Origin of the sequence: Stenomitos frigidus ULC18 (assembly GCF_003003795.1) — a bacterium.
GTDB classification, from domain to species: Bacteria; Cyanobacteriota; Cyanobacteriia; order Leptolyngbyales; family Leptolyngbyaceae; genus Stenomitos; species Stenomitos frigidus_A.
The window spans coordinates 1-57,671 of the sequence record NZ_PVWK01000063.1; the positions used below are offsets into that span (position 1 = coordinate 1).

A 57,671-nucleotide genomic window follows, 5' to 3' on the forward strand; every position below is an offset into this window, starting at 1 on the left:
CGTCATTCAATTGAAGGCAAGGGAATCCTTCTCAACTTTACCCCCTTGTGACCCGTCAACAATTAATTGACAGACCACTAGATAGGTTTCGTAATCTGCTTCTTTCCACTGTTGCGCTTTGAGCAAATCCCGCAGTTTGGTGTAATCAACACCTTTCTCGGAGCTGAGATCATCGTTAATGTTTGTTGGTGGTAGGGCATCGGGTATAAAGGGTGGAAAAAGTGGAGCTTTAGATGCTTGGGCAGGAGCAGATAAATTAACGCTCAACTGAGCCAAAACAGGCATAATATTTTCGTCTTGTAGTTTGAGAAGCTCCTGGTAGCGCTTCAGCTCGTCGCAGGTTTCAGGGCTTAGTTCTCCATTCTCAGCATTAAGAGCAGCCTGGAGTGCCTGGATAAATTCCCCAAGGTTGCGATTGTATTCGCGGGAGGGTTCTAATACTGCCGCTTCAATGGCGCTTGCATCGGCTTCGGTCAGGTTCAGCTCACGTCGCCGCCGTTGTAAAATTCTGCGCCCCACTACCGATATCTGACCGTTGCGGACGCATTTCTCAACTTCCTTGCGATATTCCAGTGTCGGATCGCCCAATGGCGCTTTCGCCAGTTGAATGGTATAGCCTTCCCTGCCCACGTAAATTTCTGGCTTCATCGCGGGGGCAGCTTCCTGCACTTTGCGTTGGGCGTAGTGGTGCAGTTCGTCTACGGTGATTTGTCCATCGTTGTCGGTGTCGGCGGCTCCGGTGCGAATGCCTTCTACCAGGAAGCGAGTGTAAACGGATAGTTCTTCGTCCGCTTGAGCGAAGGCATACTCGACAGCACTGGAGGCAGTCAACACGGCGCGACCTTCACCACCCAGTTGGGCTTTCACATCAACGGCGCTATCGTCTTTAGCCATCATGCCTGTAGCGAAGGCACCGCTAAAGCAACAGTCGAGAATCACGACCTGTCGTCGGGATTTGGAGTTGGACATGACATCATGGACAAAACTGGCGGCAACAGCGGTGGTTCGCAGGCGATGTTTCTCAGTGATGCGGGTTGCTAGCGAGAATTTGCCCGTGTCGTCTTTGATGCCGTGACCAGAGAAGTAGAGTAAGACGAGATCATCTTTCTGCCGATCGCGAAACAGGGCATCGATAGCGTCTTCCATCTGAGTACGATCGGGATTCTCCAGCAAGCGAACCTCATCAAACCCACCCCTTTCAGCATCGTTCAGCACGGCTTGGACGGCATTGATATCTCGAAGGGCAGCAGGCAGGTTGGCGAGGGCAGTATCGGCAAATTCGCTGACTCCAATGAGTAATGCCACTTTAACCATGCTGCGCTCTCACTGCCGCCAATGACTGAAACGATCACTGCTTTCAGAATAACCGCAAATGTAGTGGCTGGCTGTGACTTCGGTGGAGTGAAAAGGGGGAGTGATCACTCTATCTGTGAGATCGTTCCTGGCTCAAACAGCAACGCTTTCATGCAAAACAGGAACAATGCGGTTTCAAGTCGGAATGGTCTCACTTGAAACAGGAACGATCGCATTTCAAACAGGAATGGTCTCACTTGAAACGGGAACGATCGCATTTCAAACAGGAACGATCGCATTTCAAATGGGAGCGTTCTCACTTCAAATGGGAACGATCGCATTTCAAATAGGAACGATCGCGCTTCAAACAGGAATGGTCTTATTTAAAATAGGAATGCTCTGACTTGAGACAGGAATGTTCTCACTTCAAGTGCGATCGCTCTCGAACAAAACCTCGGAGTTTTACGTACTTGGTGGTCGGTAGAAGCGCTACTTGAGCAAAACTCCGAGGTTTCTGAGTTAAAACTGTACTTTGAACAACTGAAAGACTTCTCCCGGTAGCGTCTTCACAACTTTGCCGCCTGCTGTCTGGATCAGTTTTTTCCAGGCCGCGATCGGTTCCAAAAAGACTTCTGTGCCCAGGTACATTTCCAAAATCGCCCAATTCTCAGCCAGCGGTGTTTCTGGGTCGATCGCATCAAAGACAAACACACCGCCGGGTTTCAACACGCGCTTCGCTTCTGCCAACACCGCCGCCCAATAGTCGAGCGGATAGTAGCAGCTCACGCCAGTGGCGATCGCGAGATCAAACTGCTTTGCCTCATAGCTCAGTTGATGCGCGGCTCCCAACGCCACCCCTTTGAACAGCTTTGAGTTCAGTTGCGGCCCACGTGCGTTCAAAATATCTCGCGCCACATCGCTAATCTCTTGCCCGTAGAACAGTGCCTCCCACTCGCGCCACGGGTAAATCAAAAAACTTACCCCGCAGCCGATGTCCAGGCAATGCTGGTTTTTCTTCGGTTGAGCAACATCCCAGAACGGCGATGTCAGCTTCGCTTGTAGAGAACCAGAAGTACGTTCCCGAAAGATCGGCATTGCTTCCACTTCTTCTGGCAAGTCAAACGCTTCACCGCGATACTCACGGTTAAAGCGCACCGAAACAGCTGCAATCTGGCTCTGCCAATCTTGCGGTGTCTTCAGTGAACTAAGGTAGCTGTTGCTAGAGAACGCCCCCTGGGACTCAGACTCGTGCTTTTTTGCCATACCCAGATTCGTTCCTCTAACAACAGTGTTTCTTGAGGCATCAGCTATCAGCTATCAGCTATCAGCTATCAGCTATCAGCTATCAGCCTCAGTTCAGTGCTGAACGCTGAACGCTGATTCAATCAAAGCCATCAGCTATCAGTCTAAATTCAGTACTGACCGCTGACCGCTGACCGCTCCTCCCATCAACGTCCCGTCAGCGCCCGGTTAAAGTTCTGACGGTAAGATTTGTTGAAAATGAGGACGGGCCAGAGTAACGCTAGATAAACACGACCGCTGCTGAAATTGGTGCGTCTGAAGCCAGACAAGAATTTCCAGATGCCGAACCCATAACCAATGAGTGCCAGTACACCAACTATTTCCATGTATCGATCCTCAATTCACTGAAAAAACTCGACTGAAAAAACTAGATCTGTAGTTGAAGCTACGCCTGTCTACCCGATCGCTCCAGATGCTGGCTGTCAAAAACAACGTGCCAACAACGAAAAACGATAAGAGTCTAAGTTAACGAACGATCGCTCACCCAAAAGTCGAGTTGTCTCAGCATAGACGCTTCATAGACCCCTCAAGCTCTGCTTAAAAACTTATGTAAAGTTCCAGGCATAGCAGCTTGAGACTTTTGGGATGGCTTTCTAACCTAGCTCTATCCTAGCTTGCAGCTTACGGGCGATCGTAACAAGCACAGACTTTTCCAGCGGTGAACACAGATTTTTCTGTTTATGCCCTTGATGGACGTCCGAATCGTCTTTAACGTATGACACTAGAGATGGGGGGAGGGCGTGGGGAAGTTTTGAGTTACAGAGTTACAGAGTTACAGACGTTTGCAAAGGAGTCAGCCACAGTGGGAGCATCTTGCTCGCAGGCGTGAGCGAGACGCTCCCACTCAGTTGATGTGACTGATTCAAACGAAAATTGCTGTAATGCTGACTTCCTCCTGCCTGTTGCCTCCCTTCTCACTCAAACTCTTTTTTCAAAACGCTTGGAATCACTAGGATGGCGAATGTATGCGAGCAGTTTTGATGGCAGGCGGTTCGGGAACACGGCTTCGACCGCTGACGTGCGACCTGCCCAAACCGATGGTGCCAGTGTTGAACCGCCCGATCGCGGAGCATATTCTGAACCTGCTTAAGCGCCATCGTATTACTGAAATCATTGCGACGCTGCATTACTTGCCCGACGTCATGCGCGACTACTTCCAGGATGGCAGCGACTTTGGCGTACAGATGACCTATGCCGTTGAAGAGGATCAACCCCTCGGCACGGCAGGCTGCGTGAAGAATATTGCAGATTTACTTGATCGCACGTTTATCGTGGTCAGTGGCGACAGTATCACTGATTTTGACCTGAGTGCTGCCATTCGGTTTCACAAACAACGGCAGTCGAAAGCCACGCTGATTTTAACGCGCGTACAGAATCCGATCGAATTTGGCGTGGTGATTACTGATAAGGACGATCGCATCCGTCGCTTTCTCGAAAAGCCCTCCACCAGCGAAGTCTTCTCAGATACGGTGAATACGGGCATATATATTCTTGAACCGGAAGTGTTGGATTACCTACCACCCAATCAAGAAGCAGACTTCTCGAAAGATCTCTTTCCACTGCTGCTCGAAAAGAATGAGCCCATGTATGGTTATGTCGCCGAAGGCTACTGGTGCGATGTTGGGCATTTAGACACCTATCGCGATGCTCAATATGACGGGTTAGAGCGAAGAGTGAAGCTGGATATTGCTTATGAGGAGCGATCGCCGGGTTTATGGGTGGGGCAGAACACCTACCTCGACCCTAGCGCCAGAATTTCAACGCCTGCCATGATTGGCAGCAACTGCCGGATTGGTGCGCGAGTCCAGATCGATGGGGGCACGGTGATTGGCGACAACGTGACGATCGGGGCCGATGCTGACCTTAAGCGCCCGATCATCCTCAATGGAGCCATTATTGGGGAAGAAGCCCATTTGCGAGCCTGTGTCATTGCACGCGGTACACGGGTCGATCGTCGCGCTCATGTGCTGGAAGGTGCAGTTGTGGGGCCTTTGTCTACGATCGGCGAAGAAGCGCAAGTGAGTCCGGGTGTGCGGGTCTGGCCTAGCAAACGGGTTGAGTCTGGGGCAACGTTGAATATCAACCTGATTTGGGGACACGCCGCCTATCGCAATCTCTTTGGGCAACGTGGCGTCTCTGGTCTGGCAAATATTGACATTACGCCAGAGTTTGCCGTGAAGCTAGGTGCTGCCTATGGTTCGACCTTGAAGCCCGGTGCCCATGTTTCTGTCTCACGCGATCAGCGCAGCATTGCGCGGATGGTGTCACGATCGCTCATTGCCGGGCTCATGTCGGTCGGCGTGAATGTCCAAAACCTGGAAGCAACTGCGATTCCGTTAGCGCGTACGATTGTGCCAACGCTGTCGATCGCGGGCGGTATTCATGTGCGGATGCATCCCGATCGCCCTGACCATCTGTTAATTGAGTTCTTCGACGACAACGGCATCAACATCTCCAAAGCTCGCGAGAAGAAAATCGAAGGCGCTTACTTTAAAGAAGATTTTCGCCGCGCCCAAATTCAGGAAATTGGCAATGTCGTCTATGCAAATCAGGTCGTTGAGATCTACAGCGCTTGTTTTGAAAAGCACCTGAACATCGAAGCAATTCGCCACAGTAGCTCCAAAGTAGTCATCGATTATGCCTATGCGGTTTCTGGTGCAGTACTACCCCAACTGCTCGCTAAATTTGGTTGCGATGCGGTTGTGTTGAATGCCAGCCTCAGCCATACCGCACCCAATCCGGCCGATCGCGAAGTCTTACTGAGCCAGTTGGGGCATGTGGTAGAGGCACTCAAAGCCAACTTTGGCGTGCAGGTGTCGGCAAACGGCGAGCAAATGATTTTGGTGGATGAAGCTGGCAGCGCCATTCGTGGTGAAGTGTTGACCGCACTCATGGCAGATATGCTGCTGGTGCACCATCCCAGAGGCACGATCGTGGTGCCCGTCAATGCGTCTAGTGCGGTCGAACAAATTGCCCACCGTCACGATGGGAGAGTCATTCGCACAAAGGCAAACCCTACCGCACTCATGGAAGCTTGTCATGCTAATGCCAATGTCATTCTGGGTGGCAGTGGCGACATGGGCTTCATTTTCCCGCAGCTACATCCGGGCTTCGATGCCATGTTCTGCATTGCCAAGCTAATCGAAATGCTCACCCTCGAGGAGCGATCGCTCGGACAGATTCGCGCCGATCTACCCCGTGTTTGCCACAAAACCTGCACCGTCCGCTGCCCCTGGACGGCCAAAGGAGCGCTGATGCGGCACTTGGTCGAAACTCACCCGATCGATAGCCTGGAACTGGTCGATGGCGTCAAGATCTTCAACCATCAGCACAATAGCTGGGTGCTGATCTTGCCGGATGCGGGTGAGCCAGTGGTGCACATTTATGCCAACAGCAACGATCGTGGCTGGGTCGACGAAACGCTACGGGAATACCGCTTGCGGGTACAAAACTTTGTTGATCAACATCAGGGTACAGAAGCAGCCAAAGCGGAAAGCCAGTATTAGAATGGAGTATTAGTTGTTAGTTTTTTGAGCAAGTAACTAAAAACTAACAACCAATAGCTAAAAACTTTTTCAGGAACGCTCCATGAATAGCTGCATCCTAATGGCAGAGATTGTCCAGGCTCCCGAGCTACGCTACACGTCAGACACTCAAACGCCGATCGCCGAAATGTTCGTGGAGTTCCCTGGTTTACGTGCCGAAGACCCACCTTCGCGGCTCAAAGTGGTGGGCTGGGGCAATCTGGCACAAGAAATTCAAGAGCGCTTTCATCAGGGCGATCGCGTGGTGATTGAAGGAAGCTTGAGGATGAATACGGTCGAACGTCCCGAAGGGTTTAAGGAAAAACGTGCCGAGCTCACCGCCCAGCGTATTCACAGTTTGGGAGCAGATACCGCTTTAGAAGCGTCTACTGCTGTGGCAGCGCCTGCGAGCACAAATAATCCAGCCACAAAACCAAGCGCTGCGGCTACGCCAGCAACGAAGACAGCGCCATCAGCGCCAGCGTCAGCCACACCAACCGCGAAAGCGAAAGCAGGTAAGTTTCAAGCTGCACCTGAAACCACCGCTTCAGAACCAGACTTTGATGAGATTCCGTTCTAAAAAGGTGCTGTTAGAAAAGTCCTAGTATAAGAGTGGCAGGTATGGGAGTCTGAAAGCGGCTGTCTGTTTCCCTATAAAAACTCCTTTAAAAAGGCGAAGACGTCATCTTCCCAGCAGGGTTCTGGCAACAGAGCAAGCAATCTCTGGCTCACATCCGCTTCGATCGCATAGATGTCATCACGCAAAAACAGTTCAGACAACGCTTGAGTATCTCGCGCTCTCAGAGGCGATAGTGGTGCAGCGAAACTGTTGGCCTCAGCAGCGTAGTCAATGGCAGTGTTTGCAGCCAGCCTAGCAAGCGTACCCTTGCTTAACAGGCTGACTCGTGCCCTTCGAAGCGCGTTTAGTCCTGCCGCTTGCCGCAGCGCATAGAGTCCATCGAGTTCGGTTTCGTGCGCCTGCGCACTCTGTGAGCGTGAGCTTTGACGGTGTGAGAAGGACTCGAAAAACGTCCCTCCATGACTCTGAGTAGCTGAACGACTTTCAGAGGCATCTGAATTAACACGTCTACCATTTGAGGAAAACTCATGTGTATGATCGGACGGGTCGCGATCGCTTTCGATGCTGCGTTGTCCCTCCGCAGCATCAGGTTGCTTTTGTAACGAATCAATTGACAGAGAGGAACCATTGTCCCCCGGTGAAGAAAGCAACATAGTAAGCACCAAAATAACTCTGCTGCTGCAATCTGAAAATGAGCGATCGTGTCGTCATTCACCTGGGTCAATGACGTACAGCCTCACCATCAACCACATAAGACAACATTGAATTTCCAGTAGATGCGCTGACTTCAAACCCGTATTTAGCGTCTTAAACTGCTGCTGCACCGATAAAAGCAAAGGCTCTCATCCGCTAAGCTTGCTTAATGACTTAAAGAATGACTTAAAGAAGTGATACCAAACATCCCTCAGTCGGAGCATTTCAGCACCAGCAAAGTCTAAATTTACCACTCTAATGGTGAGGGCTTGGGGTATGCTGCAGCGGTTCCTCTAGCAATGCCGCGGTTTAAGTGTGATATCAATCACATCGTTTAATATAGCGGTTCTTCATTGCATTCACTACCCTTAATTGTTACTACAATCAAGAGTAGCTTGACTCAAGCAGGAAACCCTTCTTAAGCATTAGCACGGTGATTTTGAAGATCAACTAGATGCTTAAATTTTTCTGAAATTTTATGTTCAATGCCTGGTGCATCCTGACCCGCAGAGGTGGACTTTGTTCTCAAGGCACGATTTCAATCGCCAGTCCCTTAGACCCGTTAGGCTTTTGAAGCGCTTGTACAAGGCAACCAGCCCGGAGAGTCTACAACGATTACCTGAGAGTGCTGCGCCAGTATGACCGTTGATCAGGAGCAGTACCAAGCGGTAGGGGATCGTCCAAAAATGATCCAGTGATGGTGCGGTTATGTCTTCAGGTTGGGCATTCTAAGGTAGAGATGAGGCCCATCTTTGGAAACACCCAAACGGCACGTTCGTCAAGGCTAAAACGTTGAAACGTCAGTGCGACTCTTGAGTGGGTGACGTTTAACCGGAGCGTAATCGCATGCTTGGAGACTAGCCCCATGGGTCAAAGGCGCGATTACACATCCAGTCCGGCACGAACTCCAGATTCTAGAACCGGCGCTGGCAAAGACAGCCCTTTGGCCCCAGATAGGGTTTGTTTGGTAGAGGCGGTTTCCAACCATCCCCCCTAGCCGTCGGAAGCCCCCTTTAACAGCGTGCTTACAACACGTTCAGTCAGCTCTCATGCTGTGAGAGCAACGCTCTTCAGCCTCACACTGCTTAACATTGGGATTAGTTATGCTCGACTCACACTCATTAGCTGAATACTCTTCACAGGTGTTGAATGCTTCTGGCAACACCGAATTAGAGCAGCGCCTGGGTTTATATCGTGTCTTTTTGAAGCTCTATGAACATCATCGGAGCCTGCTGGATGAAATCCTGGATCTAGAAAACACTGGGATGAAAGCACGCAAGCAAGTGGCTTTACAGTATGTACAAGGAGTTGTACAAGATCAGCAGGTGCATGTAATGACAAACCTGCTTAGTGGCAAAACGCGATCGGTGCTGCAGCCTCAGGGCATTTGGGTCATTGGCCGCGATCGCAAAATGGCGCTACCGATTCAAGATAAGCGTCTATCTCGCCGTCATGCCGCTATTCAGTACATCCAGGATCAAGGCTTTTACCTGATTGATTTTAATAGCACCAACGGTTCCTTCGTCAACAGCGAACCAGTGCGACACTGTGTCTTGCTCAAAGATGGTGATCAAATTCGGTTGGGGAGTCTGGTGTTTATTTTCTTTATCAGCCACACTCCCAAAACGGCTGAAGCGTTGCCAGACGATCTCATCAACCAGGTCACTACTGCTCGCCGGGCGTACGAGTCTGGAACCGACGATTCGACGATCACGGATTCGGGTGTGCCGTTATCCACAACAGACTGGGACACACCATTGTCGGCTGATGCGAAAGATACCTCTATGTTTTTGAGACCACCTCTGCCTGGTAGTGACCTACCACCAGAGCAAGCATCTTACCCGATCAGCATGAGACAACAATCGGAGATCTTAGATCGCTTTATGAAGCGAGATACACCTGGTAACCATAACTGAGAACGTCTCAACTAAGAAGTCTTCAAAATCTAAAAGTCCCGGCGGTAGGCAGACCCGATCGGAGTAAGCATCCCCCAAGCCCTACAGCGATCGTGTTTTGTGAAAAAGCACCGAAGGGGTGGGGGTGCTCGTTACCTCATGCTTTACAGGCAGAGCCATCGCGCTCATGCCCAACGGTTACACCCTTTTCTCACGGGCAGTTTAATCCTCTTCTTCAAGCGAGTCATCCTCGTCATCGTCTGCGTCGATCGGAGCCACAGAGTTTGCCGAGACAACCGCACCAATCTCTAGCTTATGTCGCACCTCTTGCTCAATTTTCTGGGCGACATCGGGCTTCTCTTCCATATATTTGATGGCATTGTCACGTCCCTGGCTAATATTCTCGCCACCATAGCTGTACCAGGCTCCTTTGCGAACAAGCACACCCGTTTCTTCTGCCAGGTCAACTAAACAGCCCAGTGTTGAGATGCCCTTGCCAAAAATAACGTCAAATTCAGCAATGCGGAACGGGGGCGCAACTTTGTTCTTGGCAACCTTGACTTTGACTCGAATGCCGAACTCTTCGGTGCCTTTCTTCAGCGTTTGAATCCGGCGCGTATCTAACCGTACAGAGGCATAAAATTTAAGTGCCTGACCACCTGTTGTAGTTTCAGGACTGCCGTAGGTCACACCAATTTTTTGTCGCAGCTGGTTAATGAAGATGACCGTACAGCCAGACTTGCCCATATTCCCAGCAATTTTTCGCAAGGCTTGGCTCATGAGGCGGGCCTGCAAGCCGACATGAGAGTCGCCCATCTCCCCTTCAATTTCAGCGCGGGGTACGAGGGCGGCAACGGAGTCAATGACAATGACCTCGATCGCGGACGATCGCACCAGTTGATCAACAATTTCAAGCGCCGCTTCACCGGTATCAGGCTGAGAGATCAAGAGATTATCGATGTCTACACCCAACGCTTTGGCGTAAACGGGATCGAGAGCATGCTCCGCGTCAACGAATGCAGCGATACCACCCGCTTTCTGCACTTCCGCTAAGGCATGTAGCGCCAGTGTGGTTTTACTTGAGCTTTCAGGTCCATAGATTTCAATGACGCGCCCTTTAGGAAGACCACCACCGAGCGCCAGGTCTAGAGTCAATGCCCCAGTAGAAATCGTTTCGACCCGCATCCGGGTAGCATCGCCTAAGCGCATGATGCTACCTTTGCCAAAGTTACGCTCAATCTGAGTCAGAACGAGATTTAAGGCTTTGTTTTTGTCAGAATTGTCAGTTGTTTTAGCAGCCATGAGCGCCTCAATGCGGAAGGTTCAGTAGGTAGGTAGACAGGAGAATTGAAACTTTAAACGACAGCAGATTAGACCACTTGGACTTTGAGTATGAGGTTCATCAGGGTTTCAGAGCCGTTCATGCATCTAAAGTTCATAGTCGTTAGCCAGAGTGAGATCAAGCGTTAGAGGCATTCTATGCTAAGCAGTTCCCCAGGAACTGCTCACGCGATCGCGGGTCTAGATCCATCAGCAAAAAGCTTCACGCTTCAGTTATTTAGTCATCCAATGAAATGTACTAACGTATGCGATGAAGTCTAGTTAATCTAGAGAGGGTCGAGCGTCATGACGCTACCCTTAGTTGTCACCCGTTACAACGCCTCCATGACCTCAAAAAGTGATCCAAGAAACATCGCTGCCAGAATCTTTTTGGTGACACTAGTGACTCTTCCAGGTTACATACAATGACCTCCTATCTTCCTCATTTGTTGGTTCCGGATACGGCGCTATCGGTAGCAGGGCTAACGGGTTACATCCAGGCTCTGTTAGAGCAAGACAATCACCTGAGCCAGGTCTGGGTTACAGGGGAAGTATCCAGCGCCACTCGCTATCGCAGCGGGTTGTTCTTTACGCTACAAGACCCTGATGCTAAAGCAGCGATCAGTTGTGTTGTGTGGAACAGCCAATTGGAGAGGCTGACCACTTTACCCGCTCAGGGAGAGCAATTAATTATTCTGGGGCGCATCCACGTACATCCTCAGCGGGGTCAGTATCAGCTGATTGTATGGCAGGCTTTACCAGCGGGCGAGGGTCTGCGGGCACTACGTTATCGCCAATTACGCCATCGCCTGGAAGCAGAGGGCTTGTTTGACCCCGCACGCAAGCGCTCATTGCCGATCCATCCCCAAACGTTGGCTGTTGTCACATCACCGCAGGCAGCCGCATGGGGTGATATTCAGCGAACGTTGCGACGACGGTATCCGGGTTTGCATGTATTGTTTTCTCCAGCGCTAGTACAGGGTGATCAGGCTCCAGCCTCAATTGTGCACGCCATTCAGCGAGTTGAACTAGATAATAGAGCGGATGTACTAATTCTATCACGAGGTGGCGGTGCGATCGAAGATATGGCGTGCTTTAATGACGAGCGCGTGGTACGTGCGATCGCAGATTGTTCGATTCCAGTCATTGCTGGCATCGGTCACCAGCGGGATGAAACCCTAGCAGACCTTGCCGCTGATGTCTGTGCGCATACGCCGACCGCTGCAGCCGAGCAAGCCGTGCCTCAACTAGCCATGCTGCAGACAGAGCATCAAGAGAGGGTGCTGGCGCTCAAAACTGCCATTTACGACTGCTTGGGGGCAGCGCAGCAACAGCAGCAAGCTTTGAGCGATCGGCTCCATAAGCTGCGGCTCGATCGTAAGCTCCAGCAAGAACGGCAAAAACTCCACTGGATGCGCCAACGACTGATTCAAGGCAGTGCGCTGCAAACTCAGCAAGCAACGTCTTACTGCCAATCACTCCAGCAAAAGCTGGCAACACTTGATCCTGAAGCGGTGCTGAAACGGGGCTATGCTGTAGCACGGCACGCAAACGGGACGATCGTCCGTACGGCCCAAGCGGTAACACCAGAAGAGACGCTGACGATTCAGCTTGGTCAAGGACAGCTAACGGTTAAAGTAACAGCCGTACTGCCACGATCGCTTAACGTTTAAGTCGTTAAGTTTAAGCCGTCAAAAGTTTGAGAAAAAGGTTCAAGTATAAATATACTAGCGATGGAGACCCTGCCATTCATTTGTCGTGAGCATTCCTAAAGACACTCCCGAATCCCCGTCCAGTCGAAGCGATCTTGATCGTAGAACGATGACAGACTTGCCAGAACAGGGTTGGAGCTACGAAGAAACTGTGCAACAGGTAGAAGCGATTATGTCGCGTATTGAGTCAGGAGAGTTGGAACTGGCGGATGTCTTTGACCAGTTCGCTGCTGCTGTGAGCTATTTACGCCAGTGTGACCTGTTTCTGACCCAACGTCAGCAGCAAATGGATTTGCTGATCGAAACGTTAACCGATGACCTGGAGTAGGTCGTTTACAGGGAATGTCTCTACAGAATGCGATCGACCGCATGAGAGCATCACCCAGTTTTAGCGGCTAGGTTTTAGCGGCTAGAAGTTGTTTACAGCCGTTTGCAAATGGGTCAGCCCCCGTGCGTAAAGCCTCGCGGCATACAAGAAACGCGGAGCGAGTGCTTTGCACTTACATCCTGCTCGCAGGCGTGAGCGAGACGCTCATACTCAGTTGATGTGGCTTATTCAAACGATGCTGTAAGAAGCAATGGCAATACGGCGTTATTCTGGCTGCTTTACAACAGGCGCTTTGCTCCAACGGGTGCCGTTTAGAGCCGTTTCATCATTCTTACAAACGAGGGTATGCGCTTCCCAAGCCGTTTCTGTGTCAGGGTAATCAACCCGATAGTGACCGCCACGACTTTCAGTGCGGAAGTGTGCGCTCTGGAGAATGAGCCATGCAACATCAAGCAAATTGCGAGTTTCTGCCCAGACTCTTAGCTGTGCGTCGATCGAAACCTCACCTAAAGCAACGTCTTGTGCGGGCTCAAGGTGCTGCAACCGTTGGGTAATCGCAAGATCAGAAAACTCTTGCTGCCAACGTTGGATTTGCGCGATCGCCGTTGCCATCATGATCCCATCGCGACAAATGCCTGCACTCTGCCATACCAGACGGGGAAGCTCTTGCCGTAAGGCTTGAATTTTCATCAGATCGCTTTCCAAAAGGTCGGCGATCGATGCATTCAGAGGGTAGCGTTCAGATGCCTTCGCCGCGTCCGCATCTGTCGCTCCAGTAACAGGCTGCCTAATGTTGGTTGCCTCTAATTCTAAGTGAGCGAACTGTGCCCCAAACACCAAACACTCCAGCAGCGAATTACTGGCTAGTCGATTGGCCCCATGAACCCCCGTGCTGGCTGTTTCACCCACTGCATAGAGACCGGGAATCGACGTTTGGTTGACCAAATCTGTCGCAATGCCTCCCATCCAATAATGGGCAGCAGGCGCAACAGGAATGGGCTCGTGAAAGACATCAATGCCCCACCGTTGGCAAACCTGAATGATGTTAGGAAAGCGATGCTGAATGGTTTCGGGTGCGATCGGTCGTAAATCTAGCCAGACATGCGCTGCTGCTGGGTCCGCATGTGTTTTTTGCAGGTAGCTGAAGATGGCACGACTGACGACATCTCTAGGAGCTAGTTCGCCTGCTGGATGGTAGTCAAAGGCAAACCGTCGTCCGTTGTGGTCGATCAAATGAGCACCCTCGCCCCGCACCGCTTCGCTGATCAAAAAACGGGGTGCGCCAGGCTGCGTTAAGGCCGTCGGGTGAAACTGGACAAATTCCAGGTCGCGCAACATGGCTCCAGCACGATGGGCGATCGCCACACCATCCCCTGTACTCAACTCAGGATTGGTTGTTTGGGCAAAGACTTGACCACCGCCACCCGTTGCTAGAATCACAGCAGCCGACCGGAGCCAACGCACGTGCCCTTCGTAAAGCAGACAAATGCCCTGGCAACGTCGTGTAGCCTGATCTAGCCAAACATCAAGCGTTAGCGCCTGTGAAAAGACATGGATGTGCTTGCGACTAAGCACCTGTGCTGTCAGCGTACTCACCACTTGCCGACCCGTTGTATCAGCCGCATGTAACACTCGTCGTCGAGAATGAGCCGCCTCCAGAGTCAGCGCCAGTTCGCCGTTGTGGCGATCGAACGAAACCCCCATTGCGACTAGCGACTGAATGCACTGCGGTGCCTGCTCTACAAGGAACTTAACTGCGTCATAGTCACACAACCCAACTCCGGCTTGTAAGGTATCGGCTAAATGCAGTGCCGGAGAATCGCCTGGATCAACCACCGCTGCAATGCCACCCTGTGCCCAGTCGCTAGCAGACAGCGAGAGGGTGTCTTTAGTCAGCAGCCCGATGCGGTAATGGCTAGGAAGGCAGAGTGCAGTATAAAGCCCAGCCGCACCTGCCCCCACGATGAGAACATCAAACTGAGGTAATTCAGGCGCAGAAGGCGATCGCAAAACGGACGATTGCAAAGATGCTACCAATTTAAATTTTGGGATGTTCGCTCAAAAAGGCACTGCCCTTCAGGACATAACGCTATTCTCAAGCATTCGCGATCAGATTGAAACCCATTCGCTTATACAGCTAGTCGCTGGAACAAAGATGGCCCGTTCCAGACTGACGGCTGCTTGCGGCTGTCGTTCGATGCTAGTTCTAGTCTAGCCGTCTGCCTGTTTAAAGTTGGCGGACGACTAGATGGCCTCAGGATGATCGTTTGCGGGTTTTCAATCCTCAAAAAACTACTGACAGAACCGTAGCAACGAGTCAAGCATGGGCTAAAGACGAAAATTGCTCTCTGACTGTTTACCAGCCATTGAGCAATTTGGTTGAATGATTGAACCAGCGGGGATGAAATTCGATCGTTAGCGGTAAATACCGTTGTTGATCCGATCCGCTCCCTCTACCAAGGCTTCTTCAACATCAGTGGCAGTGAAATTATCCAGATTTGCCTTCAGCACGTCCTTCTGCGCCTCCGTCAACCCTGCGATCTTCAAAACATCCTCAACTGAATCGTAGGGTGCATTTTTGACAATGAGCCCCGCAAGCGTGGGATATAAACCTGGATACTGCCTGAATGAACGCACGTTGGTGTTATTCAGATCAAGCTTTTTACCGTATTCAGAACTGAGCTTTTCGCCCACAGCATCGCGAATCGCTTCAGCTGCAAGCAATGTTGGAGCAAAGGCCACTCGATTCAACTGATACCCTGCCACATTGCCTAAATTTACCGCTAGCGCCCTTTGTGGCATCCCCAGCGAGCCAAGACAACCAACCAATACGCAAAGAACCATTAACACACGAACCAAGCGTTTCATGAATCTATTCCTCCCTTCCTGTCGCATGAAAACCATACACAGCATTTATTCAGAGACTATCATTTTCTGGTCATCATCTCTCACTATGGCTCGTCTGCCTAGAGTGTCTAGGTGAAAATCTTTACACTTCGCTCAGCAAGGCGCGTGAAGGATAGCGTGGGTCAAAGGTTTGGGGAGCGTAGCCACAAGAGACCGTTTGCAGTGCCCTTTGTATCGGTCGGCTACGGATTGACCCACTGCTGACTAACGCTACGATCGACTGCTGATGAACGGATGAGTACTACTCTCTGCTCTTCATCTGCAGGAACGTTTCTAAGTCGGGAAACGAGCAGGCATGAGCCACAGTCGGCATGTCATAGCCCTTGAGATGAACCGTATAGTTTCTGAACAAATCGATCGACGTAATCTCCATGTTGGTCAGATGCTGATAAGTTGTTTCACCAACAGCAATATCCAGACCAATCTGCTTAGTGGATGTTTCCAGTCGAAAAGCAGCATTCACCGTATCACCTAAGGCAGTATAGTCGGGCCGATCGCCACTGCCCGTGTTACCGACCATGGCGTAGCCTGTGTTGATGCCAGCACCAATGCGCAGTGGAAATGGTAAGGGATAAAGGTTATACAGATCGCTGGTCATCTTGTGTAGAGCATTCAGGGCACGAAAAATGCGGAGCATTTCATCGTCATTTACACCCTGTGGGCCGTGAATCCAAATTGCCATCACAGCGTCGCCGATATACTTATCAACCCAGCTGCCATATTCGCGAATGATATCGCCTGCGTGCCGAAACCAGGTGCCGATCACCTCTGACAACACCTTCTCGTCTAATTGGCGTGTCAACACGGTAAAGTCTCGAATATCGACAACCAACACTGATATCAAGCGACGCACGTGCAGCGTCGCGGTCGCCGTAAATTCTTTTGAATCTGAACCCGCTGCAGAATCAGCAGGAGGGTTGAGTGTCGGGCAGTAGAAGTCAAGATCGGTCTGACCAAAGGTGAGCCGATCGCCATTATGCAGCGTGACGGGAATGCTCACTCGACGACCATTCACAAAGGAACCGTTTCGACTGCCCAAGTCAATCAAATAGAATTCGCCTGTCTCCATGCACTGCAACATCGCGTGATTACGCGAAATCCAGCGATCGGGCAACACAAAATTGTTATCTTCACTACGCCCAATGGTCCAACAGTTACTACCCGCAAGCGGCAACCGCCGACTACCAGAGTCAGTTCGGAGAACTAGATGGGGAGTGGGTTGCAAAGTCACCACAGGCTGAGACAAATAATCCTTTCCTATGATGCATCCTGACATATCTCTCTATGACAGTGTAGTCTTCAGACAAAAATTCGTTCAAAAAAACTTTGAACTGAACAGTCTTCAAACAGTTGGCTGAGAGAAAATGCTACGGAGCAAGTTGTATTCTAAAGCCTTATTTAGGCAACGATCGCCGCTAACCAAAACAAGCCGTCTACCAAGATTGTACTCAACACTGCGCCACTAAACCCCCACCAATGAAGCTGTCGTGAAAAGAGAGGCAAAACGCTCACGGTGAGAAGCAGGAGTGCTAATGAAATTGCCCAGCCAGCACCCCACGGCGTTTGGATCTGTGCAAGAGCGCTTTGGAAGATTGGCTGCACCGCATCACTCTCAACTTGCATGAGCTGACGCCAATAGGGAATTAAATCAACCAGATAAAAGTAAACATCCGTCACAACGGTTCCGAGAAGGGAGCCGAAGTAAAAGAAATTTCCCACCTTGCCGATGTTGCGGGAAACACCCCAGATGGCAAAGGGTAAGCCGATCGCCTCCACAGGCAGATGCAACAATGGCTCCCAACGCAGCCAGCCCCAATACACAGAGCCTGCAAGCCACGTCCACGTGAACCCGATGAGCAAATCACCCCAGCGCTGGGTAGCAGGACGCTTCAACAGTTTCAGCCCCAGAAGCAACCAACCCATCGTCAGTCCTAAACTAATCCAGGGGACAAGGCGTACTAAGGGTGCCTGCATGAAAACAGGCACTGAAACTAAAACGATCGAAGCCGCAAAAATCAACCAACGCTGTAACGTTTCAGACCGCCTGATTGGAGGATTTGATGGCGCTTCACTTGCTTCAGCGAGAGACTCGACTGGGTAGATCGCTGGCGGAGCGAGGCAGATAGGGTCGGTGCGAGATGTGGAGGAAACCAAAGTCTTGCTTATCTTTCTTATTTAATTTACTTTACTTAACATAACACAGACTCGCATATACCCCCCTGGGGGATATTCAACATACTATCTTAAATTTCCGCTAAAGTTCTGCCGGAGCTGTTCTCAACTTGACGTGCGTTGGCTAAGCTCACGATGTGTACGATTAGGCGATCGAGTACACTAGCGTTGCAGAATATTGTGTGCTTGCAGATTGCTCTTTCCAAAATTGGGGCTTTTCAGAGATTATTGAGATTAATGGCTGAAACGTCCACTCAAAAGGGAGAGAGCTTACCTGCGCAGACCGTATCCAGTGAACGTCGCGTCCGAAGTCTTTCATTCAACTGTCATTTTGTCCTTGTGACAACGTGTGGCTTAGAATCTAAAGCGCTACACATCCAGGGGGTAACCCGATGTGTCGCAATCGTTTTGGGGAAAAGTAGATGGTTTGGTCGGCATTAAATCCAGCGTCTTCGCTAGCCGATATGGGCTGGTACAGTCTGGGGGCTCTTGGGCATACACTCATAGCAGCCGCCACTTCAACGAGCACAGCTGCGTCTGATGTAAATGTGATTGAGGCCTCGTTTGAATCCTTCATGCTAGGGATCGTGCAAGGTATTACAGAGTTTCTGCCGATCAGCAGCACAGCTCATCTGCTCATTGTTACTAGACTTTTTGGCTGGGGTGTCACAGGTCAAAAAACGTTTGTCGACGCCATTCAGTTTGGTAGTGTGATTGCTGTCGTTTGGTATTTCTGGACAGATATCTACCAAATTTTGACTGGCGCGTGGTCTGCCTTTCGACAGCAAGACTGGCAACGGGAAGAGTGGAAGATTTTGGTTGGTATCATCGTTGGCACCATTCCCGCGCTTAGCGCAGGGTTTGTGCTTAAGAAACTAAATTTGCTGCCAGATGGCGTGATGCTCATTGCTGTGATGTCGATCGTCATGTCTCTCCTACTCGCCTTGGCTGAAAAGCTTGGTAGTCGTAAACGAGGCTTTGACGATCTCCAAATTGGGGATGGCATTTTAGTGGGTCTAGGGCAGATGATTGCGCTGCTTCCTGGGGCCTCCCGGTCTGGCTCCACGCTGACAACCGGGCTCTTTTTGGGCTTAGAGCGCCAGACGGCAGCCAGGTTTTCCTTTTTACTGGGCATCCCAACGTTGACGATCGCAACGTTGGTACAAGCTAAAGATTCGCTCAGCAACAGTCAGATGCTGATTCCTTTACTAGTTGGCATTTTCTCGTCGTTTATTTTCTCGTATCTGTCGATCGCGTGGTTATTACGCTTTCTACAGCGCCAGAGCACCTGGGTTTTTGTGTGGTACCGCCTCGCGTTTGGAGTGGCATTGTTAGCAGCACTCGCTGGCGGCATCTTCCAACAAAATAGTTAGTGCAAAACAGCTAGAAGAGAAGAGTGTAGATTGGAAGGATAAGGGATAAAGGGTGAAACCAAATCCCCAGACCTTAATTCCTAACCTCTCCTTCCATGAGTGACGCTGCTATTCGCCCAGCTCTAATTACTGCTGTTCTGCCGGACTCGATCGCGGCAGAAATTGGGTTTGAGGTCGGCGATCGATTAGTATCAATCAACGATCAGCGTCCCCGTGATTTGATTGACTACCAATTTCTATGTGCCGACGAAGTTCTGTTACTGGAAGTGTTGGACAAAGGTGGTAAAGCCCACCACGTTGAAATCGAGAAGGATTACGACGATGATTTGGGCCTCGAGTTTGAAAGTGCCCTGTTTGATAGTTTGATTCAGTGCAACAACCGCTGCCCTTTCTGCTTTATCGACCAGCAGCCACCGGGCATGCGGCAAACTCTCTACCTCAAAGACGACGACTACCGACTCAGCTTTCTTTACGGAAGCTACCTGACTCTCACAAACCTGACCCAGCGCGAGTGGGATCGAATTGAGCGGATGCGGTTGTCTCCCCTTTTTGTGTCTGTCCATGCTACGGAGCCAGACGTACGCTGTCGCTTACTCAAAAACCCTCGTGCAGGGCAACTGCTCGATCAGTTGCGTTGGTTCCAAGAGCGGCGGCTGCAAATTCACGCTCAGGTCGTGCTCTGCCCTGGGATCAACGATCGCGACCATCTCACTCAAACCTTGCTTGACCTGTTCCAATTCCATCAAGGTGAGGTGCCTGCTGTCGCTTCCGTTGCAGTTGTACCTGTTGGATTGACGCGCTTTCGCCCCAGTGAAGATGAGCTGATCCCCGTCAGTCGTGAAAAGGCGCAGGAAGTCGTTGCGCAGGTGCAGGCATTACAAGCCAAGTTTCGCCAGCAGACCGGCTCTACGTTTGCCTGGTTGGCTGATGAATGGTTTCTGCTTGCCCATCAAGAGCTACCGCCTGAATCACACTACGAAGACTACCCGCAAATTGGCAATGGAGTTGGCTCTATCCGTCAATTCCTCAAGCAGTTTCAAGCTGCAGGGCGATCGCTGCCCAAACGGTTAGCAACGCCATGTCACTTGACCTGGGTGGTTGGCAATGCGGTTGAGCTTGCCTTTCAGCCGATTCTCCAGCGCTTAAACAATGTCGAAGGGCTGGAGGTGAACATGGTTGCTCTTGCTAGCGAGTATTGGGGGCAATCGATGACCGTGACAGGCTTACTGACTGGACAGGATATCCTTCATGCCCTCAAGGGACAAGCGCTAGGCGATGCCATTCTCCTACCATCTCTGATGTTGAAGCACAACGACACGCGCTTTCTCGATGACACGACGGTTGCAGAACTGAGTGAGCAGTTGCAGACGCCTATCCTCATCGTTGGGGATGTGGATCATTTGGTTGAGACAATAATAGGGAAAAGGGGGGAGTGAGAAGTCTTCCTCTGTTTCTCAAGCACCTAACGCCTCTCAGCGCCAATGCCTCAAATGTGTTGCCGATTCAGGTGCACCTGATAAGCTGTGGAAGGATTTTACTCGCCTTTACAAGGCGATGCTTCTTCTAATGGTGCGTTAACATTCGGCATGATCTTTCAGCAAATTTCTAAAGTATTTGAAGCAGGCGGCGTCGTCATGTGGCCGCTGCTAGGCTTTTCAATTCTGGCAGTTGCATTGATTCTGGAGCGCTTACGGTTTTGGTTCCAGATCACTCAACGCCAGGATAAATTCGTCCGCGAACTCTTAGACCTATATCAACGCAGCCCCAGAGCAGCGTTGCTACAGCTAGAGCAGAACTTGGATCTGCCGATCGCCCGTATTTTTATGGCCGCTCTGGGGCTTGATCGCCCCAATCCAGAAGAATTTCGTCTAGCGTTAGAGAGTGCTGCTCAGGCAGAGATGCCGTTGCTTAAGCGGTTTAATATTGTGTTTGAGACCATTATTAGTCTGTCACCGCTGTTAGGGTTGCTCGGCACCATCCTGGGGCTGATCCGTTCCTTCGCCTCCCTCAGAATTGGTGATGCGGGTAGCAATAACGCTGTTCCCGTCAGCTCTGGTATCAGCGAGGCATTGACTTCAACCGCTTCCGGTTTGGCGGTGGCAATCTTTACGCTGGCGTTTGCTAACACGTTTCGCGGACTTTACTTGCGGCAGATCGCCTTGATTCAAGAGTATGGCGGTCAAATGGAGCTACTCTACCGACGCCGCTACGAACGAGGAGAAATTCCCTATGCGTCTTCCTGAAGAACCGGACATTCCGCCGCAGATTAATATTGTGCCGATGATCGACGTGATCTTTGCACTGCTAACGTTTTTTATTATGTCCTCGCTGTACCTGACCCGATCGGCAGGGCTGCCCGTTAACCTTCCCAAAGCGGCAACCGCTCAAACTCAGTCTCAAAGCCAGATTGTGGTGACGATCAATCAGCAGGGGCAGCTTTCTCTCAACCGTCAACCGGCACAGCTAGGAGATTTACAGACCAGAATTCGTGCGCTTGTAGGCAATAACCCCAGCACCCTCGTGGTAGTCAATGCCGACGAGCGCGTTAGTCACGGTCAGGTCATCGCTGTTATGGATCAGTTGCGTTCGATTCCAGGTATAAAGCTGGCGATCGCGGCACAACGCCCTGCAAAATAGTTTTGAGTTCTGAGTTTGGCAACAGCAACTCAAAACTCAAAACTATGAATTCAAAACTCTCTCTTCCCTATCCTCTGCCAACACCGACATAGCGGAAGCCAGCTTGCTCTAGCGCTTTGCGATCGAGGAAATTACGCCCATCAATCATGACCGGAGCGTGCATGAGCGTCGCCATTTTGGCATAGTCGAGCTGACGGAATTGCTTCCAGTCTGTGATCAGCACCAGCGCATCGCAGCCATCTGCCAAGCGCTCTGGATCAGTCTCGACCAGCACGTCCGAGAGCCCATGTCGCATCCCCGTTTGTGAGACGATCGGATCGTACGCTTTCACCTTAGTGCCCAGACGCGCCAACTGTTCGATGATGTTGAGTGCTGGTGCATCTCGTAGATCATCTGTATCGGGCTTAAAGGTTAGCCCCAGCAACCCAACCGTCTTGCCTTTGAGAATCTTGAGCACTTGCTGCAGTTTTTCGATCACAATCACGCGTTGATGCTGATTGACGTTAACAGCCGCTTTCAACAGTTGCGCTTCGTAGCCATAGTCATCAGCCGTGTGAATAAGGGCAGATACGTCTTTGGGGAAGCAGGAGCCACCCCAGCCAATCCCGGCTTGCAGGAACTTGCTGCCCACGCGCGAGTCTAACCCAATGCCTTTGGCGACTTCAACGACATCAGCACCAACACGATCGCAAATATTGGCAACTTCGTTAATGAAGCTGATCTTCGTTGCTAGAAACGCATTCGCTGCGTACTTAATCATTTCTGCCGAGCTGAGATCAGTCACAACCACTGGCACCGAAGGAAGCGCTGGATCGGCAGCATACCGACGGTCAACTATGGGCGCGTAGAGCTCTTGCATGAGCGCGATCGCTTTCGTGCCGGTGCTTCCCAGAACAATCCGATCTGGGTTAAACGTATCGTAAACGGCGCAGCCTTCCCGCAAAAACTCAGGATTGCTGACAACATCAAACTCCGGCTCTGGTAGCGAGGATTTTCTGGTGACTAAATCTTCTGTCGCGCCACCTCCGGCCAATACCGATGCATTCACAGTCGCCCGTTGCTCGGCAAAGCCTTCCATAATCAGCATTCTCACCCAATCGCCTGAGCCGATCGGCACCGTGGACTTGTTGACAATCACTTTGTAGTCGCTGGTAAGATGAGCACCGATACCCCGTGCTACAGCTTCAACGTAGCGGGTATCGCTTTCACCGTTTGGTAGAGCGGGTGTACCAACCGCGATAAACAGGATTTGTCCATGCGAAACCCCTCCGGCTAAATCGGTCGTGAATTCAATCTTTTCTGATTCAATGGCAGTTTTGATGATGTCTGATAGTCCTGGTTCAAAAATAGGCGACTGACCCATCTGCATCAGTTTGACTTTCTCTTCATTATTGTCGACGCAAATCACATGATGACCAACATGGGCAAGACAAGCTCCAGTCACCAAACCAACGTATCCAGTACCAATCACACAAACGCGCATAGGAAAACCCTCAAGAAGTACTAGCGGTAGGCAAAAACAAAGTGGAGGCACGAGCGCATCTACGGTCGACCACCGTTGAGCCCTATTCCTAACGAACTCAATGATGGTATGGATTTTATAATGCACTCAGTTCAGCAAAAACTTCCTATGCAAGCGGTTTGACCCGATCAGGTATGGGGGAACCTTCATTTGCATTGCTGCCGGATGCTGCTTCTGGGTCAAGTATGCGTGCTCGAAAATCGGCGATGGTGTAATCAAGACCCTGTTGCAGCGGGACAGTTGGCTGCCAACCTAACCATTGGTTCGCTCGGGTAATATCAGGTTTACGGCGACGAGGATCGTCCTGAGGGAGGGGCTCAAAGCGAATCTCGGATGATGGGTCGATCTTCTGCTGCACCGCTTGAGCCAACTGCAAAATGGTGTACTCATCGGGGTTGCCCAGGTTAATCGGCCCCTGGTGTGCACCGTTCATTAGACGCATCAAGCCTTCTACCAGATCAGAGACATAACAAAAACTGCGCGTCTGGGAACCGTCACCATAGAGAGTTAACGGCGTGCCTCTTAGTGCCTGAACGACAAAATTACTGACGACGCGACCGTCGTTTTCTAGCATTCTGGGGCCGTAAGTGTTGAAAATTCGGGCCACTCGGATTTCAACATCATTTTGGCGGTAGTAGTCAAACGCCAGTGTTTCAGCAACGCGCTTGCCTTCGTCATAGCAGCTCCGAATGCCGATCGTGTTGACATTGCCCCGATAGTCTTCTGTTTGGGGGTGGACTTCAGGATCGCCATAGACTTCAGAAGTGGATGCCAGCAAGAATCTGGCTTTAACCCGTTTGGCCAACCCCAGCATATTCAGCGTGCCGATCACGTTTGTTTTGATCGTCTTGACGGGATTGTACTGGTAATGCACTGGTGAAGCTGGGCAGGCAAGATGATAAATCTGGTCTACTTCCAACCGGATTGGCTCGGTCACATCGTGACGAATCAGCTCAAAGTAGGGATGATCAAACCATTTCAGCAGATTTCGCTTGTGTCCGGTATAAAAGTTATCTAGACAAATAACTTCATGACCTTCTAGCATCAAACGATCAATTAAATGGGAACCGATGAAACCAGCGCCGCCCGTTACCAGAATTCTCATAATTGCTCAAAAAGGATATAGGGATTCTGCAAGCTAATTTTCTTTTCAAAGATTAACTAGCAGAGCCGCTTTAACATAGCCTAATCACTGAGAGTTCACGAAATCTTCAAAGCTAGAACGCGAATCGCTGCTTATTGATCCAACCGGAGGACAGCCATGAAGGCTTCCTGCGGCACATCAACCGTGCCGATCGACTTCATTCGCTTTTTCCCTTTTGCTTGCTTTTGGAGCAATTTCTTCTTACGCGAAATATCGCCGCCGTAGCACTTGGCAAGCACGTCCTTACGTAGTGCTGGAATATTTTCACTGGCAACAATCTTGCTGCCGATCGCGGCTTGAATGGGGATCTTGAACTGGTGCCGCGGAATCAATTCTTTCAGCTTTTCGGTCAACGCACGACCCACTCCATAGGCTTTATCGCGGTGAACAATGGTGGCCAAGGGATCGACTGGATCGCCGTTGATCATAATATCTAGCTTGACCAGTGGGTTCTCCCGGTAGTCGATAATCTGGTATTCCATGCTTGCATAGCCGCGCGATCGTGACTTCATCTGATCAAAAAAGTCGGTTGCAACTTCTGCCAGTGGCAGCTCGTAAATCAACGTGGTGCGCCCTGGTGTCAGGTACTTCATGTCCTTGAAGATGCCACGTCGACCTTGACTCAGCTCCATTAAGGTACCAACGTAGGCTTCAGGGGTAATCATATCGACCTGGACGTAAGGCTCTTCGATCTTTTCCCGCAACTGTGGGTCGGGCAGACGGCTAGGGTTGTCAATTTCCAGAACCTCACCCTTGATCGTCGTCACACGGTACACCACTGATGGCGATGTCGTAATCAGATCCAGGTTGTACTCTCGTTCTAGCCGTTCCTGAACGATTTCCATGTGCAACAGGCCCAGGAAGCCACAGCGAAAGCCAAACCCCATTGCGCTAGAGGTTTCTGGCTCGTAGTGTAGTGCAGCATCGCTCAACTTAAGCTTTTCCAGCGCTTCGCGTAAATTCTCAAACTGGTCGGCATCAATGGGAAACATGCCGCAGAAGACCATCGGCTTGGCTTCAACGTAGCCAGGAAGCGGTGCAGTAGCAGGGGCTGCCGCTAGCGTGATCGTGTCACCAACACGGGCATCTTCTACGGCCTTGATGGCGGCTGCCAGATAGCCGACTTCGCCAGCGTGGAGTTGATCGACTTGTACCTGAGTCGGCGAGAGTACACCGATCTCGTCCACTGGATACTCTTTGCCAGAAATCATGAGTCGAACGCGATCGCCCCGTTTGAGAGCGCCATCGACGACCCGGAAGTAAACAATGACGCCGCGATACGGATCATAGTAACTATCAAAAATGAGCGCCCGGAGGGGTTCATGCACCGTATCTTGAGGGGGTGGCACCTGCCGTACGATCGCTTCGAGGATGTCTTCAATGCCAATGCCTTCTTTGGCAGAAGCCTCGATCGCGTGGGTGCAGTCTAAGCCAATGACCTCTTCAATTTCCTTTTTTACGCGATCGGGCTCTGCACCAGGGAGATCGATCTTGTTCAAGACCGGAATGATTTCCAGATTGTGCTCTAGCGCCAGGTAGACATTTGCCAACGTTTGCGCTTCTACGCCTTGAGACGCATCCACGACAAGCAACGCACCTTCACAGGCAGCCAGCGATCGTGACACTTCATAGGAAAAATCTACGTGCCCTGGCGTGTCAATGAGATTCAGCACATACTGCTGCCCATCTCGCGCTGTGTAGTTCATCCGCGCGGCCTGCAGCTTGATTGTGATGCCTCGCTCCCGCTCCAACTCCATGTTGTCCAGAAACTGTTCCTTCATTTCCCGCGCGTGCACCGTGCCTGTATCTTGCAGCAGGCGATCGGCAAGCGTAGACTTGCCGTGGTCAATGTGAGCAATGATGGAAAAATTACGAATATGAGAGACGGGCGCGTCAGTCATGCACTTCTTTAGTAGTTGGTTCAGGACAGAGAAGCAGAGTCATGCCATTAACATTCAGCTTCCAGACGTTGGACTCTGGGGTACTGAATAGTTGTTACACATAGAATAAGTGCTCTACTTTACGCATTGTAATGCTTTCTTGGCAGCAGGATTGCACTCGATCGCGCTGTCCTGTTGAATGTTCTGATGTACTCTCAGGAAGAGATATGTAAAATTTATAAAGAAACTGCGAGATTCTGTGCCATACATTGATACTAGCTGGCTTTTAAGCATTGCCTACCGCTTTACACAAGTAGTAGGCTAGGCGGGGTGGATTGATTCCATACGTTGCTTTGCGCCTTTCCTCAAACGATCCTTCGGTTTCCCCCTATGAACGAGCCTGCTGTCCACTCCTATCCATCCACTGAAAAGGTGGAGGTTTCGATTCAGCTTGATCCTGACCTCTTAGAGCAGCTCAAGCACTTGACCAACGATCCAAGCAAAGTGATTGAAGTAGCCATTCGACAGTGGCTGAGAAACCAAGGTGAGCGGGAAGATGAACTGGCACGTACCTTGAAGCGTAATCCGCCTGTGCCACCACGAGGTGAATGGAATGATTAGCACTGGCTGCAAGCTGACCAGTTGTACTTAGTCTGAACTAGTGGTGACGATCTAGCGTGGACGGTTTGTTTGGTGCTGAGCGGCTTGCTTTTAGGGTTGGCTCATTTCTCTGTTGGTTGGCAATTTGTCTTAGTCTTTGGATAGCCTCATTCTGCCCCGAAGTTTTACTGCATCTACCCTGCGTGATTGCCATCTAGCACCATCTCAAAAGTCCCCATTCTGACTCTGATGACCTCTCCTATAGATTTTCAACGCTCCCTGTCAGAAGGTTTGGCAATCACCTCGGCAAAAGATCAGTTGCCAGAATTTACAGATGAGTTGGTGTTTATTCAAGACACGGCAGGGCTCTATTTAGCGTTTCATTGGCAATGTGCAGCTCACTACAATCTTTTGCCAGAGAATGTCGTAGGAAGTCGGCTCGGCGAGATCTTTAGTCCTGTAGAATTAGCACCCTACCGGGAGCGACTTCAGCGTGTTTTGAGCCGGAGTGCAGCAGAGGAGTTTCGCAGCTATTTTCGCTGTGGTGAAGAGACTCTATTGTTCGATTTAGTTATGAGTCCTGTTTTAATCCCGCATCGATCGCCGACTGCGGTTGTTGTAGCAGGGCGGCTGATACTTGTTCCCAGTGATACTGCTGAAGCTCCACAATTGGCAGAACAAAGCGCCTTGGACACCGTTTCACTCAATAGTTATGCGGTGCTTTCGTCAAGTTCCGATCGCTATCAAAAACTGCTGACTCAAATCGCCTCGAACATTCGTCGGACGCTAGACCTGCCCACGATCTGGCAGCAAACGGTGCAGGGGCTAGGCAAAGCCTTGGGTGCGAGTCGGTGCCTTGTATGCCCTTACGAGCATCGCACTCATGAGCAGCGGACGTCTAAAGTCAAGGTGGTGGCTGAGTATTACCAGGACACCTTCCCGCCCATGCTGGGGCTAGAGTTTTGGGTGGCGGATCATGCAGTGCTAGCAGGCGCGATCGCCTCGCTCCAACCCATTACCGTCCGAGGAGAGTCAGCTTTCCAAGGCATTAATGCCGAATGTAAGCAGCAATCGACTCTGGTAGTGGCAACTTGCTACCTGGATCAACCCAATGGGCTGATTGTGCTACAGCAATGCGATCGCGATCGCGAATGGACAGCCGCCGAACTGGAGTTGATGCAGGAGATGGCCGATCAGGTTGGCACTGCGATCGCCCATGCGACTCTGTTTACTGCCAGCAACACCTTAACCGCCGATCTGCAGCGGGCAAACGCCAGCTTGATTCAAAAACACCGCGAGCTTGAAGAAGCCAGACGGCAAGCCGAAGAAGCCTCTCGACTCAAAAGCGAGTTTTTAGCGAACACATCGCACGAACTACGAACACCGCTCAATGGCATGATTGGCTTTCTCAAGCTTATTTTAGACGGCATGGCCGATGACCCAGCCGAGCAAAATGAGTTTATCAACGAGGCCTATGAGTCTGCCCTTCACTTGCTTGAGATTATTACGGATGTGCTCGATATTGCCAAGATTGAAGCAGGTACGCTGCAAATCGAGCTTAAGTCTGTGGATCTAAACGAGCTTTTGCACGATGTGCAGCGCTTTGCCCATAGCCAAATGCATCTCAAGAAACTCAGTTTCGAAATTCAGAAGCCGCCAACCGACGATGAAATTATCCTTTTTGGTGACTATTTACGGCTTAAGCAGGTGATGTTTAATCTGGTTGGCAACGCCATTAAGTTTACTCACGAAGGTGGCGTGACGATTAGCATTGAAGTCATTAAAAAGAAGATCAAGTTTCAGAACCAGGATCTTCCTGGGATGGTGAAAGTTCGTGTCGCTGATACTGGCATCGGCGTTTCCCTCGACAAGCAAGACCGTCTGTTTCAATCATTCAGCCAGATCGATGGTTCGCGCACTCGACAGTATGGTGGCACCGGATTGGGGTTGGCAATCTCCCAAAAGCTAGTGGAAGCAATGGGTGGAGATGTCCATTTTTACAGCATGGGTGAAGGGCTGGGCTCGACAGTGACCTTTACGGCGCTGCTGTACCAGGAACCTGTGATGATTACGTCTTAAGCGTTTCAGAAGATTAAGCGCTTCAGAAGATTAGGTACTTCAGAAGACAGTGCCATCGCTCTCGATTTGAATGGGAGGACTGCCGTCAGGGCGCAAGCTAGACGCAATGCGCCGACCTGCAACCCAAGTACCACCCTGGAGAATTTTGACTAAGGGAAGGTCAGTAGCGGTGAGCTTCAGTTGCTGTCGTATGGTCTCAGCCATGCGATCGAGCAAAATAACGGTCAGGGCACGCCATTCAACGATCGCCTCCGACCCTGGCAAATGTGTCTGTTGTAAGACGATCGGGTCTTTAATTTGCAGCAGCCCTAAGTCCACGCATAAACCACCATTGCGGTATTCTGGCAACCCTGTGAGAGTATCTAACCCGGTAATTTCTAAACCCAGTGCTTGAAGCGGTTCTAAGAGCGAGTAGGTCAACCATTGGGAAAGCTTGTGAAACGGCACCAGTTTTGAGTGAGGGCGATCGTTCGGTAAGGCAGGATGAACCCAAACGTCACCTAAGTTGTTCTCCGCGATGGTGAGGCGCCCGGGCCAAATAGCACCAAAGCTCGATAGCACTGCACCAAGAACAGTACTTGCTTCTAACTGTCCGTGAGAAGCTTGACCAAGTAGGTAGTTGGCTAATAAACCAGGACGAGAATTCTGGGAACCAAAGACCGTAGGCTGTTGCTGAAGACTATCGCCCAACTTTTGCAGCAGCTGTAGCCGCCCCTGAACACCAACTAGCGAGTTTTCTGCACTGACTTGAAACGCGTTTCTCAAAGCGTCTTCGGTCAGCGTTTGCAGCCCGATCGCATCGGCTTGGAGTGGCACTTTGGGATCGCTAGAAAAAACACCCTGACAGAACGCATGAAAGCTAGCGATCGCCAAACCTTCCGATCGCCGCCAAACCTGTCCAGTACCCGGCTCTGTATACTGCCAGCGATCGCCGGCGCCTGCATCGAGCAAGACGCTGACGATCGCCAGATCAAACTTTGCCTGAGCCTTTCCCAGCGGGGTCAGGCCATCCAGCTTTGCTTCGAGGTCTGCCAAACGAGACTGTCCGCCCACCTCAAAATGTCGCCAACGACTGTGAAAGGGCACCTGCAAATCGGGGTAACTTTCACGAGTGACCTGCAGCACATATTCAGCGACCCGATCCAACTGGCTCAAGTCACAGCGAAAGTAGTGCAGTTGATCAGCACACGCCAGATCGAACAGTTGCCCACACCGATCGCGGATCGCTGTGGGAGAACGAAAGTAGGCGATCGTAGCAGTCTCTTCTGGGCTGAGTAGTTTGAAAGTCATTGCAGCGAGCTTCAGTCAAGTGAAGTACGACCAAGGCAGAGGGGAGCAGGAGGGCAAGGGAGACAGAGTCCGTGGGCATTAAGAGAGAGTTTTGAGTTTAGCTGTCTCCCTACTCCCTCGCTAATCGCTGAGACTACGACCTTTGACTTCGGCTAAGACAGCTTCTGTCGGCACCAGTCCCTCGGTGTAATACCCAGCAGCTTTCTTCGCCTCCATTTCAACTTGCGCATCGGCTGGGATTAAATCATCTGGGATTGGGACACGTTCGACAACCGTAATACCAGACTGAGTAATGGCATCAAATTTCATGTTGCTCATGGAGATCAGGCGATCGATGCGCGTAATGCCGAGCCAGTGCAACACATCGGGCATGAATTCCTGGAAGCGCATGTCCTGCACTCCTGCTACACATTCGGTACGGGCAAAGTAGGCATCCGCACGATCGCCCCCTTCCTGGCGCTTACGCGCGTTATAGACCAAAAACTTGGTCACTTCGCCGAGTGCCCGACCTTCTTTTCGGAAGTAAGCAATGATACCAGCACCACCTGCCTGTGCGGTCTGTACACAGCCCTCAATGCCATGCACCAGATAGGGGCGGCAGGTGCAAATATCAGACCCAAACACATCGGAGCCATTGCACTCGTCATGAATGCGGACTGCCAGCTCGCGATGCGGATCGGTGATGGCTGCGACATCACCGACGATGTAGACCGTCATGCCACCGATCGGTGGCAAAAAGACGTGCAAATCGGGGCGAGTAACCAATTCGGGAAACATCCCTCCTGTCTGCTCAAAGAGCGCTCGTCGCAAGGCCGATTCGCTCACCGCCAGGCGCTTGGCAAGCCCTGGTAAGTACCAGACAGGCTCGATCGCCGCTTTCGTCACGACCAAATCCCCATTCGCTTTCATAATAGTGCCATCGATTTTGAGGCGACCCTTGGCGGCCGCTTCCTGAAGTTCTGGCATGTTGATGTGCGCCTTGGTGATGGCGATCGTCGGACGAATATCATAGCCCTCCTCATATAGGGACTTATAAACCTCTCCCACAATGGCACCGAAGGGGTCTAGCGAAACAATCTTCTCGGGATCTGCCCAGGCAGGATGCGGTCCCAGAAAGGCGGCTGGGGAGGTATTAGTCAGGTCTGCCCGATGATTAGACTGTAACTGACCACTCGCCACTGCTAAGGCTCGGTAAACGCCATAAGCGCCAGAGTGGCTACCAATCACATTACGCTGGGCGGCATTGGTCAACGTACCAACGATCGGTCCACGCACGAGCGGATCAGCTTCGCCCCATTGAATCGCCAGCGGCTTGGGGCCAAAGCGAGACGGGTGGGAGGTCAGAACAATATGTTTCGATTGAGACCCGGTCTTTTTGCTTGACATAGATGCTCCCTGTAAAAGTGTGACCTGAGACCAAAACGGCAGACCCTAGCTGTACTGACATATGACATGAGCCTTTTTGCTGAGTACGTAACGCTGACATTTTTCTTAAATGTCAAAGGCTAACACCCTACGTAAACAACGTTGGGTATCAATACACTTAGCCGCTATTAGCCTCTAGCTTCTTGGCGCATAGAGTGCATTGCTCGTAAAGTTCCCAGGCTTGGTAGAAAATTCAACTTGCATCAACTACGCTTACGTAAGCTGTAGCCTTAGTGACGAATCGAGCTACGATTCTACCAATAGCACTTCACCAACAGAATACTTGAAGCATCAGAATCTTCCGAAAGAATTACGTCAGAAACCTAAAGGCTAGAAGCCAGAAACCCCGATTCAGCACTAAGGGTCGTGGCTTAAACAACCTGTAATTCTGGCTTAGCAGTGTAGTTCGATTGGTAGTGCCCTGAAGGTAATGATGGCTGAAACAGCTTAAGAGCCTGGAGTCTATTGAGGCACCATCGTATGGAAAGCGCCAAGTATCGACCCAAGTCAGAAGCCGCAACGCTGATTCTCTCGTTGCTCGCTTGGCTACGTTGCTGCAAAGAGGTGAAAAAAGCTGGGATACTTCCGGTCTGTAAAATTGACTTTAAGCTCTGAAAGCCTTATCTAGAAGATCCTCTAGCTATCATTACCTACGTAGGACTACCCGTTTAAGGACGTTGCCAGAGTTTAATTGTCTTGTCAAAACTGCCGCTAATCAGTGTTTGCCCATCGGGCGTAGACGCAAGCGACGCGATCTCGCCTGTGTGACCAGTCAGCGTATCCAGCAATTTGCCCGTCTGCACCTGCCATAGCTTGATGGTTTGATCCTCGCTGCCGCTGGCGAGGGTTTGACCATCCTGGCTAAACGCAAGGGTATGAATATAGTTTGTGTGACCAGTCAGCGTATGGGTCGGCTCGTTCGCGATCGCAGACCATAGCTTGACTTCCCAATCATTGCCGCCGCTCGCAAACTGGCGACTATTGGGACTAATTGCCACGGCAAAAACCGCTCTGGAAGAACCACCGAGCGTTTTGAGAAACTCGCCTGTTTTCAGGTGATAAAGTTTGACTGTCTGATCTTCACTGCCACTGAGCAGCATTTGTCCGTCTGCACTCAACGCCACTGACCAAACTGAAGCGGTGTGCCTCGTCAACGTGCGAATCAAGCGCCCGGTGCTTAACTGCCAGCAGCGTACTGTGCCATCCCAGCTACCGCTCACGAGGGTCTGTTTGTCAGGGCTGATTGCGATCGCTTTCACCAAACCAGAATGTCCCGTCAACGTGCGGAGTAGCGTTCCGGTTTGCAAATGCCAAAGCTTAATCGTTTCGTCCTTGCTGCCACTGGCGAGGAGTTGACCATCGGCGCTAAACGCTACCGACCATACTGGCGCCGTATGTCCCTCAACGGTGCAAACGTGCTTACCCGTGCAGAGATTCCAAAGCTGGATGGTTTTGTCCTTGCTGCCGCTAGCCAGCAGTTTGCCATCACGACTGACAGCGATGCCTAAAACAGCTTCTGTATGGTTTTGCAGGGTTTTGACACAGTGCCAGGGCGCTTGCTTGGGCGATCCCACTGTTTGCGTGGATGGTGTTGGTACAGGGTCACAACGTGCTGTTTTTACGTTTGAGTCGGGTGCTTTAGACGCAGATGATGCCGACGGGCGAGGTGCTTTCGTTCGCCGAAGACCGAGCTTTGCTGCTTTGGCTAAATCCGCCTCAGCACCTAATTCAAAGCCCAACATCGAATGCACGAACCCCCGATAACGATACGCTTCAGCATAGTCGGGGTTCAACCGAATCGCAGTATTGAAGTCTTCTAACGCTTCTTTATACTTACCGGCTTTAACCGCTTCTGCGCCTAAGTTGTAATACGTCTCAGCCTTAGTCGCTTTGGTTGCAACCCGTGTTTGCTCTGGTGCCGTTGACTTGTGCTGTTCTGACTTGTGCTGTTCTGCCGATGGCTGATACGTTTTGAGCGCCTGATAGGCCTCATTAATGGTTTTGATTTTCTCCTCTGCCTGTTGCTTGAGCTGCAAGTCGTGGGCAAAGCGATCGGGGTGCCAGATTTTAGCCAAACTTCGGTACGCTTGCTTGACCTCTGCTGGCGATGCGCCCGGTTTTAGCCCAAGCATCTCGTAGTGTTGATTGATGTCACTCATTGATGGAGTTTACGTCGAGAAGCGGTGAAGTAGTTCCATTAGCGTTCCCCCAATGCCCTATAGGTAACAACGCCAAAGCTGTAGACGCTCCAGGACTCTTACGATCATTCTGCACGTTCAAAAAGGTGTGAGGGGAAAAGGGCTGTATCTCTCACAGAATTTTCATGTCATTAAGACTCAAACCTGACGAATGATTAACAGTAACCGACGCTAATTCGCGGCCTTTCTCACAGAGCATCTGGTCGACTAGTAACCCTAGCTAGAGCGGGTGATCAGTCGCTTCTCGCGATGGCATCTCCCATGAGAGGCAAATTTTCTAACGCCTGATCCAATACCAACGGTAGTAGGTTATACACTTGCGAGAGAGCTAATTTGGGTTCTAGATGTTTAGTATTTGAGGAAAATGTTATGGGTAACGCTAAAGATACGTCCGCTCGCGTAGAGTCGGATTCTTACGATAGAGGCATTATCCCCGCTGAAACTGCAGCCCGTAAAGAGAGAGAGGGCGCAGATTTTAAGACTCATCCTACCGAAGACAACTCTGATAGTGTGCAGACCGAAGGCGGCTACACCGTAGACAAAGAAGGTCTGTTGAATAACTACGCCGTAGAGCCCGAAATGTACTACGAAACACCCGGCGATGCCCGTCAGGACGATGAAGAAGCAGAGCCTAAGCCAGGTCAAGGTCCTGGTCTGGTCTAAATTTCATATTAGTTAGTAGGGGTGGTTCGGGAACCTCTCCTACACGTCCAAACTCTAGATTGGCTTAAGGCTTAAGGGTTGAACCTTTTTAACAACGCAGCGTAAAGTGTGATTGAACCCCGATCGCCTGACTTCATCGCTTTACCTGCCTTGTGTCTCAAATTTTTGTCCAGATTGCTAGCTACCGTGATGCTGAACTAGCCGCAACTGTGCGGGATGCCATCCAGAAGGCTGCCAAACCGCAGCAGTTGTCGTTTGGTATTGTTTGGCAGGGCAAGCCTGGCATTGACCCGATCCCTACAGAGTACTTGCACTACTGTCGCCTTTTGTTAGTGGATGCCGATCGCAGTCGTGGTGTGTGCTGGGCGCGATCGAAAACGCAATTGCTTTGGGAAGGAGAACCCTACACGCTGCAAATTGACAGCCACATGCGGTTTGTCCACGGTTGGGATGAGCTGTTGCTACACATGCTAGCGCACTGCTCTAGCCCGAAAGCACTGCTCACTGCCTATCCACCTGCTTATACGCCACCCGATCAATTGCACCATGGCGACCCAACACGACTGGCGGCATCCCATTTCACGGAGCAGGGCATTTTAAGCTTAGTCAGCGGCACAAGCTTAACCCATTACACCAAACCCCAATTAGGCATGTTTATGGCTGCCGGGTTTTGGTTCGCCCCCTCACAGCTTTTGAGAGAGATTCCCTACGATCCGCTGCTTTATTTTCAGGGCGAAGAGATCAACTTAGCGGTGAGAGCTTGGACTCATGGCTGGGATATTTACCATCCCAACCAGATTGCTTGCTATCACGAATACACGCGCCCTGGTAAACCGCGACATTGGGACGATCATCATCATTGGTGGCAACTCGACCAGGTTGCTCATCGGCGGCTGAATGTGCTCCTGGGAATCGGACTAGGCGAGATAAACCTCGATCGCTATGGATTGGGGACACAGCGTCGCCTCAGCAGCTATGAACAATTCAGCGGCGTTGATTTTAAGCGTCGTAAGTTAACGGCTAGTGCCAGGAATGGGTTGCCGCATAACGGAGCAATATCGTCTTAGGCAATTTCTAGCGAACAAAAGACCCGTAGAGGCAGGTTTGTTCGTACGATTAACGTAACGGCTAATTGTCAAGACTCTGGCAAAACCTGCCCGTACCCAATGGTAAATTTTTCTTGGAAATCTCCTTAGCAGTCATGTAGAGGGGGATTTTGCCATGAAGCAGCAGCAAAACTGCTTACGTATCGACCCAGTTCACCCTTACGGCTGACTCTAGTTGTAGCAAAAACGTTTAATCGATGTGTGGGAGCTAGCTTGTCAAGACGCTAGCGACGTACGTTTTTATTTGTTCAAAGATAAGTTTGCTATAAAGATACGGTAAGCGTCGTCTTTGCACTTTCTAATTTGCGTAAAGATACTACGAGTGCAGTATCGGTAATCTTAATCGTTTAGTTTAATGCTGAATCAAGGCACGACTCAGTTTTTGCAGAGACCTTGATCGGAAACTTGGGCGAATCTACTAATTCTGGTAACTCTACTAACGGCTGATTCAGTGCTATGTTTGCGTTCAATTGCCCTGTCAAAGCAAAATCCAACATTTTTAGGGAGGTCATCGGCTTATGACTAAGCTACTTTTGATCGCGATTCCCACGTACAATCGAGCCTCGCAATTACAGACTCAACTCGCCTGGATTGCAAAAGAAATTAAGGGTTTTGAAGCTGACTGTGAGGTGATTGTCTATGACAATTGCTCTACTGATGGTACGCAGGCAGTCATTAGTGAGTGGCAGCCCGTGTTTGGCGGAACCACTTTAAAATCAGTCCGCAATCCAGAAAACATCGGTGGCATGAGAAATCTTGCCCTCAGCTTGAGTGAGTCCAAGAGTCGCTTTACTTGGACGCTCGGCGACGACGATCCCGTTGATGAGGGCACGCTTGCGTTTGTAATGCAAACGTTGAGAAAGTATCCTGATCTCGGTTTGCTGTATCTGAACTATTCGGCTTACTATACGCAGCTTGATCAGATGAACCATGATCGCTGGCTCCCAACTGATTTTGAGCAGCAGCCTGTGGATGGTAAATTGGCGTTTCAGCGCTGTATTGAAGGCCCATACACGGTTGGTGGCGTGATCTTTCTCTCTGCGACAATTTTTCGGACTGAATTTACGCAAACAGCGTTACGTCAATGGCCGGACAGCGTTAAAAACTGGGGTGGCATGGCCTTTTGGACAGGCTACTGCGCCACTCAGGGAGATATCTTTGTTACAGAAGCCAAGCATCTTGTTTGTGTTGTGGGTGTGAGCAAGTGGGAGGGTGAGAAAAAAATTCACACCCGCATGCTGAGCAAGGATATTCCTGAAGTGTGCTTCAAGCTTCAAGAAATTGGGTATCCGCACCAGATGTCTCGACGAGTCATTCAAAGAAGCCTCGGCAGTTACTTTTATTGGGCTCGTGATGTCTTGTCTTACCTGCGCCCTTTCAAGGATTGGCCACTGGAGATGGCATCTGTGGGTGCCTTTCTGCTCTTTTCACTGGGCGCATCAGTCCTAGAGCCGAACAAACTCAAAGAGTCGTCAGAGTCGCTAGAGCCGTCTGCAATGAGCTATGGAACAGCACAAGAGCGCGATCGATGATCTCACGGGTAAGCCTATTTGCGTCACGGTATGTTCAAGTACGCTGACCGGTTCTGCACCATCCATCTTGCCTCACCTGTGTTCATGCCACTTCAATGTTCACTCCAATTAATGCCCTTCGATGCTGAAAATCATTCTTCGCAAAATCCACCGCATCCTGTCTGACATCAAGTACAGCTTTGATTTGCGCCAACATGCCAAACACCTGCCTGCGCTTTCTCCACAGGATCGAGCGATCGTTGAGGCGTGTCGCAAAGAGGGTACATGTGTCACGTCTTTAGAAGCACTGGGGCTACCTTCAACAGAGATGCTTGAAGAAGCGAAAGAACTACTGGTGGATATGCAAGCAGTCTTAGCACGTCGTACGAACCTAAAAACCTGGGGGACGTGTGAAAACCCTGCCTACCCTCAGATTTTTACCGTGACCGATCTGCCCGTCATTGCTGATTGGGCGCAGAATCAACGACTGCTCAATATCATTGAAAATTACATCGGGCTTCCGGTTGCCTTTCAAGGCGTACATTTGCGGCGAGATTTTGCGAACGAGCATCCTGTAACGACTGAGTTTTGGCACCGGGATCTAGAAGACCGCCGCGTGATTAAGCTGTTTGTTTACTTGTCGGATGTGGCAACCGAAGCAGGTCCCTATGAGTACATTCCACGATCGAAAGTGACGCCTGCGATCGTCCGGCAGATTGAAACTAGCTTCAAGCAGCGAGTGGCTTCCAACCCCTATGATATGGGGTTGATTGATGACGAGATGGCAGCGATTGTCCCTCGCTCAGACTGGCACTCCTGCGAGGGACCTACGGGCACGGCAGTGTTTTCTGATTCAGTAGCAGTGTTTCATCATGGCAAGTCTCGCCAGCAGGGACGGTCAGCGCTTTTCTTTGTCTACACAGCCAAAAACCCTTTGAGACCACAAGACTGCACTCAATACAGCGATCGTACGTACGCTCGACCAGAACAACTTCAGCCCCAGACCTGATGCCTTGCCACAACACATGAGCGTTCATTGGTGACGCAGCACCTGTTTTACGGCTCTTCAGGTGGCTTTGCTTCAAGCGTCTTTACTTCAAGCGGTGGTGGCTCAGACTGGTGTAACTCGAGCTCGATCGGCACGGGTAGTGATTCCAAACTTGGCAGCACCATCAGCTCGGCTTCAGCAGTTTGTTTAGTTGTGATCGGTAACCGCAACGGTTTTGGTTGCTCGATCCAGCAGCTGGCGAGTGGCAGCGTTTGCTCCAAGTCATCCAACGGTCGTGGAATCACCATGACTGCATGCAGTTCACCAATGCGCTCTGCTTCATGCATCCCGGCTTCTACTGCGACTGCGACATCTGCTACAGCCCCGCGAATAATCACGGTGCACAAACCTGCGCCGATCGTTTCATGAGCAGAGAGCTGCACATCGGCAGCTTTAAGCATGACATCGGCCGCACCGACCATGGCTGGGAAGCCGCGTGTTTCGAGTAGCCCGATCGCCTGATTACTGAGCCTGCTGGAACGCGAGCCTTGTGCGACTTCCGCCAACAGCTTGCCAATGGGCAGCACCGCCTCTAAATTTGGCAACGGGCGCGCAATGACCAGGCTAGAGACCACTTGACCAAACTGCTCCGCTGCTTCTACCCCTGCTGCCACAGCGAGACGAACGTTGGCAATACCGCCGCGAACGATCGCGGTGCACTGTCCATTGCCGATTTTTTCGTATCCCACTAACGCAACCTCAGCCGACTTTAGCATCATGTCCGCCGTGCCGACGATCGCCGGAAAGCTTTGAGTAGACACCAGACCCAGGGCTGTATCGCTAAAATCGTTTGGGTCTTGTTGACCTCCCTCCATCTTGAACCTCGTTACCGCTTCTTAGATTGTAGACTTTGGCTCTCAGATTGCAGGCAGCAGGCAGCAGACGGAAAATATTTTTAGATCGCAGACTTTAGATTGTGGGCTTTAAGTCTCATTTAGACAGTCAGCTTCCTATCTACGTCAATCATCACGCTTCTCTCTCCTGAACGCTTCCTACTCTTACTCCTGACCTTTCAGAAACGTTTGTCGGTGTGGCAATAAGGTAGATAGTAGGCGGTTCAGGTTCTCCTGCCCATAAACGGGAGTACTAAAGCTGAGCTGAATTTCTGCTGCTGGTTGGCTTGAAGCAGGATCGACAGCCCCATTCAGCAGCTCTTTTTGCAGAGACTGCCCTTCAGGCGTAGGTTCAGGAACAGCCACTGCAGCAGTTTCAGCCACTTGCTCCCCAGGCATGCCCAAGAGCGATAACGGCGGTATGATCGTGCCGCGATCGATCGAATGATTCCAAAGCGTTGAGGCTGCACCGATGCAAGCACTGGCCCCAATCTTACCCGCACCGATGAGCAGCACCCCTGCGCCAATGGTGACTTCTGCTTCCACCTCAAGCGTGCCCTGATGCGCATGGAGAATGGTACCCATGCCAAGGCAGACACCCGCGCCAATCACAATGTGGCTCTCTGGATCTGCCTGAAGTAAAACGCCAGACGCAATCACAGCAGTTGGATGAATCGTAACATCGCCACTGACACAGAAGTGTGAACTGTTAACAGGCTGTAGCGACGGCACATGCATGAAGATGAGAACCTCGTTTGAAAACTGGAAGGCAGTGAATTGGTTGCTGTTAGTTGTTAGAACACATTGCTGTTTGAAACTAGCAACTAACAACGTTGGTTGTCTGCCTGCTTCAGCATGACTGAAACGCCCCAAGACGTTTCAGCTTACAGTGCGATCATTTGCTGGGTCGCTTAATCGTTGTTTCGAGCACTCGTTTCTTAGCGTGAGGGTCAGTCCCGACCAATCGTACGTAGGCTCGGCTATTTTCAGCAACCGCAGCTTCCAGAGCGGCCAGCACCTCGGCTTCACGCTTTGCCTGGATGACACCGCCCGTTTGCCAGGAACTGGTTTTAAACCGACGTTCATCAGCATACTCAGTGCTAATTTGATAGCCCTGTGCCAGTGCTCGCCGTACGTGTTCTACTGCTTCTTGGCTTAAGTTCGTTGCAGGTGTATAACTGCTTGAAGGCGCGTAACTGGAGCTACTGCCACCATTGGAAGGCCCAAAGCTGGAACTACTTGCAGCACTAGACTGAGGCACAGGAGCTACGCCCGGTCGCTGAATAATCAACTCCGCAACCCGCCGCTTGGCTTCCCGATCGACCCCAATCAGACGCACATATTCGCCACTATGCTCAGCAAGGCAATGTTCGAGTGCGGCAATCACATCCGCTTCGCGCTTGGCATCGATCGCGCCACAGCCTTGCCAGGAACTGGTTTGGAAGCGCCGTTTGTCTGCATGCTCTGAGCCAATTTGGTGCCCTTGAGCCAGCAATTGTCGTACTTGCGCGATCGCCTCTGCACTCAAACTGCCTGTCGTCGCAGCAGACCCTGGCTGACTGCCAAAACTGCCTGTTGGAGCGACTGTAGACGCTTGCCCCGAGGGCTGATGTACCGTACCGGGTCGCTGAATAATCAACTCCGCAATGCGTCGTTTCGCTTGTCGATCGATCCCAATCAGGCGCACATATTCGCCACTATGCTCAGCGAGACAGTGTTCGAGTGCGGCAATCACATCTGCTTCGCGCTTGGCATCGATCGCGCCACAGCCTTGCCAGGAACTGGTTTGGAAACGGCGCTTGTCTGCATGCTCTGAGCCAATTTGGTGCCCCTGAGCCAATAACTGCCGTACTTGCGCGATCGCTTCTTGGCTCAGTCCCGTGGTAGCAGGCGTATGACCTGAACCGCTGCCCGTGTAGCCATACGTCGCAGCACTACCGCTAGACGTGGACTGTGTTGAAGCAGTGAAAGGAGTACCGGGTCGCTGAATAATTAGTTCACCCACACGTCGCTTGGCTTGAGGATCAATGCCAACTAGGCGCACATACTCGCCGCTATGCTCAGAAGCGCAGCGTTCGAGTGCTGCCAGGACATCGACATCACGCTTGGCGGTAATGGCGCCACAGCTTTGCCAGGAACTGGTTTGGAAGCGGCGCTTGTCTGCGTACTCTGAGCCAATTTGGTAACCCTGATTGAGCCATTGCTGCACCTGCGCGAGTGCGCCCTGATCCAGGTGATTGCCTTGGGCAGGGCTGGCGTTACCCGCACTAGAATGCGCTCGCTCAGCGCCACTTGTGTCAGTTGCAGGAGCTGCTTTTGTTTGGTCGCCAGTCCGCGTGTTGGGTCGCTGAATAATCGTTTCCAACACTCGCCGCTTAGCGGCTGGATCAATACCAATTAAGCGTACATATTCCTTACTGTGCTCGTCTAGACAAGCACCCAAAGCTGCCAGAACCTCTGACTCCCGCGTTGCCTGAATCGGCTCACAGCTTGTCCATGATGCCGATTGAAACCGTCGTACATCTGCATGCTCAGTACCAATCCGATAATTCTGAGCGAGCAACTGTCTTACCTGCTGCACCACTTCTGTACTCAAGCGCGTGTTCGCTGAGTTAACTAATTCACTTGATTCGTAAGCCCGCGTCATTTCATCCCTCACAGAGGCTATACAGCTAACATTATCAGCGCAGTGATACCCCGATCGCAGCGCATCGTTAATACCCACTACATGTGTCGCAAACTTAACATCGCCTGCCTGCACATTCGGTAGGCGATCGGCTTGCTGCTGGTTCGTAATCACTGACCCGGAGGCAACATATTTTCCGGGCGGAATTTCAACATCTTGAATGAGAGCATGCATCATGACAATACTGCCTTGCCCCACCCGCGCATTGAAAATGGTGGAGCGGAAGCCAATAAAACAATCGTCGCCCACATAAGCAGGACCGTGGATGAGCGCCATGTGGGTAATGGACGCATTGTCTCCAATCCAGACAGAGTAAGACTGATTGTCATCACCAATGACACGCCCGCGCTCTAGGCCATGAACCACCACACCATCTTGTACATTTGTTCCCTTGCCGATATGAAAGGGGCTACCCTCATCGGCACGGATGGATGTTCCAGGTGCAATCAGCACCTTGGCACCAATGCGAACATCCCCAATGATGTTTGAGAACGAATGCACATAGGCAGTTTCGTCAATTTTTGGGATGGTCAGGCTTTTCGACCAGGGGGTCGGGGGAGCCGCAGAGCTACGAGCTACCATAAAAGAATTCTCCTGTGAAAAACTTAGCGAAAGCTCGGTTACGGATGGAGTCGCGGGGAGAGTGTGGAGTGCATTCAAACCAAAAACGCTGGACCACGGACCACAACAATTTTCAATCTAAGCAAACGGGTACCAACTTCTGAAGGTGAACAAAGAGTCACCTCAGCGATTGGAGTTTGCTCATTCGAAAACTGCTTTAAGTAGGCTTTAACTTGTTACCGACCCACTTAAAGGGTTGCAGTCTACAGCCCAGAGTCTGACGTTTTAGAACTAACGGTAGTCATCTCTCTTGTTGTAAAGGCGACGATCGTCGACATTGACCGTGTCGATGATCCCCACTACCACAGCATCGATCGGGCGATGTTCGCTACCCGCCACCTGGCGAGCAGCACTACCGCAGCTAACCAACACCCATTCATCCAGCCCAGCACCCACCTGATCGGCGGCCACTTCATAGCGTGGAAGTGGCAAACCCTCCTCATCCATAAACTGCAAGAGGAGGAACTTGACACCGCTCAAACTTGGCTCTTTTTGAGTGCTGACAACCGTGCCACGAACCTTTGCAATCTGCATGCTGCTCTATGGTCTGGTGTAAGGACCGGCATGAATTGCTCTGCCGCTAACGCTATCCCGGAACTGCTCCACTTCATCGGTGTAGCGGATGGGGAGAACATATTCCAGGTTCTCGTGCGGACGAGCAATGATGTGGGTTGAGAGCACCTGTCCACCGCTAACACGCTTCACGTTGTCAACGCCAGCTGCGACCGAAGCTTGTACTTCCGAAACATCACCGCGCACAATCACTGTCACGCGACCACTGCCAATTTTCTCGTAACCCACGAGTGTCACGCGAGCGGCTTTCACCATCGCGTCGGCAGCTTCTACTACAGCAGGAAAGCCAAGTGTTTCGATCATTCCAACAGCAATTGCCATGAGTCGTACTCCCTAAATTAAATAGCTGAAAAGGTCAGTTTTTTGGACGTTAAACATTTGCTTAAACCGATAGCTAACAGCTGTTCTGATGCTCAGAATGACAGAAACAGCTTGAAGTGAGCGGCTTTAAACTAGCGTCAAAAGTCCAGTCTATGAACAACTTGAGGATGAAACACCCTTCTAACTACACCCGGAATTGTTCGATCGCTTCGGTGTAGCGAATCGGCAGCACGTACTCCAGGTTTTCGTGAGGGCGCGCAATGATGTGAGTGGATAAAACCTCACCACCATTAACCCGCTCTGCTGACGCAACGCCTGCCGCGATCGATGCCTGTACTTCAGAAACATCACCGCGCACAATTACTGTTACACGCGCACTACCAATCTTCTCATAACCTACGAGGGTCACGCGGGCAGCTTTCACCATCGCATCCGCAGCTTCCACAACCGCAGGAAAACCCTTTGTTTCAATCATTCCAACAGCAATCGGCATACCCCTCTCCTAACTCAGAGTCATAAGTCACTATGCAAATATTTTGTAATATGTGCAAACATTTGGTAATAATGGGCTTCACGAAAGAATACTCCCTAAATTGATGACGGGAAAGGCCATTATTTATCGCTATTTGGAAGCTTTGAGTACCTTCAATTCTAAGAATAGAACGATTGTCTAACGTTTGGCAATATAACTGTAAATAATATTTTCGGATTTTAGTTATTAAAAAACCTGATTCTAGCGCTTGCACTTTTTGTCACCTAAGTCTCCTCGTGTCTGTGAAGTTGGCTCCCCTATGCCAGCCAGTGGATCATCGATCGAAAGGGGCTACCCCGAGCGTCTAGCCCTTGTCGAAGCGATCCTCGTAGAACCTCATACCTTTGTCAGTACCAGCTTCCGCAGGTATTGTTAACGAAAGGTCGTGGCCTTTAGAATTATAGATCGAATGCGATGAAAATTATTGATTCTTGCCTATAGACCTGCGTCGTGTGGTTTGGCTCTAGTAATTAATAAAGGTGGTTGCGACAGAATCACCCTCTTGCGAATAGATGCGGCTTGAAAGCTCGGCTGTAGCGTAACCATTCTCAATAGATTTGACTTTCTCTGTGAGCCCAGAGAGCAATGAGCAATGTTACCAGGGAGCAACAAGCCAACGACTAATTTTGTTGTTTTAGGTTTTGCTTTTTTACGACAACAGGCTTAAGCTAAAGTAAAGCTAATTAAACTAAGAAGTTAAAAAAGCTAAAGAACTGATAACTAATCAAAGTTTAAAAGTTTCTTTGACCTTGTTGAGATTGTTTGATGCAAGTTTTTAGAAGCTAGAAAGATTGCTCGAAAACTAGAAAGACTGCTGAAATTTCAGTGCAATGGTATTTTCAATGGTTCAATTTCTCCTCCAAACTAGTTGGTGGATACCTTGTTATGGGCTAGTAGGTGCAATGCTGACGCTGCCGTGGTCAATCGGCATTATCCGGCGTACGGGGCCCCGACCCGCCGCTTACTTTAATCTCTTGATGACTGTAGTGGCGTTTGTGCATGGCACTGCCCTTTTTCGATCGACCTGGAATCAGCCACCGCAAGCACTGGTTTTCCATTGGCTACACACGGTAGACCTAGATTTAACCTTTGTCCTCGATATCTCAGCGGTGAGCGTGGGTGCAATGGAACTGGTCACAGGTCTCAGCCTGCTGGCACAGTTGTTTGCGCTAGGCTACATGGAGAAAGATTGGGCTCTGGCACGCTTCTTTGCCTTAATGGGCTTCTTTGAAGGCGCCATGAGCGGACTGGCCATCAGCAATTCGCTGCTGCTGACCTACTGTCTGTTAGAAATGCTGACGCTCTCAACCTACTTGCTAGTGGGTTTTTGGTACGCTCAGCCGCTGGTTGTCACGGCTGCACGAGACGCGTTTCTGACTAAACGGGTTGGCGACATTTTGCTGCTCATGGGCGTTGTTGCGCTATCCACACTGAGCGGCAGCTTGAGCTTCCCTGACCTCTATGAATGGGCAGAGACCGCTACGCTGTCACCATTAACGGCAACGCTACTGGGGTTGGCACTGATTGCAGGGCCAACGGGAAAGTGTGCTCAGTTTCCACTACACCTTTGGCTGGATGAGGCGATGGAGGGACCGAACCCGGCTTCCATTCTGCGAAACTCCGTCGTAGTAGCCAGTGGTGCCTACGTGCTGATTAAGCTTCAACCGATTTTGAATCTTTCGCCTGTGGCGTTGACGGCGTTGATTGTAATTGGTTCTATGACCGCGATCGGGGCTTCGCTGGTGGCGATCGCACAAATCGATATTAAACGGGCGCTGTCTCATTCCACCAGTGCGTATCTGGGCTTGGTCTTTGTAGCGGTAGGCACCCAATGGACGGGCTTTGCGCTCATGCTGCTCTTCGCGCACGCGGTTGCTAAAGCGTTGATGTTTATGAGCGTTGGTTCTATTATTACTACCACCCAAAACCAGGACTTAACAGAGATGGGTGGTCTCTGGTCACGGATGCCCGTCACCACCACTGCCTTTGTCGTTGCGTCTGCTGGCTTGGTCGGCATTCTGCCGCTGGGTGGCTTTTGGGCACTGCGATTGGGGATGGACGATTTTTGGACGGCTGACCCCTGGTTGGTTGGCGTTGTGCTCTTGGTTAACGGGCTGACAGCCTTGAACCTGACGCGGGTTTTTCGACTGGTATTTTTGGGTGCTCCGCAGCCGAAAACCCGCCGTGCACCGGAAGTTGGCTGGGCCATGACAGTACCAATGGTATCGTTAACGATCGTAACGCTGCTGACACCCTGGATGATGCAGAGTCTATCTGTGCTGCCCGATTGGGCGTATTTCAATCACACAGCTGCGTTTTTGTTGGTGCTATCCGGTCTAGTTGGGTGTGGTGTCGGCACCACGGTTTACCTGCATAAAGCATGGTCTCGATCGGTGCATCTACCGTGGCGTCTGTTGCAAGATCTCCTGTCCTACGACTTTTACATTGAGCGACTGTATGAGCTCAGTGTGGTCAATGGCGTTGTGCTGATGGCGCGCTTCAGCAACTGGTGCGATCGCTACATTGTTGACGGGCTGGTCAATTTTATGGGCATCGCTTCGATTTTTAGCGGCGAGAGTTTGAAGTACAGCATTACCGGTCAGTCTCAGGCGTATATGCTCACAATGTTGGTGGCAGTGAGCCTATTGGGCGGCTTTTTAATTTGGTTCGCATGGTGATTCTGGAGTTGTACGATGCTCAGTGCTTTGATCTGGATACCGATTTTGGGTGCGGTGCTCATTGGTGTTGGACGAGAACCGTTGATTCCTGCACGAGCGCGTTTGATCGCTCTGCTGGCGACGGTGAGTGCGTTCGTCTGGACAATCTGGCTGGGCAGTCAGTTTGATGCCGGGCAAACGGCAATGCAGTTTATTGAGCATCTCGTGTGGATTGAACCGCTAGGCTTGACGTATGACCTGGGCATGGATGGGCTGTCGCTGCCGTTGGTCGCACTTAACGGCTTGCTAACTGCCATTGCGATCGCCAGTGGATCACCGTCAGTGAATCGACCCCGACTCTACTTCATCTTGCTACTGCTGCTGAATGCGAGTGTAACCGCGGCCTTTCTGGCGCAGAATTTGCTGCTATTTTTTCTGTTCTACGAGATCGAGTTGATTCCTCTCTACCTATTGATTGCCATTTGGGGGGGTGCCAATCGGGGCTATGCCGCCACCAAGTTTCTGATCTATACCGCCATTTCGGGCATCTTGATTTTGGCAGCGTTTTTAGGCTTAACCTTGCTGACGGGCGTTTCCGGTTTTGGCTACAACCCTTTGCTCACTCAAGTTTTGCCATTGGGACAGCAATTTCTGCTGCTAGGGGCGCTGTTGATTGGCTTTGGCATCAAGATCCCGCTGGTGCCTTTCCACACCTGGTTGCCCGATGCCCACGTCGAAGCCTCTACCCCAATTTCAGTGCTCTTAGCAGGTGTATTGCTGAAGTTGGGCACCTATGGGCTGCTGCGCTTTGGGTTGGGTTTGTTTCCTGAAGCTTGGGCAGTCTTAGCCCCCTGGCTGGCGACATGGGCTGCGGTGAGTGTCCTGTACGGGGCGTTTATGGCGATCGCTCAGACCGACATGAAAAAAATGGTGGCGTATAGTTCGATCGGGCACATGGGCTATGTGCTACTAGCTGCTGCCGCCGCCACGCCTCTGAGCCTGCTAGCATCGGTCTGTCAAATGGTGAGTCATGGGCTGATTGCAGCGATGCTCTTTTTGCTGGTTGGTGTGGTGTACCAAAAAACCGGTACCCGTGATTTAACCGTATTGCGAGGGCTGCTGAATCCTGAGCGCGGGTTGCCGCTGATTGGCAGTCTGATGATTATAGGAGTGATGGCGAGCTCTGGTATTCCCGGCATGGTGGGCTTTATTTCAGAATTTTTGGTGTTCCGGGGCAGTTTTCCGATCTTTCCAACGCAAACGCTGCTATGCATGGTAGGCACTGGCCTCACAGCCGTATACTTTTTGCTGCTGGTTAATCGTGTTTTCTTTGGGCGCTTGTCAGAAGGTGCCCAGAACTTGCCTCCGGTGTATTGGAGCGATCGCGCTCCAGCCCTGGTTCTCACAGCTTTGATTGTAGCGCTGGGGCTTCAGCCTAACTGGTTGATTCACTACAGCGAAACCACAACGACCGCGCTAGTCAATGGCCGGCTAGCGATCGCCCAGGCAGCGACTCTCACCAAAGCACCGCTCAAGGCAGAAACAGTGGAATAGGCGTCTCCGTCCGTCCCATCCCCAGATCGTCGTTCCTTTGGCACATTATGACCGACACCCTCAGAGCGATTCCCCCATCCTCCTCGCATCCGTTAGCGCCGTACATCGATCGCTTAAAAGCGGGCGGTGCGCTACTGCCGGATACAGCAGAAAATGTCACAGAGGTCGTAGGCATTCTCAAAAGCTATGGTGTTGTGCTGGACGCCTATTACCGCAACCTGCTCTACATTTCTGAGCATCAATTTTTGGTGTTTTTTCCGTTTTTCAAGTATTTCAATGGCGATGTCTCTCTAGCCAAACTCTTGCGTCACTGGCAACACGATCGCATTAATTTTGAATATGCCGAATACTGCATGAAAGCGATGTTTTGGCATGGCGGTGGTGGTTTAGATGCCTATCTGGATACACCAGAGTTTACAGCGCACTCGCAGCCAGCGATTCGGTCACGGATTAAAACGAATCCAATGCTACTCAGTTTGAACCGCTTGTTTCCTGAGTTTCTGCCAGAGCATGTGCGGCAGTTGTGTTACTACAGCGCGCTAGGTCAATTCTGGAAAGTCATGAGTGAGATGTTTCTGTCACTCTCCGATCGCTACGACCAGGGAGACATTGATTCCATCTCGCAAGTAGTCGCTCATATTCAAGCAGGGTTGGTTGCCGCTGCGAGTCTACCCATTACTTACACGGTGACGTTGCGAAACCAAACGCATGAAATTATCCCGGCAGCCGCAGGTTTGACGTTTCTTCCTGATGCGGCGGTGCCCTACGTTGAAGCAGTCTTCTTTCGCGGCACACCATTTTCAGGCACGGTTTCGTATAACGCTCAGTCGCATCAAATTCCGCCAGACCAGAGTCGTTTTAGCTACGGTGCTCTGTTTGCTGATCCCTTGCCGATCGGGGGAGCGGGAATTCCGCCCACGCTGCTGATGCAGGACATGCGGCATTATTTACCAGATTATTTGCACGCTATCTATCGACGTGGTCAGCGTGGCGAAGACGATCTGCGGGTGAAGATTTGCGAGACGTTTCAGAAGTCGATGTTCTGCGTGACCACGGCCACTATTTTTGGCTTAGCGCCGCATCCACTCGATACAGACGATCCAGAACAGCAGCGTCAAAATCAAAGCTATCTGGAAGCCTGGATGGATCGCCTTTTGCAGTCACGCTTATTGAATGTACAGACGATCGCTTAGTGCTTGTTTAATCAATCGATTTACGAGTTTGGCTGGTTGGTCAGTGGTCAGTGGTCTGCTGCGTTTTCACCCAGAGAGCTAAGCCGCCCCCACGCCCACGAGCAGCAATGAAATTTGGTGTCACTAGAAAGAAGGCGAAAAAGGGGAGATCAACAATAGATTGGCTATAAAAGTCCTCTGCTTGCACTCTGCGCCCCGGTACAGGGCCGTTATACGCTGTTTTACCCAAGACGCTTAACTGCACGTATGTAAAGTCAAACGCCAGCAACGTTTTCTTGCCCAAATAATGAGCCGGACCTGTAAACCGTAGACGGACTGGACCCATTTCAACCTGGTTACCGATCGCACCATGCCCTAACGCGACTGCATCACTTTCAGCCTGAAACGAGATCTGTGCGACAGCCAGCTTCGGGACATAAAAGCCGTTTCCTAGAACAATGCCGCCACGCCGTACTTTCCGTGTACCGGTCGCAAAACAAAGCTGCCAATTACCCAACAACGACTCAAAGGGGTAACTTTGATGCGCTCGCTTGGTTGTTTTTTCTGCTTGCAGCAGTGCCTCAACGACGCTTGCAGCAGTGGGGCGATCGCTCCCCTTGCCTTGAAACGCTGTTGCAGCCTGACTTAAAACTGTGATAAACGGCGATGGATGAGTCGGTATTAGTTCAGCAGTCATACAGTCTTCTCGTTACCAACAACACTAAGCTAACTGTAAGAGCAAGACCGGAACAACGCTGATGGATCTAAAAATTACGCAGGCTTGGTTGCCGGGACGATCGCACCCATGCGATATTGCGATCGACAAAGGCACCATCATCGAAATCGCGCCAGCGATCTCTGGTACAGCGACGACAATGCTTGAGGCCCAAGGCAAGCTGGTCATCCCTGGCTTGGTTGATGCCCACATTCATTTAGACAAAGCCTTTTTACTCGATCGGGTAGATTGGCAAACTGGGACCTTTACCGAAGCACTGCAAGAAACCGCTAACGCTAAGCGATCGTTCACCATTGCCGATATTCAAACCAGAGCGCGCCGGGTGCTGGAACAGGCGATCGCCTTTGGCACCACGGCGATGCGATCGCACGTTGAAGTCGATCCGCTCATCCAGCTCACAGGCATCAAGGCGTTGCTGCCACTACGCGACAAGTATGCCTGGGGTATCACGCTTCAACTTGCCATTTTTGCCCAAGAAGGCATTACCAACCAGCCCGGTACAGAAGCCTTACTGCGGCAGGCAATGACACTCGGCGGCGATGTGATTGGCTCTGCACCCTATGTTGATCCTGAACCGGAACAAAACATTTGCATCGTCTTTGACATCGCTCAGGCATTTAATTGCGATGTGGATTTTCATCTGGACTTTCTAGACGATGATGCGCCGTTGCTGCTGCCTCTCGTCATTGCTGAGACACTGAAGCGTGGTTGGCGAGGACGAGTTTGCTTAGGACACATGACTAAACTGGCTGGCTTACCCCCAGGTGAATTGGAGGCGATCGCCACTGCAACTGCTACAGCCGGGATTTCCATTTTGGCGCTACCGGCTACCGACCTTTACATGATGTCTCGCCGCGATACGCACAATGTTCGCCGAGGGGTAGCACCAGCCCAGACCCTGGCAGCATGGGGCGTCAATACAGGCGTGGCGACCAATAACGTGCAGAACTTATTCACGCCCTTTGGGGATGGCGACCTGCTCAAAATCTGCACCTTGCTAGCGCAAGTTCTTCATCTCAATACGGCTGCCAGTCACGAGGCCTGTTTGGCAATGGCAACCACGCAGGCAGCTCAGGCGATCGGTCTCTCAAAGCATGGTCTTGTTCCAGGCAATGACGCCGACCTGGTCATCCTTGAAGCCGCCTCTGTAACAGAAGCGATCGGTGCGGCCCCCAGCAATCGCACCGTGATTAAAAAGGGACGCATCGTGGCTCAAAGTCAACTCCACCAAACGCGATTCCCCACCTAATCTTTTTCTACCTCCGCACCATTGCAGCAATCGCTCACGGTGATTGCTCTGTCTGGGAAGCATGTTCGGCATCAGAAACTTGCTCAGCCTCAACCGTGATGGATGGCGAAACCGTTGCTTCGGTTGCTACTTCTACGCTCGTTGCGTCCACAACCTCTACAGCCGCTGCTTCTGGTGTCGTCTCTGGTAGTATGGTCTCGTCTGAGATGCTTTCTGGAGCAATGTGACTACTAGCTTTAGCTTCAGCAGGGTCTCCGGCAATAGTCCTCTGTGAGTCAGCGGTCTGTGCCTTAGTCTCAGGTGCGCGAAACTGCTTTCTGACGTATACAGGCTTACTCTCACGTTTCGCCGTCAAGCCTTTGAAGGAACTGGCGATCGCTGCCAGTGGGCTCTCCTTTGGTTGGGAACGATCGTCAACCGTGACTGGAGCGACTTTGGTCACGATCGTGGGAGGTGCTTTTGTCGCATCTTGCTTCGCATTGGCAAAGTCGGCAGGTGTCAGCGGGACATAGGACTCTGGATCAGGGCTAGTAGGCGGTGCACTGGTCGGTTTTGTGGTTGTCGTCACTAGCGCCTCCGCCCAGGCTGTGAGTTTGGCAACCTGCTTGTTTATTGGCTTTAACAAGGGCGCGATCGCCTGGGAGCGAGACAGTCCATCCCACGCTTTTGCCAGGGCTGCTTGCCATTCTGTGGGCGTTGGTATAGCTGTTTGTTGATCTACAGGAGCCAGCTGGCGTCTCAGCGTTAACGTCTGCCAACCCAACCAGCCCAGTAGCGTTACACTTGCCGTCTGTCCTAACACCACGCCACCCGTAATGCGTCCCGCACAAACCCACAGCACCAGTGCATAAAACAACCCCAACCCACTCCAGATGAAATCGTTCTTACGATGCACCTCTGGGAAAAAGAATGCCGCCATATAGAGCCCCAAGCTGCTCAACCCCACGATTAGTGCCAGAATATACGCCAGCATATGGCTACTCCAAACGATGCCGAACAACTATTTATAGATCGATTCTGTCAGGGAGTGTTGAAGTTGCAGTGACGAGTTTGCTTTACAGATGGCAACAGCCATCTGTTCCTTCGACTCAGCCTCCTTTGCTGTAAGCGCTTAGAGTCAAGAACGGGGGGAGATTAGAACAAAAAAACTCATCTTTTTTTTCCAGCTTTCAGCCCCTTCACTGAGCGTCACATCCAGCACAGCTTAAGATTCTCTTCCAGGCTAACCTGATGTTCTCAAGCTACCCTGAAAGGGATTAAACAGCCCAAGCACTTGCAGAATTAAGCAGAGAATCTTATGGCACAAAGCTTTGGTGTAATTGGTCTAGCGGTCATGGGCGAAAACTTGGCGCTAAACGTCGAGCGTAACGGGTTTCCCATCGCAGTTTATAACCGTAGTCGTGAAAAGACAGATGCCTTTATGGCACAGCGGGCAGTCGGTAAGAATGTTGTCGCGGCTTACTCGTTAGAGTCATTCGTTGCTGCCTTAGAACGTCCTCGCAAGATTTTGATCATGGTCAAGGCAGGTGCTCCTGTCGATGCCACGATCGAGCAACTCAAACCGCTGCTGGATGAAGGCGATATCTTGATCGATGGCGGCAACTCTCTGTTTACGGATACAGAACGCCGTGCTAAAGATCTGGAGTCCGCCAAATTCACCTTTATCGGCATGGGCGTCAGCGGCGGTGAAGAAGGCGCACTCAACGGTCCTAGCCTGATGCCCGGTGGTACAGAACAGGCATATAAATATCTGGAACCCATTCTGACCAAAATTGCCGCTCAAGTAGACGATGGTCCGTGTGTCACCTATATCGGTCCTGGTGGCGCGGGGCATTACGTCAAAATGGTACATAACGGCATCGAGTACGGCGATATGCAACTCATTGCCGAAGCCTACGATCTCCTCAAAAGCGTCTTAGGGCTAAACGCAGAGCAACTACATGAAGTTTTTGCCGAGTGGAATACCACAGATGAGCTTGATTCCTACCTGATTGAGATCACAGCCGATATCTTCAAGAAAGTTGATCCCGATACAAACACCCCTCTGGTGGAGTTGATTTTAGATGCTGCTGGACAAAAGGGGACTGGACGCTGGACTGTTGCTGACGCGCTAGAGCTTGGCGTGTCGATCCCTACCATCATTGCGGCGGTCAACGCTCGCATTATCTCGTCCTACAAGCAGGAGCGGGTGGAGGCATCTAAAGTCTTGACCGGTCCGACGGCGAAATTTGAGGGTGATGTGAAAGCGTTCGTGACGAAAGTGAGGGATGCACTCTACTGCTCTAAGATGTGCTCCTATGCTCAAGGAATGGCGCTTCTCAGTAAAGCCTCAGAAACCTATGGCTTTCATTTAGATTTGGGTGAATGCGCTCGCATCTGGAAAGGGGGATGCATCATTCGTGCACGCTTTTTGAACAAGATCAAGCATGCCTTTGATGAGAATCCCTCCCTGCCCAATCTCTTGCTGGCACCTGAGTTCAGGCAAACCATTCTGGATCGGCAGGAAGCCTGGAGAGAAGTGATTGCAACGGCTGCCAAAGTGGGCATTCCGGTGCCTGCTTTCAGTGCCTCACTGGATTATTTTGATAGCTACCGTCGCGATCGTTTACCGCAAAATCTGACTCAGGCTCAGCGCGATTACTTTGGGGCTCATACCTATCTGCGTACGGATAAGGAAGGTGTGTTCCATACTGAGTGGATGAAGCCTGATGAATCGGTGCAACAGCAAACTCCCGATGTGGTTTTAGAGGGTCAGCCTCAACCCTCTCGCTCTGAGGTTCAGAAGCAGGAAGCTGAAACGCTTAGCTAACGGGATCACTCGCTCAAAACCGCTGATAGGGTGCGTGCGTTAAGTCGTAGCGCGCCCTTTTTAGTCGATTCAATTGATCGTTCCAAACGGCTTGCTGTCAGCACTCCCGCCCTCACTGCCTTTTTCTAGTGCTGGACAAGCATTCGGCGACAAACGGAGATAGCGTAGGCATTCTTCGGGCTGTAGCTGACGAAGGCTGCGATCGCGGGCAAGGTGTAATAGTTCTTCCCGGGTTGCTGCCCAGAGGTGAACTTTCCCACTTTTGCTGAGGCTGGCAACATAGCGACCGTCCGGGCTAAAAAAGGCTTGTTGAATTTGTTCTTGGGTGGCATCTGGCTCTGCAGAACGCAACAATGCCTGCTCTGTGCCTGTCTTTGCATCCCATAAGCGCACACTGCCATCCATACTAGCAGTTACTAGTGTGGTGGCATCAGGGCTAAACTCTGCATCTAGCACCGCGCCGCGATGTCCTGCCATGACAACCCGCAATGTGCCTGTTGCTGCATCCAGCACTCTGGCGGTGCCGTCCCAACTTGCGATCGCCACCAACTGCCCATCAGGACTAAAGTGAGCGCTACTAATCACATCGCGGTGGTAAAGCGTCGTGATCAGTTGACCGGACGCAACCTGCCAGATGCGTGCTGTGCGATCGCGACTAGCGCTCACGATACGCTGGCTGTCTGCGCTAAATTGTGCCTCTTCAATGCTGGCTTCGTGGCCTTGTAGACTCTGTCTGAGTTGACCTGAGGGCAAGTCCCAGATATGGATAGTGCGATCGTCCACACCTAAAAGCGTTCTGCCGTCGGGACTGAAGGCAAGCTGGCGTATCGGATCTAATCGTTTCAGTTCACCTTGCTTGACTGCGCCAGACAGGTTGGCAGCGATGGCGTTTATCTTATGAAGGCGGCGCACACGCTGAAGAGACTGATCTGGCTGAACCTGCCAAACGTCTACCGAGCCATTGATGGTAGCGGTCGCAATAAGCTGCGTATCAGCACTAAAAGCAACGCCTGTCAGCTTGGGGTTAGACGGTATGTTGAGCAAGCGTTCGGGTGTAGTCGAAGTCTCAATGCCGTCTAACGGCTTTTGACCGTCGGTTGTTGGGGCGACATAAGGCAATAACAGTACCGAATCTACGGCTGAGGCGGTAGAGACCGTGGTGGTTGTGCTCAATGATTTGGAGGGCACCCAGGCTAACTCTGTCGATGCTGGTTTCAGTCCCTTGAGCGCTGGCTCGATCGCGACTCCAAAGACGTTTAAAAAATTGAAGGCATTGATTCCGGTTAAACGCGCTGGATACCATGACTGACCGGGCGTCACAGACGCGATACGGGAGACATTGCTTGAGCTTGCCGTTGGTTGAGTGGGGTTCCAAGTGCGCAGGTTACCATCGATCGCCACCGTTACCATACCGCCAAACCCTTCAGGCAGTGCTTTCACTGTCTTTGAAAGAAGACTGCTTGGCGTTGCTGCCGCAGTTCCAAGCTGCTGAAGCGGTAAGGTTGAGGGCAGGCGTCGAAACGCAGTCCACTGTATTTGACTATTGATGGTTTTCAGCATGGGAAATTCGCTCCCCATTTCGGTTGCCCAGAGTCGTGCTGAACCGTCTGTACTGGCGGTGGCAATCAGCGAACCATTACCGCTAAACTGAACGGTCTCGATCGCGCCTGTATGCCCCTTCAGTCGGCCTAACAGCTCTCCAGTTTGCACGTCCCACAGGTGCGCAACCTCAAGCCTTCGCTCCTCTCCCCAGCCATGAGCAGCCATAACTAGCTGACGACTGTCGGGACTGAAGGCAACTCTGTCGGTCGATTCCTTCTGTCGCAACATGCCTTGTCTAGCCTGTTCGCTGCTCCCCAACTCATTGTTAGGCTCCAACTGGTTCCACAGTTGACCAGTTTTGACCTTCCAAAGCTGAATTTGACTCGCGTTAGCAGCCGCAAGAAATTGCCCATTTGGGCTAAACAATACTTGTGTTAGCGGTTGTGGCGCTTGCCAAATGGCTTGCCTGTTGCTGCGCTGCGCTGGTATCGCAGCAGCAGTTAGAACGCGGCGTAGCTGCCCAGTACTGCTTTGCCAGAGGCGCGCACTGCCATCATCACTAGCCGTCGCGATCAACCGTCCATCTGGGCTGAATGTTGCATCGTTGACTGGCTTCGGATGACGCAGTAGTTTACGACGTTGACCCTGACTGATTTGCCAGAGCTGGGCCACAGTGCCACTAGACGTCAATAGTGCTTGACTGTTGGGGCTAAAGGCTAGGCTGTTCACCATAGTGGTGTGGCGAAGGCGAGCCTGTAGTGCCCCGTTTTTAATCTGCCAAACTCTCACCTCATTGCCTGCCCTCGCTGCTATCCAGTCGCCGTTAGGGCTAAAGATCAATTGCCGCGCAGGCTCTCTAAAGCCACTTAGTGTCAGCAGGCGTTTACCGGATTCAACTGACCAAACTTGAACATCAGCAGAGTTTTGAGCGATCGCTGCTAGCTGTTTACCGTTCGGGCTAAAGGCGATCGCGATGATCGGCGTTACACGTTGAGAGCGTCTCCCTGCTGGTTGCTCAGTGGTTGATGGCTGATTACTAGCATCACGCCACGGCAAAATCTTTTCTACAGTTTGTGTTTCGATCGACCAGAGCTGCACTGTGCCATTATCGCCAGCGGTCGCTAGTTGACGTTGATCGGGACTGAAAATGGCTTGATGGACGGCTCCCTGGTCTCCTTGCAGATTGGCTTGCAACCGCAGTTTTTGCAGCGCCGATCGTAGGCTTGCCTGAGCCTCATAGGTGTAACCACCTTTTTCAGCAGCGAGTCGGCTGATCAATAGCGCAGCCGTTGGGTCGCTCTCTGGTTCTTGTAAAATCGATTGCGCTACGGCCGCTTGCTGCCTGGATGTGGCAATTTGCAGTTGATATTCTTTTTCTGCCTGACTTTTGACGACCGCGCGGTACTGACTAAATGTGACTACTAGCGCGACTAAAAGCGTACAGGGAACAGCCAGTTGCAGTAGCCGCCGTTCTTTCTGGGCACGGCGGTTTTCCTCGCGACTGACAGCAATATACCGTTGTGCTAGCGCTGATAGCTCGTCGGGGTAGGCGATCAAATAGTCCTCAGCCTCTATAAGTCGATCGCCGTGTAGCAAATATTCGGGCGATCGTGACTGCTCCGAAGCAGCCCATTCCTTTGCAACATGTTCGATTCGGCGCTGCCGCTGAAGTAACTCTCGGTTTTCATCCAGCCAGGTGCGCAACAGCGTCCAATTCCGAATCAGTGCTTCGTGGGCAACATCCACCGTTTCCTGATAATCACTATCGCTGCACTGTCCTGCGGCTAGTTCACCTAGCTCATTCGTTCTTCGCCGCGTCATAACAGCAATACTGCGATTGGTACTATCTCCTAGTAAGATATCTGAGGTGCGATCGGCATCAGGATCGTGCTGCAAGAACTTACCCCGGCGCATCTGGGCAAAGCGTAATGCCGTAGATACATTGGCAAGCTCCTGCGTAGTCCTGTCTACGCGATTACAACTGGAGCCAATGCGGTTTGTGACAACCAATTTGGCTGTGACCAGTTTTTCCAGCACTCGCTCGACTAGTTCAGCTGGGAACCAGGGACTGACGAGTTCAGACTTGGAAATCCGCCGACGGGTATCCTCAGTGCCATCGCCGATTTGCGTCAAGGCAATAAAAACCCGCTTGGCGACGCGTTGTTCTTCGTGGGTGAGGCTATA

Annotated in this window: 45 protein-coding genes (1 of these 45 running past the window's edge); 20 read left to right on the forward strand and 25 right to left on the reverse strand. The window is 51.3% G+C overall.

Going from position 1 to position 57,671, the window contains the following annotated elements:
- Positions 1 to 6 precede the first annotated feature (6 nt).
- The 4 genes from C7B82_RS11700 to C7B82_RS11715 all read right to left on the reverse strand — a co-directional run bounded on the left by C7B82_RS11700 (position 7) and on the right by C7B82_RS11715 (position 2,921).
- Positions 7 to 1,314: a caspase family protein gene (locus C7B82_RS11700; RefSeq protein WP_106256471.1), complete on the reverse strand. Its 1,308-nt coding sequence runs from the start codon at positions 1,312 to 1,314 to the stop codon at positions 7 to 9.
- Positions 1,315 to 1,418: 104 nt separating this feature from the next.
- Positions 1,419 to 1,613 carry a hypothetical protein gene (locus C7B82_RS31480; RefSeq protein WP_146141141.1) on the reverse strand — a complete coding sequence of 65 codons (195 nt, stop codon included), beginning with the start codon at positions 1,611 to 1,613 and terminating at the stop codon, positions 1,419 to 1,421.
- A gap of 199 nt (positions 1,614 to 1,812) precedes the next feature.
- The gene (locus tag C7B82_RS11710) at positions 1,813 to 2,556 is read right to left on the reverse strand and encodes a class I SAM-dependent methyltransferase (protein ID WP_106256473.1); all 744 of its coding nucleotides are present in this window, start codon (positions 2,554 to 2,556) and stop codon (positions 1,813 to 1,815) included.
- A gap of 185 nt (positions 2,557 to 2,741) precedes the next feature.
- Positions 2,742 to 2,921, reverse strand: a complete 180-nt coding sequence (locus C7B82_RS11715; RefSeq protein WP_106256474.1) for a hypothetical protein — start codon at positions 2,919 to 2,921, stop codon at positions 2,742 to 2,744.
- Between the two features lie 639 nt (positions 2,922 to 3,560).
- On the opposite strand from C7B82_RS11715, the gene C7B82_RS11720 reads away from it, so the two are divergent.
- Together C7B82_RS11720 and C7B82_RS11725 are read left to right on the forward strand one after the other, a co-directional pair.
- Positions 3,561 to 6,101 (forward strand): mannose-1-phosphate guanyltransferase, encoded by a 2,541-nt coding sequence (locus C7B82_RS11720; RefSeq protein ID WP_106256475.1) that lies wholly within the window; start codon positions 3,561 to 3,563, stop codon positions 6,099 to 6,101.
- A gap of 82 nt (positions 6,102 to 6,183) precedes the next feature.
- Positions 6,184 to 6,699, forward strand: coding sequence for a single-stranded DNA-binding protein (locus C7B82_RS11725; RefSeq protein ID WP_106256476.1), 516 nt, complete (start codon positions 6,184 to 6,186; stop codon positions 6,697 to 6,699).
- Positions 6,700 to 6,770: 71 nt separating this feature from the next.
- Here the strand turns inward: C7B82_RS11725 and C7B82_RS33140 are convergent, their stop codons facing one another.
- The gene (locus C7B82_RS33140) at positions 6,771 to 7,352 is read right to left on the reverse strand and encodes a hypothetical protein (RefSeq protein ID WP_219904294.1); all 582 of its coding nucleotides are present in this window, start codon (positions 7,350 to 7,352) and stop codon (positions 6,771 to 6,773) included.
- 1,143 nt (positions 7,353 to 8,495) lie between these two features.
- On the opposite strand from C7B82_RS33140, the gene C7B82_RS11735 reads away from it, so the two are divergent.
- On the forward strand, positions 8,496 to 9,308 hold the full coding sequence (locus tag C7B82_RS11735; protein ID WP_106256477.1) for an FHA domain-containing protein: 813 nt from the start codon (positions 8,496 to 8,498) through the stop codon (positions 9,306 to 9,308).
- 201 nt (positions 9,309 to 9,509) lie between these two features.
- Here C7B82_RS11735 and recA read toward each other — a convergent pair whose 3' ends face one another.
- Positions 9,510 to 10,589, reverse strand: a complete 1,080-nt coding sequence (gene recA, locus C7B82_RS11740) for a recombinase RecA (RefSeq protein ID WP_106256478.1) — start codon at positions 10,587 to 10,589, stop codon at positions 9,510 to 9,512.
- A gap of 443 nt (positions 10,590 to 11,032) precedes the next feature.
- Between recA and xseA the strand changes: the two genes are divergently transcribed.
- Both xseA and xseB read left to right on the forward strand, forming a co-directional pair.
- Positions 11,033 to 12,280 carry an exodeoxyribonuclease VII large subunit gene (xseA, locus tag C7B82_RS11745; RefSeq protein WP_106256479.1) on the forward strand — a complete coding sequence of 416 codons (1,248 nt, stop codon included), beginning with the start codon at positions 11,033 to 11,035 and terminating at the stop codon, positions 12,278 to 12,280.
- Positions 12,281 to 12,428: 148 nt separating this feature from the next.
- A complete protein-coding gene (gene xseB, locus C7B82_RS11750; protein WP_106256480.1) occupies positions 12,429 to 12,647 on the forward strand; it encodes an exodeoxyribonuclease VII small subunit in 219 nt (72 codons plus the stop codon).
- 264 nt (positions 12,648 to 12,911) lie between these two features.
- Here the strand turns inward: xseB and nadB are convergent, their stop codons facing one another.
- From nadB to C7B82_RS11770, 4 genes are all read right to left on the reverse strand, one after another.
- Positions 12,912 to 14,672, reverse strand: coding sequence for an L-aspartate oxidase (gene nadB / locus C7B82_RS11755; protein WP_245939842.1), 1,761 nt, complete (start codon positions 14,670 to 14,672; stop codon positions 12,912 to 12,914).
- A 390-nt stretch (positions 14,673 to 15,062) separates the two neighbouring features.
- On the reverse strand, positions 15,063 to 15,515 hold the full coding sequence (gene psbU, locus C7B82_RS11760; protein WP_106256481.1) for a photosystem II complex extrinsic protein PsbU: 453 nt from the start codon (positions 15,513 to 15,515) through the stop codon (positions 15,063 to 15,065).
- 280 nt (positions 15,516 to 15,795) lie between these two features.
- Positions 15,796 to 16,800 (reverse strand): adenylate/guanylate cyclase domain-containing protein, encoded by a 1,005-nt coding sequence (locus tag C7B82_RS11765; protein WP_245939843.1) that lies wholly within the window; start codon positions 16,798 to 16,800, stop codon positions 15,796 to 15,798.
- 152 nt (positions 16,801 to 16,952) lie between these two features.
- On the reverse strand, positions 16,953 to 17,708 hold the full coding sequence (locus C7B82_RS11770) for a DUF3120 domain-containing protein (RefSeq protein ID WP_245939844.1): 756 nt from the start codon (positions 17,706 to 17,708) through the stop codon (positions 16,953 to 16,955).
- Positions 17,709 to 18,148: 440 nt separating this feature from the next.
- On the opposite strand from C7B82_RS11770, the gene C7B82_RS11775 reads away from it, so the two are divergent.
- From C7B82_RS11775 to C7B82_RS11790, 4 genes are all read left to right on the forward strand, one after another.
- Positions 18,149 to 19,099: an undecaprenyl-diphosphate phosphatase gene (locus C7B82_RS11775; protein WP_245939845.1), complete on the forward strand. Its 951-nt coding sequence runs from the start codon at positions 18,149 to 18,151 to the stop codon at positions 19,097 to 19,099.
- Between the two features lie 95 nt (positions 19,100 to 19,194).
- Positions 19,195 to 20,535, forward strand: coding sequence for a TIGR03279 family radical SAM protein (locus C7B82_RS11780; RefSeq protein ID WP_106256483.1), 1,341 nt, complete (start codon positions 19,195 to 19,197; stop codon positions 20,533 to 20,535).
- A gap of 87 nt (positions 20,536 to 20,622) precedes the next feature.
- Positions 20,623 to 21,342: a MotA/TolQ/ExbB proton channel family protein gene (locus C7B82_RS11785; protein WP_425443603.1), complete on the forward strand. Its 720-nt coding sequence runs from the start codon at positions 20,623 to 20,625 to the stop codon at positions 21,340 to 21,342.
- Entirely contained in the window at positions 21,329 to 21,736 is a 408-nt protein-coding gene (locus C7B82_RS11790) for an ExbD/TolR family protein (RefSeq protein ID WP_106256485.1), read from the forward strand. Before C7B82_RS11785 ends, C7B82_RS11790 begins: the two co-directional genes overlap by 14 nt.
- A 67-nt stretch (positions 21,737 to 21,803) precedes the next feature.
- Here the strand turns inward: C7B82_RS11790 and C7B82_RS11795 are convergent, their stop codons facing one another.
- From C7B82_RS11795 to lepA, 3 genes are all read right to left on the reverse strand, one after another.
- On the reverse strand, positions 21,804 to 23,219 hold the full coding sequence (locus tag C7B82_RS11795) for a UDP-glucose dehydrogenase family protein (protein ID WP_106256486.1): 1,416 nt from the start codon (positions 23,217 to 23,219) through the stop codon (positions 21,804 to 21,806).
- 145 nt (positions 23,220 to 23,364) lie between these two features.
- Positions 23,365 to 24,363: a UDP-glucuronic acid decarboxylase family protein gene (locus C7B82_RS11800; protein ID WP_106256487.1), complete on the reverse strand. Its 999-nt coding sequence runs from the start codon at positions 24,361 to 24,363 to the stop codon at positions 23,365 to 23,367.
- Positions 24,364 to 24,494: 131 nt separating this feature from the next.
- Positions 24,495 to 26,303 (reverse strand): translation elongation factor 4, encoded by a 1,809-nt coding sequence (gene lepA / locus C7B82_RS11805; RefSeq protein WP_106256488.1) that lies wholly within the window; start codon positions 26,301 to 26,303, stop codon positions 24,495 to 24,497.
- A gap of 369 nt (positions 26,304 to 26,672) precedes the next feature.
- Between lepA and C7B82_RS11810 the strand changes: the two genes are divergently transcribed.
- Together C7B82_RS11810 and C7B82_RS11815 are read left to right on the forward strand one after the other, a co-directional pair.
- Positions 26,673 to 26,903, forward strand: a complete 231-nt coding sequence (locus C7B82_RS11810) for a type II toxin-antitoxin system CcdA family antitoxin (protein WP_106256489.1) — start codon at positions 26,673 to 26,675, stop codon at positions 26,901 to 26,903.
- A gap of 228 nt (positions 26,904 to 27,131) precedes the next feature.
- Positions 27,132 to 28,961, forward strand: a complete 1,830-nt coding sequence (locus C7B82_RS11815) for a GAF domain-containing sensor histidine kinase (RefSeq protein ID WP_106256490.1) — start codon at positions 27,132 to 27,134, stop codon at positions 28,959 to 28,961.
- Between the two features lie 39 nt (positions 28,962 to 29,000).
- On the opposite strand, the gene C7B82_RS11820 is transcribed toward C7B82_RS11815, so the two are convergent.
- From C7B82_RS11820 to C7B82_RS11830, 3 genes are all read right to left on the reverse strand, one after another.
- On the reverse strand, positions 29,001 to 30,251 hold the full coding sequence (locus C7B82_RS11820; protein ID WP_106256491.1) for a URC4/urg3 family protein: 1,251 nt from the start codon (positions 30,249 to 30,251) through the stop codon (positions 29,001 to 29,003).
- A gap of 120 nt (positions 30,252 to 30,371) precedes the next feature.
- Positions 30,372 to 31,637: a GTP cyclohydrolase II gene (locus C7B82_RS11825; protein WP_106256492.1), complete on the reverse strand. Its 1,266-nt coding sequence runs from the start codon at positions 31,635 to 31,637 to the stop codon at positions 30,372 to 30,374.
- A 707-nt stretch (positions 31,638 to 32,344) separates the two neighbouring features.
- Positions 32,345 to 33,835 (reverse strand): WD40 domain-containing protein, encoded by a 1,491-nt coding sequence (locus C7B82_RS11830; protein WP_106256493.1) that lies wholly within the window; start codon positions 33,833 to 33,835, stop codon positions 32,345 to 32,347.
- A gap of 408 nt (positions 33,836 to 34,243) precedes the next feature.
- Between C7B82_RS11830 and C7B82_RS11835 the strand changes: the two genes are divergently transcribed.
- From C7B82_RS11835 to C7B82_RS11850, 4 genes are all read left to right on the forward strand, one after another.
- Positions 34,244 to 34,537, forward strand: coding sequence for a hypothetical protein (locus C7B82_RS11835; RefSeq protein ID WP_106256494.1), 294 nt, complete (start codon positions 34,244 to 34,246; stop codon positions 34,535 to 34,537).
- A 152-nt stretch (positions 34,538 to 34,689) separates the two neighbouring features.
- Positions 34,690 to 35,604, forward strand: a complete 915-nt coding sequence (locus tag C7B82_RS11840) for a GlcNAc-transferase family protein (protein ID WP_106256495.1) — start codon at positions 34,690 to 34,692, stop codon at positions 35,602 to 35,604.
- A gap of 557 nt (positions 35,605 to 36,161) precedes the next feature.
- Positions 36,162 to 37,175 (forward strand): glycosyltransferase family 2 protein, encoded by a 1,014-nt coding sequence (locus C7B82_RS11845; protein WP_106256496.1) that lies wholly within the window; start codon positions 36,162 to 36,164, stop codon positions 37,173 to 37,175.
- 121 nt (positions 37,176 to 37,296) lie between these two features.
- A complete protein-coding gene (locus C7B82_RS11850; protein ID WP_106256497.1) occupies positions 37,297 to 38,163 on the forward strand; it encodes a phytanoyl-CoA dioxygenase family protein in 867 nt (288 codons plus the stop codon).
- Between the two features lie 47 nt (positions 38,164 to 38,210).
- On the opposite strand, the gene ccmO is transcribed toward C7B82_RS11850, so the two are convergent.
- The 6 genes from ccmO to C7B82_RS11880 all read right to left on the reverse strand — a co-directional run bounded on the left by ccmO (position 38,211) and on the right by C7B82_RS11880 (position 43,729).
- Positions 38,211 to 39,017, reverse strand: a complete 807-nt coding sequence (gene ccmO / locus C7B82_RS11855) for a beta-carboxysome assembly protein CcmO (RefSeq protein WP_106256498.1) — start codon at positions 39,015 to 39,017, stop codon at positions 38,211 to 38,213.
- Between the two features lie 183 nt (positions 39,018 to 39,200).
- Positions 39,201 to 39,773, reverse strand: a complete 573-nt coding sequence (ccmN, locus tag C7B82_RS11860; protein ID WP_106256563.1) for a beta-carboxysome scaffolding protein CcmN — start codon at positions 39,771 to 39,773, stop codon at positions 39,201 to 39,203.
- A 157-nt stretch (positions 39,774 to 39,930) separates the two neighbouring features.
- Complete coding sequence (ccmM, locus tag C7B82_RS11865; RefSeq protein WP_106256499.1) at positions 39,931 to 42,303, reverse strand: beta-carboxysome scaffolding protein CcmM; 2,373 nt, start codon at positions 42,301 to 42,303, stop codon at positions 39,931 to 39,933.
- A 270-nt stretch (positions 42,304 to 42,573) separates the two neighbouring features.
- Positions 42,574 to 42,876 carry a beta-carboxysome shell vertex protein CcmL gene (gene ccmL / locus C7B82_RS11870; protein WP_106256500.1) on the reverse strand — a complete coding sequence of 101 codons (303 nt, stop codon included), beginning with the start codon at positions 42,874 to 42,876 and terminating at the stop codon, positions 42,574 to 42,576.
- A 6-nt stretch (positions 42,877 to 42,882) separates the two neighbouring features.
- Positions 42,883 to 43,236 carry a carbon dioxide-concentrating mechanism protein CcmK gene (locus C7B82_RS11875; protein WP_106256501.1) on the reverse strand — a complete coding sequence of 118 codons (354 nt, stop codon included), beginning with the start codon at positions 43,234 to 43,236 and terminating at the stop codon, positions 42,883 to 42,885.
- A 184-nt stretch (positions 43,237 to 43,420) separates the two neighbouring features.
- The gene (locus C7B82_RS11880) at positions 43,421 to 43,729 is read right to left on the reverse strand and encodes a carbon dioxide-concentrating mechanism protein CcmK (protein WP_106256502.1); all 309 of its coding nucleotides are present in this window, start codon (positions 43,727 to 43,729) and stop codon (positions 43,421 to 43,423) included.
- Between the two features lie 881 nt (positions 43,730 to 44,610).
- Between C7B82_RS11880 and C7B82_RS11885 the strand changes: the two genes are divergently transcribed.
- The 3 genes from C7B82_RS11885 to C7B82_RS11895 are packed head-to-tail and all read left to right on the forward strand — an operon-like array spanning position 44,611 to position 49,172.
- Complete coding sequence (locus C7B82_RS11885) at positions 44,611 to 46,446, forward strand: NAD(P)H-quinone oxidoreductase subunit F (RefSeq protein ID WP_106256503.1); 1,836 nt, start codon at positions 44,611 to 44,613, stop codon at positions 46,444 to 46,446.
- A 15-nt stretch (positions 46,447 to 46,461) separates the two neighbouring features.
- A complete protein-coding gene (locus tag C7B82_RS11890) occupies positions 46,462 to 47,979 on the forward strand; it encodes an NADH-quinone oxidoreductase subunit M (RefSeq protein WP_106256504.1) in 1,518 nt (505 codons plus the stop codon).
- Between the two features lie 47 nt (positions 47,980 to 48,026).
- The gene (locus C7B82_RS11895) at positions 48,027 to 49,172 is read left to right on the forward strand and encodes a CO2 hydration protein (protein WP_106256505.1); all 1,146 of its coding nucleotides are present in this window, start codon (positions 48,027 to 48,029) and stop codon (positions 49,170 to 49,172) included.
- Positions 49,173 to 49,212: 40 nt separating this feature from the next.
- Here C7B82_RS11895 and C7B82_RS11900 read toward each other — a convergent pair whose 3' ends face one another.
- On the reverse strand, positions 49,213 to 49,848 hold the full coding sequence (locus tag C7B82_RS11900) for a hypothetical protein (RefSeq protein ID WP_106256506.1): 636 nt from the start codon (positions 49,846 to 49,848) through the stop codon (positions 49,213 to 49,215).
- Between the two features lie 61 nt (positions 49,849 to 49,909).
- Here C7B82_RS11900 and C7B82_RS11905 point away from each other — a divergent pair, with 61 nt between their 5' ends.
- Positions 49,910 to 51,136: an amidohydrolase family protein gene (locus C7B82_RS11905; protein ID WP_106256507.1), complete on the forward strand. Its 1,227-nt coding sequence runs from the start codon at positions 49,910 to 49,912 to the stop codon at positions 51,134 to 51,136.
- A 34-nt stretch (positions 51,137 to 51,170) separates the two neighbouring features.
- On the opposite strand, the gene C7B82_RS33145 is transcribed toward C7B82_RS11905, so the two are convergent.
- Entirely contained in the window at positions 51,171 to 52,109 is a 939-nt protein-coding gene (locus C7B82_RS33145) for a Ycf66 family protein (RefSeq protein ID WP_219904296.1), read from the reverse strand.
- Between the two features lie 324 nt (positions 52,110 to 52,433).
- Here C7B82_RS33145 and gndA point away from each other — a divergent pair, with 324 nt between their 5' ends.
- A complete protein-coding gene (gene gndA, locus C7B82_RS11915; protein ID WP_106256508.1) occupies positions 52,434 to 53,945 on the forward strand; it encodes an NADP-dependent phosphogluconate dehydrogenase in 1,512 nt (503 codons plus the stop codon).
- Positions 53,946 to 54,014: 69 nt separating this feature from the next.
- On the opposite strand, the gene C7B82_RS11920 is transcribed toward gndA, so the two are convergent.
- Positions 54,015 to 57,671, reverse strand: the 3' portion of a protein-coding gene (locus C7B82_RS11920) for an nSTAND1 domain-containing NTPase (RefSeq protein ID WP_106256509.1). Its footprint extends 1,659 nt past the window's final position; only the last 3,657 of its 5,316 coding nucleotides appear in the window; its start codon lies off the right edge, out of view; it ends in the stop codon at positions 54,015 to 54,017.

Excerpts from the sequence above, each read along its gene's own strand:
- C7B82_RS11715 (WP_106256474.1), bottom strand. The coding sequence starts at position 2,921 with ATGGAAATAGTTGGTGTACTGGCACTCATTGGTTATGGGTTCGGCATC.
- C7B82_RS11820 (WP_106256491.1), bottom strand. The coding sequence starts at position 30,251 with ATGACTTTCAAACTACTCAGCCCAGAAGAGACTGCTACGATCGCCTAC.
- C7B82_RS33140 (WP_219904294.1), bottom strand. The coding sequence starts at position 7,352 with ATGTTGCTTTCTTCACCGGGGGACAATGGTTCCTCTCTGTCAATTGAT.
- ccmM (WP_106256499.1), bottom strand. The coding sequence starts at position 42,303 with ATGGTAGCTCGTAGCTCTGCGGCTCCCCCGACCCCCTGGTCGAAAAGC.
- C7B82_RS11890 (WP_106256504.1), top strand. The coding sequence starts at position 46,462 with ATGCTCAGTGCTTTGATCTGGATACCGATTTTGGGTGCGGTGCTCATT.
- C7B82_RS11810 (WP_106256489.1), top strand. The coding sequence starts at position 26,673 with ATGAACGAGCCTGCTGTCCACTCCTATCCATCCACTGAAAAGGTGGAG.
- C7B82_RS11710 (WP_106256473.1), bottom strand. The coding sequence starts at position 2,556 with ATGGCAAAAAAGCACGAGTCTGAGTCCCAGGGGGCGTTCTCTAGCAAC.
- C7B82_RS11780 (WP_106256483.1), top strand. The coding sequence starts at position 19,195 with ATGAGTGACGCTGCTATTCGCCCAGCTCTAATTACTGCTGTTCTGCCG.
- ccmN (WP_106256563.1), bottom strand. The coding sequence starts at position 39,773 with ATGCATGTGCCGTCGCTACAGCCTGTTAACAGTTCACACTTCTGTGTC.
- C7B82_RS11815 (WP_106256490.1), top strand. The coding sequence starts at position 27,132 with ATGACCTCTCCTATAGATTTTCAACGCTCCCTGTCAGAAGGTTTGGCA.
- psbU (WP_106256481.1), bottom strand. The coding sequence starts at position 15,515 with ATGAAACGCTTGGTTCGTGTGTTAATGGTTCTTTGCGTATTGGTTGGT.
- xseA (WP_106256479.1), top strand. The coding sequence starts at position 11,033 with ATGACCTCCTATCTTCCTCATTTGTTGGTTCCGGATACGGCGCTATCG.
- C7B82_RS11880 (WP_106256502.1), bottom strand. The coding sequence starts at position 43,729 with ATGCCGATTGCTGTTGGAATGATTGAAACAAAGGGTTTTCCTGCGGTT.
- gndA (WP_106256508.1), top strand. The coding sequence starts at position 52,434 with ATGGCACAAAGCTTTGGTGTAATTGGTCTAGCGGTCATGGGCGAAAAC.
- C7B82_RS11700 (WP_106256471.1), bottom strand. The coding sequence starts at position 1,314 with ATGGTTAAAGTGGCATTACTCATTGGAGTCAGCGAATTTGCCGATACT.
- C7B82_RS11775 (WP_245939845.1), top strand. The coding sequence starts at position 18,149 with ATGGTTTGGTCGGCATTAAATCCAGCGTCTTCGCTAGCCGATATGGGC.
- C7B82_RS11845 (WP_106256496.1), top strand. The coding sequence starts at position 36,162 with ATGACTAAGCTACTTTTGATCGCGATTCCCACGTACAATCGAGCCTCG.
- C7B82_RS11825 (WP_106256492.1), bottom strand. The coding sequence starts at position 31,637 with ATGTCAAGCAAAAAGACCGGGTCTCAATCGAAACATATTGTTCTGACC.
- recA (WP_106256478.1), bottom strand. The coding sequence starts at position 10,589 with ATGGCTGCTAAAACAACTGACAATTCTGACAAAAACAAAGCCTTAAAT.
- C7B82_RS11735 (WP_106256477.1), top strand. The coding sequence starts at position 8,496 with ATGCTCGACTCACACTCATTAGCTGAATACTCTTCACAGGTGTTGAAT.
- C7B82_RS11800 (WP_106256487.1), bottom strand. The coding sequence starts at position 24,363 with ATGAGAATTCTGGTAACGGGCGGCGCTGGTTTCATCGGTTCCCATTTA.
- C7B82_RS11790 (WP_106256485.1), top strand. The coding sequence starts at position 21,329 with ATGCGTCTTCCTGAAGAACCGGACATTCCGCCGCAGATTAATATTGTG.
- ccmO (WP_106256498.1), bottom strand. The coding sequence starts at position 39,017 with ATGGAGGGAGGTCAACAAGACCCAAACGATTTTAGCGATACAGCCCTG.
- C7B82_RS33145 (WP_219904296.1), bottom strand. The coding sequence starts at position 52,109 with ATGCTGGCGTATATTCTGGCACTAATCGTGGGGTTGAGCAGCTTGGGG.
- C7B82_RS11850 (WP_106256497.1), top strand. The coding sequence starts at position 37,297 with ATGCTGAAAATCATTCTTCGCAAAATCCACCGCATCCTGTCTGACATC.
- C7B82_RS11835 (WP_106256494.1), top strand. The coding sequence starts at position 34,244 with ATGGGTAACGCTAAAGATACGTCCGCTCGCGTAGAGTCGGATTCTTAC.
- C7B82_RS11795 (WP_106256486.1), bottom strand. The coding sequence starts at position 23,219 with ATGCGCGTTTGTGTGATTGGTACTGGATACGTTGGTTTGGTGACTGGA.
- lepA (WP_106256488.1), bottom strand. The coding sequence starts at position 26,303 with ATGACTGACGCGCCCGTCTCTCATATTCGTAATTTTTCCATCATTGCT.
- C7B82_RS11895 (WP_106256505.1), top strand. The coding sequence starts at position 48,027 with ATGACCGACACCCTCAGAGCGATTCCCCCATCCTCCTCGCATCCGTTA.
- C7B82_RS11905 (WP_106256507.1), top strand. The coding sequence starts at position 49,910 with ATGGATCTAAAAATTACGCAGGCTTGGTTGCCGGGACGATCGCACCCA.
- xseB (WP_106256480.1), top strand. The coding sequence starts at position 12,429 with ATGACAGACTTGCCAGAACAGGGTTGGAGCTACGAAGAAACTGTGCAA.
- ccmL (WP_106256500.1), bottom strand. The coding sequence starts at position 42,876 with ATGCAGATTGCAAAGGTTCGTGGCACGGTTGTCAGCACTCAAAAAGAG.
- C7B82_RS11720 (WP_106256475.1), top strand. The coding sequence starts at position 3,561 with ATGCGAGCAGTTTTGATGGCAGGCGGTTCGGGAACACGGCTTCGACCG.
- C7B82_RS11875 (WP_106256501.1), bottom strand. The coding sequence starts at position 43,236 with ATGGCAATTGCTGTTGGAATGATCGAAACACTTGGCTTTCCTGCTGTA.
- C7B82_RS11830 (WP_106256493.1), bottom strand. The coding sequence starts at position 33,835 with ATGAGTGACATCAATCAACACTACGAGATGCTTGGGCTAAAACCGGGC.
- C7B82_RS11885 (WP_106256503.1), top strand. The coding sequence starts at position 44,611 with ATGGTTCAATTTCTCCTCCAAACTAGTTGGTGGATACCTTGTTATGGG.
- C7B82_RS11725 (WP_106256476.1), top strand. The coding sequence starts at position 6,184 with ATGAATAGCTGCATCCTAATGGCAGAGATTGTCCAGGCTCCCGAGCTA.
- C7B82_RS11900 (WP_106256506.1), bottom strand. The coding sequence starts at position 49,848 with ATGACTGCTGAACTAATACCGACTCATCCATCGCCGTTTATCACAGTT.